Source organism: Streptomyces sp. YS415, from assembly GCF_023544665.1.
Classification (GTDB): domain Bacteria; phylum Actinomycetota; class Actinomycetes; order Streptomycetales; family Streptomycetaceae; genus Streptomyces.
On sequence record NZ_JAMJFL010000007.1, the window covers coordinates 111,740 to 167,234 of the forward strand.

Genomic DNA, 55,495 nt, shown 5'->3' on the forward strand with positions numbered 1-55,495 from the left:
CGGCGAGGACGTGCTGCGCACGCTCTCCTACTTCGACGGCGTCCACTTCGCGGCCCGCGGCACGGCCCCGGCCCTGTTCTCGGCCGCCCTGGAGGACCAGACCTGTCCGCCCTCGACCGTCTTCGCGGCCTACAACTCCTGGGCGCACGAGAACAAGGCGATCGAGGTGTACGAGTTCAACGACCACGAGGGCGGCGGGCCGTACCACGATGCGGCCAAGATGCGCTGGCTGCGGTCGTACGCCTGAGGCGTGGGGCGGTCCGTGGGCCGGTTTCGGCCGAACCGGCCCGACGGCCTTCCCTGCTGGTTTAGACCAATGGTAGATCTGGTGGCGCAATGAGTCGGCACGGCTACGGCACGTCACCAACAGGAGGGCGCGGCATGGCCCGCACCACCCCGCACGACCACTCGCCCACCGAGGCACAGCCCCTCTACTGGCGGATCGCGACGCAATTGCTCGGCGAGCTGCGCGACGGCACGATCCCGCCCGGCGAACGGCTGCCCGGCGAGCGGCACTTGGCGCGGCACTTCGGGGTCAGCAGGGAGACCGTACGGCAGGCGCTGGAGGTGCTGCGGCACGACGGCCTGGTCGCCACCGACCGGCGCGGCAGCCACGCCACCCTGCCCGGCCTGCCGGTCGAGAATCCGGCGGCGCTCACCTTCCCGGTCGGTGCCCGGGCGGCCGATCCGGGCGCCGCCGACCGCGCGACGGTGACCTGGGAGACTCCCCCGCCCGGCCATGCCGAGGCCCTGGGCCTCGCCCCGCACCGCCGGACCCTCGTGCACCGCTACGAGTCCGCGGACGCCGACGGGGGCGGCCGCCGTACGGCCGTCACGTCGTTCTCCGCCGTGGCGCTGGCCGAGGTCGAGGAACTGGCCCGCTACCGGGACCGCGCGGACGGCTCCACCTCGGCCCAACTGCGCCGCACCTACGACTGGATGCGCAAGGCGGGCCTGACCCTGCACCACCGGGACTCCATCACCCCGCTCCCGGGCGCCCCGTCGGTACGGGTCACGCGCCGCGTGCACGACCAGTACGCCCGTCCGCTGGAGATCACCGAACTGGTCGTGGACGCCCCGCAGGACGCGCTGGTCTACGAGTTCACGCTGCCGGCGGCCGTCTGAGCGGGGCCGCCCTCGAGCCGGCGCGCCACGATCATCCGGACCCTGGGGCTCCCGTCCGGCCGCCGGCCGAACCCGGGCAGGGGTTCCAGGGTCACGGAGAATCCGGCGCGCTCCAGCTCCGGGCGCACCTCGCCCAGCCGGAACGCCCGGTAGTACATGACGAACGGCGGGCGCCACACGGCGTTGCGGACCCGCATGACCGCGTCGAAGCCCAGCAGCATCCAGTACGCCCGCGATCCGGGCCGGGGCGGGGCGACGACCGGGAAGACGAACGCCCCGCCGGGCCGCAGGACGGAGTGCACCTGCGCGAACAGGCCGGGCAGCTCGCGCGGCAGGAAGTGCCCGAACGCGCCGAAACTCACCGCGAGATCGAAGGCGGGCGCGAACGGCAGGGCGCGGGCGTCCGCGCGGACATGGGACACCGGCGGCCCGCCGGCCGGGCGGGTGCGCTCGCGGGCGACCGTGAGCATGCCCGCGCTGAAGTCGAGCCCGACGACGCCGCGTCGGCACACGCGCGTGAGCACGTCGATCCCGGCACCGGTGCCGCAGCACAGGTCGAGCCCGGTGTCGAAGGGTCCCTTCCGCTCCAGTGCCGCGGCGACGGCGTCGAGCACCGAGTCGGGAGTGCGGAAGGGGGTGTGGTCGAACTTCGGGGCGAGCAGGTCGTAGCCGCGTTCGACGGACGACAGCGCCTGGACGGCGAGTTCGCGCAGGGAGGGGCCTTCGGGGCTGAACATCCGCGTCAGCCTAGAGGAGCCCGCTGCTTCAGCACGGCGAGAACGCGCTCGCACCAGCCCAGGTTCGCGCGCTCGTAGTCGATACCGGCGAGCAGGGTGAGATACGGCCCGACGCGGTCGCTCCCCCGCAGGTACTCCGCCTCGGTCCGCCCGGCCAGCAGCCGCTCGCGCACCCGCTCGTAGCGGGCGAGTTTGCCCTTCGACCAGCTCATCCGCTCCTCGATCAGCGCGCGGGCGGGGCCGGGGTCCGAGTCGTCCATTGCCTGGATCTTGATCATGAGTTCGTCGCGCAGGGCCGCCGGACGGCGTACCGGCTCGGCGGCGAAAGAGCCCAGTTCCTCCCGGCCCGCCTCGGTCAGCGTGAACATCCTTTTGTTGGGCCGCCGTTCCTGCTGCACCACCCGGGCCTCGATCAGACCGTCCTGCGTCAGGCGCTCCAGCTCCCGGTAGAGCTGCTGGGGCGTCGAGGCCCAGAAGTTGGCGAACGACACGTCGAACACCTTGGACAGCTCGTATCCCGACGCCTCCCCCTCCATGAGGGCGGCCAGGACGGCGTACTTCAGCGACATGTGGACAACGCTAGCAGGGGGTGATTAATCTCTTCCGCACCTACTCAAAAAGTTGACTATGGAGGCCGCGATGAAGGCGTTCCGCGAGGCGATCGAGGCATGGGACCTCGACGCCGCCGAGGCACTGCTGGCCGAGGACGTCGTCTTCACCAGCCCGGTGGTGTTCAAGCCGTACCCCGGCAAGGCGCTCACGGCCGCGATCCTGCGCGGGGTGGCGCGGGTCTTCGAGGACTTCCGCTACATCCGGGAGATCGACGACGCGGGCGGCCGGGACCACGCGCTGGTCTTCACCGCCCGGGTGGGCGACCGGGAGATCCAGGGCTGCGACTTCCTCCACGTCAACGAGGACGGCCTGATCGACGAGTTCACCGTCATGGTCCGCCCCCTGTCGGCCGCCCAGGCGCTCCAGGCCGCCATGGCCGCGCAGTTCGAGCAGATCGCCGAGGACGCGGAGGCCCGTTCCGCCTGAGTCCCCGGCCCCTTGGCCGACCGACGTCCGTGACGCCCTCGCCGTCCGCCACGCGCGGAACAGACGAGGGCGTCACCGCGTTGACCCAAGCAGGAGTGACCATCCGGCGGCCCGCCCGGCCGCACCTCCCCTGCTCCACGGAACCCTCGCCACGCGCCGAACCGGCGTGGTACCGTCCTGTCAGCACTTGTGTACGCCCCGTCTCGGGCGCCGGTGCCAGTTCTCCTTCAGCCAGCCGGTTCGTACCGGCTTCCTCACCACCTCGTGACCAGCGGTTCCGTCGTACCCGAGGTGCTGTTTCCCGCCGCGCGGAGGCGCTTGTCCGCCCCGTTCTCGCGGCATCCCCCTTCCTTGCATGTCTCATGCCGTACGTCCGCGAGAGGACACCCACCATGACCACCACACTCGAACCCCCCGTCCAGAAGACCACCCCCCAGACCGTCACCGGTGTGCTCGACATCGACTCCGGCGGGAAGGGGCACCTGCGCGCCGCCGGCCTGCTGGCCGCCGCCGGCGACCTCCAGGTCTCCCCCGCCCTGATCCGCCGCCACGGCCTGCGCAAGGGCGACCTCGTCGAAGGCGTACGAGGCGACCGGCGGACCCTCGCCGAGGTCGCCCGCCTCAACGGCCGCGCACCCGAACGCGACCGCCGGCGCTTCGGCGACCTGACGCCGCTGCACCCGAGCGAGCGGATCCGCCTGGAACACCCGGCGGCCGGGCTCACCGGACGCGTCGCCGACCTGATCGCGCCCGTCGGCAAGGGCCAGCGCGGGCTGATCGTGGCCCCGCCCAGGACCGGCAAGACGGTCCTGCTCCAGCAGATCGCCGCCGCGGTCGCCGGCAACCACCCCGAGGCCCGCCTGATGGTGGTGCTGCTCGACGAACGCCCCGAGGAAGTCACCGACATGCGGCGCTCCGTGCGCGGCGAGGTGTACGCCTCGACGTTCGACCGGGCGCCCAGGGAGCACATCGCGCTCGCCGAACTCGTCATCGAACGGGCCAAGCGGCTCGTCGAGGCGGGCGAGGACGTGGTGATCCTGCTCGACTCGCTGACCCGGCTGTGCCGGGCGCACAACAACGCGGCCGCCGCCGGTGGCCGCACCCTCAGCGGGGGCGTCGACGCCTCCGCGCTGATCGGTCCGAAGCGCTTCTTCGGCGCCGCCCGCGCAACCGAGGAGGGCGGCTCGCTGACGATCCTCGCCACCGCCCTGGTCGAGACCGGCTCACGGGCCGACGACTACTTCTTCGAGGAGCTCAAGAGCACCGGCAACATGGAGCTGCGCCTCAGCCGCGACCTCGCCTTCCGCCGTGTCTTCCCGGCCGTCGACCTCAACCCCTCCGGCACCCGCCGCGAGGAACTGCTGCTGACCCCGGCCGAGTTGACCGCCGTGCGCGGCCTGCGCCGGGCCCTGCAGGGCAAGGACGCGCTGGACACCCTCCTCCAGCGGATGCGCGAGACACCCGACAACGCCACCTTCCTGCGCCGGATCCAGCCAACGCTGCCCGCGGGTCCCGCCTGACCGACCGGGAGCGCAAGCGTGCGGCATCCGGGTGCTCGCGGGCGACGCTCCGTCCGGGCAGCGCGGTGTGTCGCCGAGCACTTCCTACGTTGATCATATGAAGATCGGATTCTCTTACCGGGTGAGCGTCTCGGCCTGCGCGCTCTGCGTGGCGGGCCTGTGGGGGCTCGCACCCACCGCGGCGGCCGAGCGGGGTGACCCGGGGCCCGGTGGGACGGAGCGGACGCGGGTGGCGCAGGTGCCGCAGGCGTCGTTGCTGCGACGTGCCGGTACGCACGTGCGGCCGCGGGCGGGGGCGCCCGGGGTGCCCCGGGTCTCCGCACTGTCGTGGGTGGTCGCCGACGCCCGTACCGGCGAGGTGCTCGCCGCGCACGACGCGCACCGCAGGCTGCCGCCCGCCAGCACCCTCAAGGCGCTCTTCGCCCTCACGGTGCTGCCCGCCCTGCCCGGCGGGATCCGGCACACCGTCGACGAGGAGGAACTGGCGGGCGTCGGCGCGGGCAGCAGCATGGTCGGGGTCGCCGAGGGACGCACCTACCGGGTCTCCGATCTGTGGAACGGGGTGTTCCTCAACTCCGGCAACGACGCCGTGCACGTCCTGGCACGGCTCAACGGCGGCTGGCGCGCCACCGCCGCCCGGATGCAGGCCAAGGCCCGGGCGCTCGGCGCCCTCGACACCCGGGTGCTGTCGCCGGACGGCTACGACACCCCGGGCCAGGTGTCCTCGGCCTACGACCTCGCGGTGTTCGGCCGGGCCGGGCTGCGCAACAAGGACTTCGCACGGTACTGCGCCACCGTCGAGGCCAGGTTCCCGGGCCGCGGCGGATGGTCGTACCCCATCCGCAACACCAACCGGCTGCTGACCGGTGCCGACGGGGTCGCCCCCTACCCCGGCCTGATCGGCGTCAAGAACGGTTACACCAGCCGGGCCGGCCACACGCTGGTCACCGCCGCCCGCCAGGGGGACCGGACCCTCGTCGTCACGGTGATGAACCCTCAGCGGGGCGGCGCACGGGCCGTCTACGAGGAGGCGCGAGCGCTGTTGGACTGGGGGTTCGCCGCGGCGGGGCGGGTCGATCCGGTCGGCTCGCTGGACGCGCTGCGGGCCAGGCCCCGGCCGGGGCCCGAACCGGTGTCCGAGCCGGTGTCCGAGCCGGTGTCCGAGCCGGTGTCCGCGGCAGCCGTCACGGCGCCGGCGGACGAGGGGCCCGGCTGGGCCGAGGCCGGGCTGGTGGCGGCTGCCGCCGCGCTCGGCGCCGGACTCGTCTCGGTCGTGCTGCGGCTCGGGACGGGCCGCCCGGCGGGGAGCTGACCCACCGGCAGCCACAGCAGCAGACCGAGCGTGATCCAGACGTAGGCGTTGGAGCCGAGGAACCCGTCGATGCCGGAGGGGTCGCCGGACCACAGCCACACCACGCTGGTGCACAGCACCGCGTACAGGGCGCCCGCGGTGCGCGGATGCCCGGCGCGGATCAGCACGGCGAACGAGGGCAGCAGCCACACCAGATGGTGCACCCAGGTGACGGGACTGATCAGACACGCCGTCAGGCCCGTCAGGGCGAAGGCCGTGATCCACTCCTCCGCGGCGACCGCCCGGCTCGCCCGCCACGCCCACACGCCCAGCACCAGCAGCACGGCGACCGCCCACACAGCGCGGTCCGGTTCGCCGAGCCGGGCCAGGACACCCTGGAGGGACTGGTTGGAGACGTACTCCGGGCGGCCGATACGGGTGGTGTCCCACAGGGCCCGGGTCCAGTAGAAGCGGGAGGCGTCCGGGGTCACCCAGGCCGCCAGGGCCGTCGCGCCGAGGGCCACGGCCGTGGCCACCCCGGCCGCCCGCCGGCGGCGGGCCAGCAGGAGCAGGCCGATGAAGACGGCGGGCGTGAGCTTGATCGCGGCGGCCAGGCCGATGCCGTAACCCGCCCGGCGTTCCCGGCCGGTGGCGAGGAGCCAGGCGTCGGTCAGCACCAGGGCGAGCAGCACCACGTTGACCTGGCCGAAGCTGAACGTGTCGCGCAGCGGCTCGAACACGGCGAGGGCGCACAGGCCGAGGACGCAGCCGAACCAGCCGGGGCGCCGCCAGTCCCGGCCGGCCAGGACGCGCACGACCACGGCCAGCGCGGCCAGGTTGAGCAGCAGGGCGACGACGACGGCGGCGGGCAGCTCCAGCAGCGCCATGGGCAGCATGACCACGGCGGCGAACGGCGGGTAGGTGAAGCCGTACGTCGTGCCGGGGACCAGGTAGTCGTAGATGCGTCCGCCGTGGTGGACCCAGCTGTCCACGGTGCCGTGGTAGACGCGCAGGTCGAACCAGTCGCGCAGCAGCGGCACCGTGGCGGTGAACACCGTCACGGCCGCGACGAGGAGCAGCGCGAGCGGCAGCCGTCCGCGGCCGGTGCGGGGCAGTCTCATGCGGTACGCCCCCAGGCCGGCGCGAGTTCCGCCTGGTGGGCCTGGAACAGCACGACCAGCGCGAGCACCCCGCCGGAGACGGCCAGCACCAGCTGGCCGGCGTCCGCCGGGCCCCCGCTGGGCAGGGTGGCGAGCGCCAGGACGCCCGTCACGGTGGCCACCCGGTGCCGCACCGAGGCGCTGGGCGCCGCGGCGGCGATGAGGAACAGGCCCCACAGGGCGTACCAGGGGCGGATCGCGGGACCGAAGGCGGCCACGGCGGCGAGGCTCAGGCCGAGCGCGTACACCGGGCGCGGTCCCAGGCGCAGCCAGATGACCGCGACGGCGACCACGGCCGCGGTGGCTCCGAGCGCGTGCCACGCGGGCACGGCCAGGGGTGCCAGGTCGCTGCCGAGCCCTTCCAGCAGGGCGCGGGTGGCGCGGCCGAGGAGGCTGGTGAGCGCCCAGTTGTGCGGCGACACGGGGGTGTCGAGCGCGCCGATCCAGCCGTATCCGGTCCCGGCGACGGCGGTCGCGGCGACCGTCGTGGCGGCGGTGGCCGCCGCGGTCGTCACCGCGGCCCGCACCGGCGGGCGGCCGGTCCGCACCTGGAGGACGACGACCGCGGCCAGGCCGAGCACCGCGGGCGCCTTGACCAGGGCGGCCAGGGTGACGAGTACGGCGCCCAGGACCGGCCACCGGCCGAGCGCGGCGACCAGGCCGAGCCCGAGCAGGCCGAGCATGACGGCGTCGTTGTGCGCGCCGGCGACCAGGTGCAGCAGGACCAGCGGGTTGAGCGCGCCGAGCCACAGCGCGGCGGCCGGATCGGCGCCGCTGTGCCGGGCGAGGCGCGGCAGCGCGGCCGCCATCAGGGCCACCCCGAGCAGAGCGACGAGCCTCATCCCGAAGAGCCCCGCGGGCAGTTCACCGCTGGTCAGCGCGGACAGCGCGGCGGCCAGGGCGAGGAAGACCGGACCGTACGGCGCTCCCGTGTGCTGCCAGAGCGGGGCCACCTCGTCGGCGAGGGGACCGCCGAGCCGGGACGGCCCGTGGGCGTAGACGTCGATGTGGGCGTCCACCATGGCGCCCTGCGCGAGATAGCTGTACACGTCCCGGCTGAACAGCGGCGGGGCGAGCAGCAGCGGGGCCGCCCACACGGCGAGGGTGACCAGCAGGGCGCGCGGTCCGGGCGGTCCGTCGCCGAGCAGGAGACGGCCCAGCAGGGCCCAGGCCGCTATCAGCAGGACGACGCCGAAGTACACGCCGATCAGGCCGAGGGCGGCCTCGGCGGAGGTCGGCGCGAGGAGGTCCCGGACGGGCAGTGCTCCTGCGGTGCCACCGCCTGCCGCGAGGATGGCGGTACCGGCCAGTCCGAGCACCTGGCAGCGGCGGAGATCGACGGGAAGGGCCATGGCCAACACTCGGTCAGCGTGGCAACGCCGGATGGCCGGAACTCGACGCGGTTCCCTCCGGTGGGAAGCCGACGTGTGTCCGGCGCGTGGCAGCCTGGCCACCGACCGGAGGAGGCGGCACATGGCCGAGGTCCTGGAACTCGTCCGCTACCCCGTCAAGGGCTGCGCGGGCACGTCGGTGGGCGACACGCTCCTCACCCCGGCGGGGCTGGCGCACGACCGCAGCTTCATGGTCATCGGCGAGGACGGTGTCTACCGCACCCAGCGCCGCCATCCGCGCCTCGCCCTGATCCGGCCCGCCCTCGCCGCCGACGGCTGGATGCCCGGCACGTCCGGCTACGCCGACAGCAGCGCCGTGCACCTGCTGACCCGGTCCTCCCTCGCCCTGCTCGACCAGCGGCTGGCCGAGCCCCTGCCGATGAGCCGCTTCCGGCCGAACATCGTCGTCGGCGGCGACGGCTGGGCGGCCGAGCCCCATGCCGAGGACCGCGCGCGCCGCATCACGATCGACGGGGCCGAACTCGGCTACGCCAAGCTCGCGGTGCGCTGCGCGGTCACCCTCGTCGACCAGGAGACCGGCACGCGACAGGGCAAGGAACCGCTGCGCACGCTTGCGAGCTACCGGCGCGCGGCCCCGCTCACAGGAAGCGGGAGCTGGGCACCGGGCCCGAGGACGGCAGGTGGGCGCGGTCGCCCTGGAGCCAGGTGTCGCGTACGGCCGTCACGAACGCGGTGAGCCGTTCGTCCGGGTCCGCCGGTGACTCGCCGTCGCCCTCGTCCGGGGCCGGGTCGGCGGCGACGATGTCCGCGGCGATCTCGGCCTCGGGGCGGGCGTCGGCGGGGGTACGCTCCACTCCGCCGTCCTCCGTCTGCCGGAGCACGCCGTCCCAGGGGGCCGTCGCGGACTGGTGGAGCAGGGTGACGCTGTCCGCGGTGACGGCCGGGGCGTCGGTCCAGCAACTGGCGTGCTCGTACAGGATCTGGCCGGGAGTCCGCTCGAAGAGCCCACCGATGACCTCGGGGCTCACCTCGTTCAGGTCGTAGGCCACGACCACGGTGTCCGCCCGCTCGGGGTCGAAGGGCCCCGCCGGAAGTCCGAGCACCTCGGCCGCTGCCAGGCCCAGGATCCGGCTGCCGCGGTCGGGCAGCAGGGACACGGACGTGGGCCGTGCCCCGGCGGCGGCCAGCACCGCCTTCAGCCGCAGCAGACCGTGCAGGCACTGGTCGTAGGAGTCCTGGAGCCAGGCGTACCGCCCGCTCATGCCCGCGCCGAAGCCGTACGGGGACAGGGTGCCGAGGACGGTGCCGCCCAGGACGTACTGCCAGCCCCGCAGATCCGTGCGGTCCAGCGCGCCGGCCGCCTCCGCGCTCGCCGCGCGCTCCAGCATGCGGCGCTGACGGGTCTGCGTGGGCAGCCACTGCTGGTCCTCCGGGTCCGGAAGCAGCGCCTGCTGACGGCGCGCCAGGGGGAGGTCGCCGGACATGAGGGCGTTGTGGACGAGGAGATAGCGGTCTGGCCAGTCGTCGAGGATGTCCTCGTGCGCGGCCAGTACCTGTACGGCCTCGCCGTGCCGCTCCTCGCGCTCGTAGGCGGAGACCAGCTCGCGCAGTGCCGCCTTGGAGCCCGGCAGCAGGCGCAGGGCCTCGCGCAGGGCGGGTATCGCCAGGTAGGCGACGCCGCGCTCCACGCACGCGTACCCGAAGTCGTAGAGCTCCTGCGGGCGGTCGGGACGGGAGGCGAGGGCGTCGGCCGCTTGCCGCAGGTCGTCGAAGCCGGTGGAACCGGCCGCCCGGGCGACCACGAGGGCCAGCTCGTCGAGGGGCAGGTCGTCCGTGCCGGACCGCAGGTGGCGCAGGGCGCCGGGGATGTCCCCGGCGTCCAGGGCGTCCCAGGCCTTGAGGAGTTCGGGGGACTTCGGGCGACGGGGCTTGCGCGAGAACATGGGGGTGATCCTCACCCGGGGCGGGGCCCGGCCTCAACCGGATTAGGCGTCGCCCGTGCGCTCAGCGGTTCAGGCCCAGCTCGCCCGCGCGCATCCCGGCCTGGAACCGGGAACCGGCGTCGAGGGTGTCGAGCAGTCCGGCGACCCGGCGGCGGTAGGTGCGCAGGGACATGCCGAGTTCGCGCGCCGCCGTCGCGTCGTTGACGCCCGAGCCGAGCGCGCGCAGAACCGTCCGGCTCCCCTCGTCGAGCAGGGGCCGCTCCGTGCGCAGGAACTCCTCGAGACCGGTGGCGGCCTGCCAGGCGGCCTCGTACAGCGCGCGGACGCCGCCGACCAGGGTGGGCGCGCTGGTCACGGTGTACTCACGGCCGCCGGGGGCGCTCGCCCCGGCGAGGATCGCGTACTGCCGGTCGATGATGATCGTCTCGTGCGGCAGAGCGGCGCCCGCGATCCGCACTTCGCCGCCCCGGGCGACGATCTCCCCCAGGTGCGCGCGGCTGTCCTCGTCCGCCAGCGCGGCGGGGCTGTACAGCTTGCGGACCCGCCGGATGCCGCTGCGCCGGACCCGGTCCCCGGCCGCCTGCCGGGAGCCGCGGTGGGGCCAGGTGTCGAGGTCGCGGGCGGCGCAGACGAACTCCTCGCGGACCGCGGCGAACAGATGCGCGGTGCGGGCGAGCAGTTCCAGGTCGCCGCGGATCGTCACGGTCTCTGCCACGCGTGCATTCTGCCCCATGGCAGCAAGCTGCCATGGGCTCGCAACCCGAACTCCCCGCGCACCAGGCTGGGTTCATGAGCGATGACTTCCGCCTCGGCGGCGACCTGCTGATCAACCGGATGGGCTTCGGGGCCATGCGCCTGCCCACGAACAGTTTCCACGGCCCGGCTCGCGATCCCGGTACCGGCCGGGCGGTCCTGCGCCGAGCCGTCGAACTCGGCGTCAACCACATCGACACCGCCGCCTTCTACACCAGCGGCGACGGCACGGTACGGGCCAACACCCTGATCCGCGAGGCCCTGCACCCCTACCCCGCCGGTCTGGTCATCGCGACCAAGGTCGGCCCGGTCTTCACCGCCGACGGGGGCGTGGCCGCAGCGACCGACCCCGGGGCCCTGCGAGCACAGGTCGAGGAGAATCTCGCCGAACTCGGCCTGGACCGCCTCGATCTGGTCTATCTGCGGATCGGCGGCGTCGCCTCCCCGCCGCACGGTGAGTCGATCGCCGCGCGCTTCACGGTGCTGGCCGCGCTGCGGGAGGAGGGGCTGATCCGCCACCTGGGCCTGAGCCATGTGGACGCCGCCCATCTCACCGAGGCCCGGGACATCGCACCCGTCGCCGCGGTCCAGAACCACTTCCACGCCGCCGAGGGCGACGACATCGAGGTGCTGGCCGCCTGCGAGCGCGCGGGCATCGCCTATGTGCCGTTCTTCCCTCTGGGCGGCGGCATGAGCGACCTCGACGGGGAGCGCATGACCGAGGTCACCGGCCGGCACGGGGCCACGGTTGCGCAGATCGCCCTGGCCCTGCTGCTCGCCCGCTCCCCCGTCACCCTGGCCATTCCCGGCACCGGCTCCCTCGCCCACCTGGAGGAGAACACCGCCGCCGGCTCGATCGTGCTCACCGAGGAGGACCTGGCCGACCTGGCCGCGGAGCGGACCGCGCCGGTCAGAACACCGACAGACCGGTCAGCGTCGTGAAGCGGTCCAGGGCGGCCACGCCCGCCACCGAGTTGCCGCGCTCGTCGAGGCCCGGACTCCATACGCACAGCGTGCAGCGCCCGGGCACGACGGCGATGATGCCGCCGCCCACCCCGCTCTTGCCGGGCAGGCCCACGCGGTAGGCGAAGTCGCCCGCCGCGTCGTACGTGCCGCAGGTCAGCATCACCGCGTTGACCTGCTTGGCCTGGCTGCGGGTCAGCAGCCGGGAGCCGTCGGCACGGACGCCGTGCCGGGCGAGGAAGCCGGCGGCCAGGGCGAGGTCGGCGCAGGAGGCGCGGATCGAGCACTGGCGGAAGTACTGGTCGAGCAGGACCGGCACCGGGTTGTCGATGTTGCCGTAGGAGGCCATGAAGTGGGCCAGGGCGGCGTTGCGGTCGCCGTGCGCGGCCTCGGAGGCGGCCACCTCGGTGTCGAAGTCCAGCGTCGGGTCGCCGCTCTCCGCGCGCAGGAAGGCCAGGAGTTCGCCCGCCGCGTCGCCGGTACGGGTCTGGAGGCGGTCGGTGACGACGAGGGCGCCGGCGTTGATGAACGGGTTGCGCGGGATGCCGTTCTCGTACTCCAGCTGCACCAGCGAGTTGAAGGGGTTGCCGGAGGGCTCGCGGCCGACGTGCTCCCACAGTTCGTCGCCCTCGCGGGCCAGGTCCAGGGCGAGGGTGAAGACCTTGGTGATGGACTGGGTGGAGAAGGGCCGGCGCCACTCCCCCACCCCGTACACCGTGCCGTCGAGCCCGGCGACGGCCATTCCGAAGCTGCGCGGGTCGCAGGCCGCGAGCGCCGGGATGTAGTCGGCGGCGCGGCCGCGGCCCGGGGTGCGCCCGATCTCGTCGGCGATGCGCTCCAGGACCGGCTGGAAGGTCTGGGACGAGGGTGCAACGCTCATGATCACCATTGTGCCTCCGGGCCGGTCGGCGAGGGGGGGCGGCCGTCAGCCGGCCGCGGCGGGCACGAGACGCTCCCCAGGGGCGTGGGGAGCCGCGCGATCGACCGCGCACCGCCCGTTCCCGCACGCCGCAGGGACGACGCTCACCCCTACGCGCACGGCGCCACGGCGACCGGCTCCAGCGACTGCACCGGCCGCACACACCCCACCGCCCGGCCACCGCCGAGCAGCGCCTCACCCTGGAACTCGCCCAGCAGCGACGGATCGACCCCGGCCCGCGCGAGCGCCGCCGCGGCCACCGGAATCCGCGCCCGGTTCGCCCCGTCGGAGATCTTCACGGCAACGGCCCGCCCATCGGGCAGCGCAGCGACCTGCACGCCCTCGAAGCCGTCCTTCGCCAGCAGCCCCGGCACGGCCCGCATCAGCGCCGCCACGTCCCGCCCGGTGCCGGAGGCCATCTCCGCGTGCTCGCGCATCGCGTCGGCGACCCGCGCCTCGGGCGTGCCCGGCGCGGCGGTCGTGATCCGGGCCGCGGCCCGGGCCAGCCCGTGCAGCGAGACGGAGAACAGCGGTGCCCCGCAGCCGTCCACCGTCACCTGCGCGACGCGCTGCCCCGTGAGGTCCTCGACGGCCTCGGCGATCGCCCGCTGCAGCGGGTGCCCGGGGTCGAGGTACCCCTCCAGCGGCCATCCGTTGACCCGGCAGGTGTACAGCATCGCCGCGTGCTTGCCGGAGCAGTTCTGGGCGAGCCGCGACGGCAGCCGCCCCTCTCGCACCCAGGCGTCCCGGACCACCGGGTCGAACGGCAGGTCCGGCACGTTGCGCAGGTCGCTCTCGCCGACACCGGCCAGTTCCAGGATCCGGCGGGTCCCGGCGAGGTGCCGCTCCTCGCCCGAGTGGCTGGCCGCAGCGAGCGAGAGCAGCTCCCCGTCGAGCGGCAGGCCGGCGCGGACCATGGCGACGGCCTGCACGGGCTTGAGGGCCGAGCGCGGATAGAAGGCGGCCTCTATGTCGCCGAGCTGGACCCGGACCGTGCCCCCGGCGTCGAGCACGACGACGGAGCCGTAGTGGATCCCTTCCACGACTCCGCCGCGTATGAGGTGGGCGACGGGGGCGTGCAGGGGTTCGCGCAGGAGGGGCGCGTCGGGGAGGGAGGTGCTGTGCATCGGTGCCTGATTCGTGAGGGGGTGGGCGGGGGCGCGGTTCACGCGTCGGCCTGTCGGGATGCCGGGCGCGCCGGGCGCACGATGTCGGTGAGGGTGGTCGCGACGCGGTGAAGGTGGTGCGCCATGGCCTCGGTGGCGTCCTGCTCGGAACCGGCGATCAGTGCCTCGACGATCGCCCGGTGTTCGCGGTTGGACTGCTCGCGGCGGCCGCCCAGTTCGTTGAGGAAGGCCGACTGGCGGGCCAGGGCGTCCCGGATCTCCTCGATGACCCGGCGGAAGACCGGGTTCTGGGCGGCCTCGGCCACGGCGAGGTGGAAGAGGGTGTCCATGGCGACCCACGCGGTGGTGTCCGTCTCGCGTTCCATGCGGTCGAGCAGATGGGCCAGGTGGTCGAGGTTCTCCGGGGTGCGGCGCCGGGCCGCGTACCCGGCGACCGGGATCTCGACGTGCCGGCGCACCTCCAGCAGATCGCTGGCCGCGTAGTCGCCGAAGGTCGGGTCCTCGACCGTGGAGGCGACGACGAAGGTGCCCTTGCCGGTCTTGGAGACGGTCAGGCCCATGGTCTGCAGCGCCCGGAGGGCCTCGCGCAGCACGGGGCGGCTGATCTCCAGGGTGCGGCACAGCTCCGCCTCGGAGGGGAGCTTGTCGCCCACGGCGTACTCGCCGCGTTCGATGGCGGCGCGCAGATGCGCGAGCACCGCCTCCATGGCGCTGATGCGCCGGGGAGGCTGTCCGGCTGTCCGGCTGTCTGACAGGTTCACGGGAGTGATGGTCCGGATGCCGGAGGGTGCTGTCAAGACAGGCCCTACTCCCGCCGGGGTCGCTTGCGGTTCACCGCCGGGCTAGCCCCACAGCGCCCCGGCCAGCCATACGCCCGCGAAGGCGGCCCCGAGCCCCGCGGCCACGCTCCCCACGACGTTGCCGAAGGCGGTGAGCCCGGCCCCTGTCCCGGCCAGCCGCAGGGTCTCGTAGGAGAAGGTCGAGTACGTGGTCAGCGCCCCGCACAGACCGGTGCCGAGCAGCAGCCGGACGTCGGGGCTCGCGGCGCCGGTGAGCAGGCCGAGGACCAGGCAGCCGGTGATGTTGACCGCGAAGGTGCCCCAGGGGAACACCGACTCGCAGCGGGACCGCACCGCGCGGTCGGTGAGGTAGCGCAGCGGGGCACCGACCATGGCGCCCGCGACGACGAGCAGCCAGTTCACGAGCGCTCACCTTCGGTACCGCCGCCATGGTCCTTCCGCTGCAGGACGCGGCGGGTCGTCGCCGCGGCGAGCCAGACCGCCGTGAGGGCCGTGAGGAGGGTCGCGGCGAGGTAGACCAGGCCCGTGCCGGGGTGGCCGGAGTCGACCAGCTGCTGGATGTCGACGGCGTACGTGGAGAAGGTGGTGAAGCCGCCGAGGACGCCGGTGGCGAAGAAGGGGCGTAGCAGGCGTGGGGCGGCCCACGCCTCGGTGATGATCACCATGAACGCGCCGATCACGGCGCAGCCGAGAACATTGGTCCAGAAGGTCGCCCAGGGGAAGCCGCCGGGCTGGAGGGGCCACGCCAGGGAGAGGGCGTAGCGGCCGGTGGCCCCGAGGGCGCCGCCGAGGGCGACCGCGGCGACGACAGGCGCCTGGCCGCGCAGCACGGGCGGTCTCGGGTTGCGGGCGGCCCGCGGCTCGGTGTCCGAGGCTGACATGGTCGTACGTCTCCTGCCGGGACGGCCCGGTGCGGGCCGGTCAACAGGGTAACGCCGGGCTCATTTCGCGGCGGGCGGCTCGCACAGGGCGATCCCGCGCTCCCACAGGCTGCCCAGGACGAGGTGGCCCGCGGCCTCGCAGACGCTGGTCACCATGCGGAAGCGGGAGTGGCGGCGGGCCAGGTGGTGGCGGATCGCGCCGGTGTCGTCGACGGCGAGGACGCCGATCGTGCCGGTGGGGCGGAAGGGGGCGCGCACGGCGACCCGGGCGGCGGCGCGGCGGACGGCGGGCGTGGTGCGGTGCAGCAGGTCGAGGGGTGGCACGCGCGGGCCGGCGAGGGCGACCCAGAGGGGGCCGCCGGGGGTGCCGCGCCAGAGGTTGTCGGGCATGCCGGGAAGGTGCTCGACGAAGGGTTCGGCGCGGCCCGCACTCGGTCCGGTGAGCCAGTAGCGGGTGAGGCGGCAGGCGCCGGTCTCGGCGACGACCAGGAAGGATTCGTCGGCGCTCGGGGCGAGGCCGTTGGCGAACTGGAGTCCGTCCAGGAGGACTTCGGGGTTGTCCGCGCCGGGCGCCAGGCGCAGCAGGCGGCCGGTGCCGGTGTGTTCGGCCAGGTCGCCGATCCAGTGCTGCAAGGGGTACCGGCGGCTGGAGACGGTGAAGCAGACGCTGCCGTCGGACAGCGCGACGGCATTGCTGGCGAAGCGCAGCCGCTCCCCCGCCACCGAGTCGGCGAGGATGCGGACGGTGCCGTCGGTGAGGTCGACGCGGAGCAGTCCCCGCTCGGCGTCGCACACCAGCAGTGTCTCGTCGGTGAGCAGGTCGAGGCCGAGCGGGCGGCCGCCGGTCTCGGCGAGCACGCGGACGCGGACCGGGCCGGGATCCGCCAGCCCGTCGAGCCGCAGGATGCGGCCGTCCTCGACGCCGGTGAGGACCCGGCCGTGGGAGTCGGCGACCACGTCCTCGGGGCCCCGGCCACCGATCGCGACGTACCGGTGCGGGACGAGCGTGCGGGGACGGTTCATGCGCTCCCTCTACCAGCCCTTCTCGAAGATGCGCGCGACCTCGGCGATCCGCACCTCGTCGCGCCGGTAGTAGGTGCGCCGCCGGATCCGCCGGGTGCGCAGCAGGCCGACGCAGGCGAGCAGGCTCAGATGGGTGTCGGCGACCGTGCGGGCCACCCCGAGCTTGTGGGCGACGGCGTCGGAGGTGACGCCGTCCTCGACGAGGTCGCCGTACGGCTGGGGCGGGAAGTGCGCGGCCGGATCCTTCAGCCACTCCAGGATGTCCAGGCGCCTCGTGCTCACCGGTGTCCTCAACATCATGATCCCTCCGTCCGGTCCTCCTCGTAGCGCGTGTTCCCCACTGTCCCGCAGTCGATGCCGACATGTCCGGCACTCTCCGCGCAATGGCCGGTAGCGAACTGCCGTGCGATCCCGGGGCGTTCGCGCTGGTACGAGAGAGGCCCGGCCGCGCGTTCCCGCGGCCGGGCCCCGTCTGTCCCCGGCGGGGTCAGCGGTGGCTGAACCAGGCCATCGCCGGCAGGGCCCTGTCGTTGTAGCCGAACAGGGCCTGGTTCTCCCAGCCGTTGCCGGAGGAGGCGTCGGTGGGGTCCCAGCCGTTGCCGGTGACCGCGGTCCAGGTCGACTCCCAGTAGAAGACGCCGAGTCCGCGGCCGTTCGGGACGGCCTCCACGATGCTCGCGATGTCGTTCATCCAGCGGGTCTGGCCGGCCGGGGTGGCCGGGTAGCCGGGGACCAGTTCGCTGTCGAGGTCGATGATGTTCTCGTGCGTGTCCTCGCTGTCCAGGCGGAAGGGGTAGGCCGTCTCGGCGACGAAGACCGGCTTGCCGTACCGCGTGGCCGCGTCGTCCAGGGTGGTCTGGAAGTCGTGCAGCGGGCCGTGCCAGTAGCCGTAGTAGGAGAGGCCGATGACGTCGAACTTCACGCCGTTGGCGACGGCGTTGTCGAACCACCAGCGGGTGCCGGAGAGGTCACCGCCCTTGGCGAGGTGCAGCGCCACCTGGGTGGAGGAGCTGACCGCCTTGACCGCGTCGTGGCCGGAGTTGAGGAGCCCGGCGAGCTGCGGCCAGTTGCTGGTGGAGCCCTCGGACCAGAGCATGCCGCCGTTGATCTCGTTGCCCACCTGGACCATGTCGGCGGTGGTGCCCTGCGCCTTCAGCGCGTTCAGGACGTCGTACGTGTGCTGGTACACGTCCGTCTTGAGCCGGCTGTAGGAGTGTCCCGCCCAGGCGGCCGGCTTGCTCTGGGCGCCCGGGTCGGCCCAGGTGTCCGAGTAGTGGAAGTCCACCAGCAGCTTCATGCCCTGCGCCTTGACGCGCTTGGCCAGGGCGAGGACCCGGGCCTTGTTGTTGAAGCCGTCGGCCGGGTTCACCCAGACCTTGACGCGGGCGTAGTTCTGTCCGGCGGACTTGAGCACGGCCAGGGGGTCGGCGATCGCGCCGGAGCCGGTGCGGTAGGTGCCGCCGAGCGCCTCGCTCTTGGGGATCGAGGAGACGTCGGAGCCCTTGATGGACGTGCCGGAGGTGCCGGAGGCGAAGGTCAGGTCGTCGACGTTGATCCAGTTGCCCGCGTTGGCGTCGCTGGTGATGCTGATCGTGCACTGGTTGGTGGTGACGCTGACCGGCACCACGATGCGGATCCAGCCGCTCGCCGAGACCGGCAGGTCGGTGCGCTGTTCGGCGCCGCCGCAGTTCTTGAGCGCTATGAAGGCGGAGTTCTGCCCGCCGCCGGAGCGGACCCAGGCGGTGAGCTTGTAGGTGCCGTTGGTGAGGCCGGACAGGTACTGGTAGGTCTCCACCTTGTAGGCGGAGGTCGCATAGTGGCTCAGCCGGTAGGCCCCGTCGTGGCCTCCGGACTCCGTGAAGGAGGCCGCGGTCGAGCCGTACTCGGACCAGCCGGACGGGGTGGCGGTGCCCGCGCCGTCGGACTCGAAGCCGCCGTTGGTGAGCGTGCTCGCCGCGTGGGCGGTCTGGGCGGGGAGGGCGGTGAGGGCGAGCCCGGCCGCGAGCGGCAGCAGCAGGGCCCTTAGGGTGCGTCTGGGATGGAACATCGTCGTCCGTCGTCCCTTCGACGTGGATGGGGATGGGGGTTCCCTCGCCCGGGATCAGCGGGCGGGGGCGCCCCTCCGCCTGGGGCCATCGTGGCACGCGGGGCGGAGGGGAGTCGGTTTCAGCCGTCGAGCCGGACCACCCGGACGGTTCCGGCGGGCACGGCGAGGCGTCCCGCGGCTCGTTCGCCGGTGAGCAGTTCGGTGCCGTGCGCCTCCAGCGGCACCTTGGCGTCCGACGGGCTGTGGTTGATCGCGAACAGGTAGCTGCCCGACTCGCCGGTGCGGCGCACCACCTCGACGTCATGCGGCAGGTCGGCGCGCGGGGCGATCCGCGCGTCCTCGGCGGCCCGGCCGAGCAGCGCGTCCAGACCGTGCGCGTCGAGACGGGTGGACACGTACCAGGCGGTGCCCTCGCCGAGCCGGTGCCGGGTGACCGCGGGGCGGCCCGCGGTGAGTCCGTCGGCGTACGTCCACACCGTCTCGGCCCCGTCCGGCACCACGAACTCGCTCCACACGTCGCCGGTGAGCTCGGTGCCGCCGGGGCCGGTGACACGGAGCGTGTCGCCCTTGAGCAGCGGCGAGAACTCCTCGACGGTCAGGCCCAGGACGTCCCGCAGCGGTCCGGGGTAGCCGCCCTCGTGCACGGCGTCGTGCTCGTCGACGATGCCGGAGAAGTACGACACGACGAGGGTGCCGCCGTTCTCGACGTACTGCGTGAGGTTGCGCCCGGCCGCCTCCGTCAGCAGGTAGAGGGCGGGGACGACGACCAGCGGGTAGGCCGACAGGTCGGCCTCCGGGTGGGCGAAGTCGACCGTGAGGTGGCGGTCGTAGAGGGCCTCGTAGAAAGCGTCGGCGCGTTCGCGCGCGTCGTGGTCCTCGCTGGGGCGCCAGTCGAGGTTCTGCGCCCACCAGGAGTGCCAGTCCCACAGGACGGCCACGTCGGCCTGCGTCCGGGTGCCCCGGATCGCGCTCAGCGAGTCCAGGGACGCGCCGAGTTCGACGACCTCCCGCCAGACACGGGTGCCGGTGCCGCCGTGCGGGACCATCGCCGAGTGGAACTTCTCGGCGCCGCGCCGGGACTGACGCCACTGGAAGAACATGGCGCCCTCGGAGCCGCGCGCCACATGGGCGAGGGAGTTGCGGGCCATCTGGCCGGGGGCCTTGGCGGGGTTGCGGGGCTGCCAGTTGACCCCCGAGGTGGAGTGCTCCAGCAGGATCCAGGGTGCTCCCCCGGCCACCGAGCGGGTGAGGTCGGCGGCCATGGCGAGGTTGACGTGGGTGCGGCGGCCGTCGGTGATCAGGTAGTGGTCGTTGGTGACGATGTCGACCTCGCGGCCCCAGGCCCAGTAGTCGATCGAGTCGCACTGGCTCAGGGCGGTCATGAAGTTGGTCGTCACCGGGACGCCGGGGCTCAGGCGGTGCAGGATGTCCCGCTCCATCCGGAAGTTCTCGCGCAGGGTGGCGTCGGCGAAGCGGCGGTAGTCCAGCGCCTGGGCCGGGTTGCCGACGGTCGGTGTGGTGCGCGGCGGGTTGATCTGCGCGAAGCCGGTGTAGCGCTGGCCCCAGAAGGCGGTGCCCCACGCCTCGTTCACCGCTTCGACGGTGCCGTACGTCGTCTCCAGCCAGCGGCGGAAGTGGGCGGCGCAGGAGTCGCAGTAGCAGGCCGAGACGGGGACGCCGTACTCGTTGTGCACGTGCCACATCGCCAGGGCCGGGTGGTCGGCGTAGCGCTCGGCGAGGCGGGTGGTGATGTTCGCCGCGGCGGCGCGGTAGTCGGTGTTGCTGGGGCAGATGGCGCCGCGGGAGCCGAACTCGTAGCGCACGCCGTCGGCGGTCACCGGCAGCGCCTCGGGGTGCTCCCGGTAGAACCAGACCGGCGGGACGACGGTGGGGGTGCCGAGGTCGACGCGGATGCCGTGGGCGTGCAGCAGGTCGAGCAGGCGGTCCAGCCAGCCGAAGTCGTAACGCCCGCGCTCGGGTTCCAGCAGCGCCCAGGAGAAGATCCCGGCGCTCACCATGGTGACGCCGGCCTCGCGCATCAGCCGGACGTCCTCCTGCCAGACGCTCTCCGGCCACTGCTCGGGGTTGTAGTCCCCACCGAAGGCGAGCCTGGCGAGGCCCTTGGGGGTGGTCTCCGGCATGGAATCTCTCCCGGGTAATCGATCATTTGGGAACGTGCACACACACCCTCGGTGGTGCGAGCCCAACATAACCGCACAGCAACAACCATTGACAAGTGTCCGGGATGTTTCTCTACTGTGAACGCTCACAGAAGCATGGCAGGTTCTCGCAGCGGGCGGGAACCCCAGGTCAGGGGAGAGATCCATGCCCATCACGAAGCGCAGCGGGCTCAGCCGAATCACCGCTTCCACGGTCGCTGTCGTCCTCGGCGCCACCGCCCTCGCCGCGTGCGGCTCGTCCGACGACGACACCGAGGCCCAATCCGGTCCGGTCTCGCTCACGTACTGGACCTGGACGCCCGGCATGGACAAGGTCGTCGACCTGTGGAACAGCGGCCCGGGCAAGAAGGACCAGATCAAGGTCACGGTGAAGAAGCAGGCGTCCGGCGACACGCTGGTCACCAAGATCCTCACCGCGCACAAGGCCGGCAAGGCGCCCGACCTGGTCCAGGCCGAGTACCAGGCGCTCCCCACCCTGGTCAGCAATGACGCGCTCGCGGACATCTCGGGGGACACCGGCGAGGCGAAGACCAAGTTCGCCGACGGCGTCTGGCAGCAGACCACGCTGGGCACGGACGCGGTCTACGCGATACCCCAGGACATCGGCCCGATGATGTTCTACTACCGCGAGGACCTGTTCAAGAAGTACGAGCTGACGGTCCCCAGGACCTGGGACGAGTTCGCCGAGACCGCCCGCAAGCTGAAGAAGGCGTCCCCCGGCACCGACCTCACCACCTTCTCCGCCAACGACTCCGGTCTCTTCGCGGGACTGGCCCAGCAGGCCGGCGCCCGGTGGTGGACCACCGAGGGCCAGACCTGGAAGGTCGGCATCAACGACGCGGCGACCCGGAAGGTGGCCGGCTTCTGGGGCGACCTCGTCAAGGAGGGCGCCATCGACAACCAGCCGATGTACACCCCGGCCTGGAACAAGGCGCTCAACACCGGCAAGCAGATCGCCTGGGTCTCCGCCGTGTGGGCCCCCGGCACGCTGACCACCGCCGCGCCCGACACCAAGGGCAAGTGGGCCATGGCCCCGCTCCCCCAGTGGTCCGAGGGCGAGAACGTCACCGGCAGCTGGGGCGGCTCCTCCACCGCCGTCACCACGGACTCCGACCACCGGGCCGCCGCCGCGAAGTTCGCCGCCTGGCTGAACACCGACGACGCCGCCCTCCAGGCACTGGCCAAGGAGAGCGGCATCTACCCCGCCGCCACCAACGCCCAGACGTCCGGCGCCTTCACCAGCCCGCCGGAGTACTTCTCGAACCAGGACGACTTCTACACGCAGGCCGCCGAGATCGCGAAGAGCACCGCTCCGTCCGCCTGGGGCCCGAACGTGAACGTCGCCTACACGACCTTCAAGGACGCGTTCGGCGCCGCCGCCAAGAACAAGTCGGACTTCGTCGCCGCCCTGAACACCATGCAGGACGACACCGTGGCCGACATGAAGAAGCAGGGCTTCGAGGTCTCCGAGTGACCAGCGCCCGCCGGACGTCGTACGGGGTCAAGGGGGCCCCGTACGCCCTCCCGTCTCCCACCACCACCCTCAAACGAGCGCGAAGCGCGCCCTACTTTTTCCTCCTCCCCGCGACGATTCTCTTCCTGCTCTTCTTCGCGCTGCCCATCGGCTACGCGGTCTGGCTCAGCTTCCGCAAGGTGCAGGTCTCCGGGCTCGGTCTCGGGGCCGGCGCCCGCTCGGAGGTGTGGGCCGGCCTGGAGAACTACACGGACGCCCTCACCGACAGCGAACTGGTCGACGGCGCGCTGCGCGTGCTCGGTTACGGCTGCATCGTGGTGCCGGTGATGCTGGGCCTCGCCCTGCTGTTCGCGCTGATGCTCGACTCCGACAAGGTGCGGCTGGCCCCCTTCACCCGGCTCGCGATCTTCCTGCCGTACGCCATCCCCGGCGTGGTGGCTGCGCTGCTGTGGGGCTTTCTGTACCTGCCGGACGTCAGCCCCTTCTACTTCGTGCTCGACCGGCTGGGGCTGCCGCAGCCGGACCTGCTGGACGGCGGTCCGCTCTATCTCGCCCTGTCGAACATCGCGGTATGGGGCGGCACCGGCTTCAACATGATCGTCATCTACACCGCGCTCCGGTCGATCCCGGCCGAGGTGTACGAGGCGGCCAGGCTGGACGGCGCCACCCCGACCCAGATCGCGCTGCGGATCAAGATCCCGATGGTGGCGCCGTCACTGGTGCTGACCTTCTTCTTCTCGATCATCGCCACGCTCCAGGTGTTCAACGAGCCGACCACCCTCAAACCGCTCACCAACTCCGTGTCCACCACCTGGAGTCCGCTGATGAAGGTCTACCAGGACGCCTTCGGCAAGGGCGACATCTACGCGGCCGCCGCCCAGGCCGTGATCATCGCCCTCGCCACGCTGGTGCTCTCCTTCGGCTTCCTGCGGGCCGCGAACCGTCGTCAGAAGCAGGAGGCAGCACGATGAGTTCCCTTGCCGTCCGCAAGGCCCAGCCGGCGGCCGGGACCACCCCCGGCACCGCCCAGGGCCCTCCCCCTGCCTCCGGCGGGGGGACCCCCATGCGCCGCCGCATCGCCCTGCTGCCCACCGTCACGCTGCTCATCGGCGCGCTGTACTGCCTGCTGCCCGTCGCCTGGGTGGTCGTCGCCGCCACCAAGTCCGGCAGCGAACTGTTCTCCACCTTCACCTTCCTGCCGGGCACCGGCTTCACCGAGAACCTCAGCGACCTCAACGCCTACCGCGACGGCCTGTACTGGACGTGGATGGGCAACTCCGCCCTCTACGCCGGTCTCGGCGCCCTGCTCTCCACGGTCGTGTCGGCGTTCAGCGGCTACGCGCTGGCCGTCTACCGCTTCCGCGGCCGCGAGACGCTCTTCAACGTCCTGCTCGCGGGCGTGCTGATGCCGCCGGTGATCCTCGCCGTCCCGCAGTACCTGCTGCTGGCGGAGGTCGACCTCACCGACTCCTACCTGTCGGTGCTGCTCCCGCTGATCCTCTCGCCGTACGGCGTGTACCTCTCCCGCATCTACGCGGCCGCCGCCGTGCCCGCCGACGTGATCGAGGCCGGGCGCATGGACGGCGCGAGCGAGTGGCACATCTTCACCCGGGTCGCGCTGCCGATGATGGTGCCCGGTCTGGTGACGGTCTTCCTGTTCCAGTTCGTGGCCGTGTGGAACAACTTCCTGCTGCCGTACATCATGCTGAGCGACGACGAGAAGTTCCCGATCACGCTCGGTCTGTACACGTTGCTCGAACAGGGCGCCAACACCCCCGCGCTGTACACCCTGGTGATCACCGGGGCGCTGCTCGCGGTGCTGCCGCTCATCCTGCTCTTCCTGGTCATCCAGCGGTTCTGGAGCCTCGATCTGCTCTCCGGAGCCGTAAAGTCATGACCATGAGCAACACGGGGGCGCGGCGCAGACCGCCGACGATCCACGACGTGGCGCGCGAGGCCGGCGTCTCACGGGGCACCGTCTCGCGCGTCCTCAACGGCGGGCACTACGTCAGCCCCGCGGCCCAGGAAGCGGTCAACGCCGCGATCCGCAAGACGGGTTACGTCGTCAACCGGCACGCCCGCTCCCTGATAACCGGTCGGTCGGACTCGGTCGGCTTCCTGCTGACCGAGCCGCAGGAGCGGTTCTTCGAGGACCCCAACTTCAATGTTCTGCTGCGCGGTTGCACTCAGGCGCTGGCCGCGCACGACATTCCGCTGCTGCTGATGCTGGCCGGCACCGAGGACGAACGGCGCCGCATCACGCGTTACATCACCGCGGGTCATGTCGACGGGGTGCTGCTGGTCTCCAGCCACTCCGGCGACCCGGTCGCCGAGCAGCTGCGCAAGGCCGGAGTGCCGCTGGTGGCCTGCGGCAAGCCGATCGGGCTCGCCTCCAAGGTGAGCTATGTGGCGGCGGACGACCGGGACGGCGCCCGCGACATGGTGCGCCATCTGCTCTCGCTCGGCCGGCGCCGCATCGGCGTGGTCACCGGTCCGCCGGACACCCCCGGCGGAGTCGAGCGGCTGGCCGGCTACCAGGAGGTGCTCACCGAGGCGGGCGTCGGCATCGACGAGCGGCTGATCGTCTCCGGTGACTACAGCCGGGCCAGCGGCGAGGCGGGGGCCGACCGGCTGCTCGCGCAGGCGCCGGACATGGACGCGGTGTTCGTCGCCTCCGACCTGATGGCCCAGGGCGTGCTGACGGCCCTGGAGCGGGCCGGGCGCCGGGTCCCGCAGGACGTCGCGGTCGGCGGCTTCGACGACTCCCCGGCCGCTCTCGCGGCCCGCCCCGAGCTGACCACCATCCGCCAGCCCTGGGACCGCATCAGCGCGGAGATGGTCCGGGTGCTGCTGGCCCAGATCGGGGGCGAGGACCCGGCGGCGGTGATCCTCCCCACCGAGCTGGTCAAGCGCGAGTCGACGTGACACCGGCTCGCCCTTCCCCCACCCGGCCGGCCCACTCGGTCAGGATCGGAGAAGCCGCGGACGGCTCCCCCGCCCTAGCGTGAAACCACCGACGGACCCCGTCGGAAACCGTCTCACGCAAGGAGTACGCCATGACCGCCGGTGTTCGCACGATCATCTACCCCGTGAAGGACCTTGCCCGGGCGAAGGCCGTGTTCGGCGCCCTGCTCGGTGTGGAGCCGTACTCGGACGAGCCGTACTACGTCGGCTACAAGGATGCCGGCCAGGATGTCGGCCTCGACCCCAACGGCCACGCCAAGGGCATGACGGGTCCGGTGCCGTACTGGCACGTCGACGACATCCGGGCCGCGCTCGCGGGCCTGCTGGCGGCCGGCGCCGAGGTGCTCCAGGACGTGCAGGAGGTCGGGGCCGGCCGGCAGATCGCCTTCGTGAAGGACGCGGACGGCAATCTGATCGGGCTGCTCCAGGACCCGGGCGAGTGACCGCGGGCACCGTCACACCCGCAGTAGTTGTAAATTAAACAACTGGTCGTGTCGGTGCTACCGTGCAGATATGGCAGCCAGAACGGCCGGGAATGGGCTTGAGGAACGGTGGCGGGACATCCTGTCGGTGCACGCGCGCACGATGTGCGAGATCGACCGCGTGCTGCACCCCCACGGGCTGGGCGCGAGCGACTTCGAAGTGCTCGACATCCTCGCCACCGCCTCGCCCGAGGAGGGTGACCACTGCCGGGTGCAGAACCTGGTGGGACAGGTGCATCTCAGCCAGAGCGCCCTGTCCCGGCTCATCGGCAGACTGGAGAAGGACGGCCTGGTGCAGCGCTCGGTCTGCGCCGAGGACCGGCGCGGGGTCTGGGTTACCCTCACCCCCAAGGGCCGTCAGGTGCACGCCGAGGTGCTGCCGCTCCAGCGGGACGTGCTGGCCCGCATGCTCCACGGCTGACCCCGGACCCGGCAGGCCGTTCGACCTCCCGGTCCCCTGGGCATCATGACTCCCACAACCCTGTGAGGGGACGGGGAGACGCCGACGTGTCCGTGGACGACGACAGTTCCGCCGAGTTCGTCACGTACTCGACGCGCTCGGTGGAGGAGAGCCACGACGCGATAGCGACCCACTACTACGACCTTCGTCTGGACGTGGCCGGTCCCGCCGCGCAGTTCCGTACCACCCTCGGCGTAGTCGACCTGGGCCCGCTGGTCGTGGGCGAGGTCTCGTTCGGCACCGGGGTGCGGATGAGCTTCGGCGAACCGGGCGTCTACCACGTGGCCGTCCCGCTCGAGGGCGGCTTCGGCCTCCGCCAGGGCGGCGGCGACACCCTGGTCACCGGCCCGCGGCGGGCCCTCTTCTTCGATCCCGGGTACGGCATCCGCATCGACGACTGGTCGCCCGACTGCCACGCCCTGACCGTGAAGCTCGACAAGGCGTCCGTCCTGCACGGCCTGGAAGCCCTGCTCGGCAGACCGGTGCGCCGGCCGCCGCGCTTCGAGCCGTACATCGACGTGACCCGGGGCGCCGGCCGCAGCTGGTCCCAGCTGGTGCGCTGGTTCCTGCTGGACAAGGAGGTCCCGCACGGCCTGCTGCGCCGCCCCCTGATCCGCGGACGACTGCAGCAGGCCCTGCTCGAAGGGCTGTTGCTGGCCGCCGACCACTCCTACCGGGCCGAGCTCGACGGCCCGGCGCCCCCGATGCGGCCGGCCGCCGTGAAACGGGTCATGGACGCCGTACAGGAACGGCCCGCGGAGCCGTACGACGCCGCGCGGCTCGCGGCCATCGCCCAGGTGAGTGTGCGCACGCTGCAGGAGGCGTTCCGCAAGCATGTCGGGGTGCCGCCGATGACCTACGTCGCCGAGGTGCGGCTGGACCGGGTGCACGGGCAGCTCAGGGTGTCCGCGCCCGGCTCGACGACCGTGGCGGACGTGGCCTACCACTGGGGCTTCGCGCATCTCGGCCGGTTCGCGCGGCGCTACCGGGAGCGGTTCGGGGAGAGTCCCTCGCAGACCCTGCGGGCCCCCGGCTGAGCCCGCCCGGGCCGACCTCCGCGTTTTGCGGACAGGCGCCGCGCAAGACGGAGCGACGCGGCCCCGGGACGGCCCTATCGTCAGGGGGTCGGCGATCGTGACGCGCGGACCGAGCGGAGTCGGTGCCACTCGGTCCCGCGCGAGCGCATCGCCGGGACGGCCCGGCCGCTCCCCCACCGACGCTTGGTGGCCGGGCTCGCCCCGGCGCGCGGCTCAGTACCTGGCCAGCAGCGTGCGGACGCCCTCGGAGGTCAGCGTGAGGGGATGCGGGGAGCCGGCGTCGATCGTGAGGGACAGGTCGTCGGCGGGCCACTGCGCGGCGAGCGCGCCCAGCGGCACCAGCCGGTAGCGGCCGACGAACGGCAGCAGCTCGGCCATCGCGGGCTCCGAGGTGAACACCGGCACCACGGGATCACCGTCCGGCTGCTCCAGCACGGGCAACGCGACGGCGGCCGGGTCGGAGGCGTCCTCCTCACTGGCGTCGTCCGGCACGGGCACCAGCACCTCGCTGCCCGCGAGCGTGTCCAGCGCCGCGGTGTCCTCATGGTTGGCGGTCAGGGCGTCGAGCGCCTGACGGGCCGGGGTGGCGGTGTAGCGGTCGGCGGGTGTCTCCATGACGAATCCCCTGGTAGCGGCGGCGGTCGTGGGGGCCGCGTACCCGATCCGGAAGGGAGCATTCATCGGCCGGGACGCAAGGGGCGGCCCGTGCCGGAAAGCCGCGCGAGTTCTTTCGTGATGTACCGCAACCATTCCCGCAAGTCGGTTGTCTCCTCTGATACCACAACCACGCACCCGTCGGGGGACGCAATGCGAAGAAGCAGAACAACCTGGGTCACACTCGCCGCCGTCGCCGCCCTGGGAGTGCCGGCGCTGCCCGCCGCCACCGCCTCGGCCGCCACCGCGCAGTCCACCGTCTGCCCGACCGGCTGGGGCAGCATCGCCAAGGTCCGGTCCACCTCCACCGCGACACCGGTCGAGAACATCCGCACCGGCCGTCACGCCTGCTACGACCGCATGGTCGTCGATCTGCCGGGCGCGGGCACGGCCGGGCTCGGCTACTCGGTCCGGTATGTCGACCGGCTGTACCAGGACGGCTCGGGCCGTCACATACCCGTCGCCGGAGGTGCCGTCCTGGAGGTCAGGGTGGCCGCGCCCGCCTACGACCCCGAGACCGGCGCCCCCACCTATCCGGGCCGGGTGAGCAGGCCCCTGCCGGGGGTCGACATCGCCGGCTACCGCACCTTCCGGGACACACGGTTCGCCGGCAGTTTCGAAGGGGAGACGCTCGTCGGGCTCGGGGTTCGCGCGCGGCTGCCGTTCCGGGTGCAGGTGCTGACCGACCGGATCGTCCTGGACGTCGCCCACAACTGGACCGGCGCCCGCTGAGCGGGAGGGGCCCTCACCGGGAGCCCCGACCGCCCTCCACCAGCCCGGCCAGCCTGGCCAGGGCCATCCGCGTGCCCGTCTCGTTCTCCGCGGCGGGCACCGCGTCGGGCAACCCCTCGTGCACCACGAGGACGTCCGTGCCGCCGTCGTCCGCGTCGCTGAGCGTCGTGGTCATCGTCATCGTGCCGCGCAGCGCGGGATCCGGGGCCTCGAACTCGAGCACCTCCACCACCCGCTCGTCGGGCACCAGCTCGGCGAAGTGCCCGTGGTAGGTGTCGGTGTCCGCCGCCGTCTTCCCGGCCCCGGTCGGCACGTCATAGGTAAGCGAGACCCGGAACCCGCCCCCCACCCGGGCCTCGAAGACATGGACGCGCGCCGTCATCCCGTCCGGCACCCGCCAGCGGCCGACCGCGTCCGCGTCCAGGAGCGCCCGGTACACCTCAGCGCGCGGTGCGTTCACATGCCGGGAGACCCGTGTGGTGTGCATGACCCGAACCTAGCGCTCAGGCGCGGGCCACCTCCAGCACCGCCTTGCCCCGGATCCGCCGCCCCCGCAGTTCCTCGGCGGCCTCGGTGAAGCGCTCCCAGGAGCCCTGCCAGCCGATCTCGACGCCCAGCGCGCCCTGCGCGGCCAGCTCCGTGAGCTCGGTCAGATCGGCGCCCGCGGCACCCTCGTTCACGAAGGAGGTGAGCGACTTCGCCGGGCCGACGGTCGCGTACGGCGGGAACACGGCGGGTTCCCCCGAGGTCCAGCCGACGCTCTGCAGGCTGCCGCGCGGGGCGAGCAGGTTCCAGGCGGCGACCAGCTGCGGGCCGCCGACGCTGTCGATGACGATGTCCACGGGCCGGTCGAGTCCGTCGAGACCGACCAGCACCTCGTCCGCGCCGGCCTCGGCCAGCCCGGCGCCCCGGGCCGCCGAGCCCACCGAGGCGATGACGTGGGCGCCGGCCCGTGCCGCGAGCTGGACGGCGAACCGGCCGACCCCGCCCGAGGCCCCGGTGACCAGCACCCGCTTGTCCGGCCCGAGTCCCGCCGCCCGCAGCGAGCGCAGGGCGGCGATCCCGGCCACCGGCAACCCGACCGCCCGGGCCGGGTCCAGGGTGCCGGGCACCACGGCGAGCGCGGCCACATCGACGGCGACGCGCTGTGCGAACGCGCCCGGTGTCATCGCCACGACCCGGGCACCGGCCGCGGGACCGCTCCCGTCGGCGGCGGCCACGGCCACCACCCCGGCGGCGTCCGACCCCAGCACCGCGCCCTCGGGGACGCGCCCGGAGCGGGCGTCGTTGAGGTCCCCGTAGTTGAGCGAGACATGGGAGACGTCCACCAGCACCTGCCCCGGCCCGGCTACCGGCTCGGGCACCTCACCGAGGCGAACGGCCCAGGGGGCGGAGGGGTCGACGACCAGAGCACGGACGGACATGGCAACTCCCGTATCTTCACGACGCATTACCGCCATCATGATCGAACGGGCCGTCGGGCGGGGGAAGTCGGGCACGTCAGTACGCGTCTGCCTGCCAGTGGCCGGACGGGGCGCCCCGGTTGCCTCGCCCGACCGGGGCGCCCCGCCGCCTAGGCCGCCGCGCGCCCCGCCTTCAGTGCCGCCGCGACCTCCACGCTACGGCGGGCCTGGTGCCGGGCGGCCTGCAGCTGGACGTCGCCCGGCGCGCCGGCACCGGCCACGTGGGAGGTGCCGTAGGGGTTGCCGGACTGGAACTGGATCGGGTCGGTGTAGCCGGGGGGCACGATGATGCCGCCCCAGTGGTAGAAGGTGTTGCCCAGGGCGAGAAGGGTGGACTCCTGGCCGCCGTGGGCGGTGTTGGAGGCGGTGAAGGCCGAGTACACCTTGCCCGCGAGCTTGCCCTGGAACCACAGGGGCCCGGTCGTCTCCATGAACGCCCTGAGCTGGCTGGCCGGGTTGCCGAAGCGAGTGGGGGTGCCGAAGAGCACCACGTCGGCCCACTCCAGGTCGTCGTGGCCGGCCTGGGGGACATCGGCGGTGTCCTCGAGGTGCTGGACCCACTCCTGCCTGAGGTTGATCACCTCCTGCGGAGTCGTCTCCGCGACCTTGCGCAGGCGCACCTGCGCGCCGGCCTTCTCCGCACCCTCGACCGCCGCCTGAGCCAGCGCGTGCACGTTGCCCGTGGCGCTGTAGTAGATGATCGAGACATTCACGGATTCCGACATCGGTTGCCTTCCTTGGTCACCTGGCTAGTGTTCCGTTCATCCGGTACGACGACGCAGCCCCGCGAAATGTGAGGCGGGCGACCGCCTCACACTCCAGGGCCCTGTGTCGTCGGACCGAACGGGGGCGGAGCGACCGAGGGAGTCGGCGACACCATGAACAACGCATCCGGGACCGACGCGTCCGGACCCGAGCACATCCGGCCCGACGATCCGGGCCTGAGCGCGATCATGAGCGAGCGGCGGCAGCTGCTCGGTCTCACCTACCGGCTGCTCGGCTCGCTCACCGAGGGCGAGGACGTCGTCCAGGAGACGTACACCCGCTGGTACGCCATGTCCGCGCGGGAGCGGGAGGCCGTCGAGTCGCCCGGCGCCTGGCTGACGACCGTCGCCAGCCGTATCTGTCTGGACCTGCTCGGCTCGGCCCGAGCCAGGCGGGAGCGCTACGTCGGTGAGTGGGTGCCGGAGCCGCTGCCCGCGGACACGCAGTGGGTCAGCGGGCGGTGGGGCGGCGGCGGTGCGGTCGACCCGGCCGACCGGGTCACCCTGGACGAGTCGATCAACATGGCGTTCCTGGTCGTGCTGGAGCTGATGACCCCGGCCGAGCGCGTGGCGTTCATCCTGCACGACGTCTTCCGGTACTCCTTCGCCGAGGTGGCCGCGATCGTCGGCCGCAGCGAGCCGGCGTGCCGGCAGCTGGCCTCGTCGGCGCGCCGTCGTATCCGCGCCTCGCAGTCCGCCGCGGCGCCGGCGGCCCGGCGCGCCGACATGGTGCGGGCCTTCAAGGCGGCCTGGGAGGCCAAGGACATCGACGCCCTGATCGGGCTGCTGGCCCCAGACGCCACCGCGACCGGCGACGGCGGCGGGCTCGTCCAGGCGGTGCTGCGCCCCATCGAGGGGGCCGGGCAGATCGCGGCGTTCTTCGCCGGGCGGATGGACGCGGTGCCGGATCTGAGGCTTGCCGAGAGCACCGTCAACGGGCAGCCCGGCCTGGTCGCCGAGGTGGACGGGGTGCCGGTGTCGGTGCTGGCGTTCGACGTCGCCGACGACCGGATCAGGCAGATCTGGTCGGTGCTCAACCCCGACAAGCTCCGCCTGTGGCGGGAGAGTTGACCTTCACCGAGCCGGGTCGCCGCCTTTCTGGGCCATGAGCAGGTACTCGTGCGAGCGGTTGGTGCGCATCGGGTCGTCGTCGTCCTTGACCGGCCAGTCGTAGAGGTGGACGCGCTCGTCCCCGAGGGTCAGATGGCGGCCGAGCACGCGGGCGGCGTCCCAGGCCAGCGGGACGAACCGGTCACCGATCCGCCGGTTCTGGACGGCGACGACGGCGTAGGCGCCCGGCCGCATCACCCCCGCGACGGCCGCGAAGGCCTCGTCGAGCGCCGCCAGATAGGCGTCGTAGTCGCGCAGCGCGTACATCTGGCCCGGGTCGGGGTCGTCCAGGTCGAGGGCGGTGCCGAAGTACGGCAGGTCGCACAGGACGAGGTCCACGCTGCCGGGGTCGAGCGGCGGCTTGCGGGCGTCGCCGCAGAGCATGCGCTGGTCCGGCCAGCGGGCGACGCGTCGTCGCGCCTCCTCGGCGCGGTCCGGGTTGATCTCGGTGCCGACCCCGAGCCGCCCCTCGGCGGCGCAGGCCACGAGGGTGGTGCCCCAGCCGGCGAAGGGATCGAAGACGAGATCGCCGGGCTCGGTCAACTCGGTGATCAGCGGGCGTAGTTGGCTGACCAGCCCGCTCTGTCCGGCGACCTCCTCCTGGGCGAACTCCGGGTCCTCCTCGCCGAGCACACGCCAACTGGACATCCCCATGGGGTCACGCAGCCTTTCCGGTGGGGCGGGTTTCGGGTACGGCCGGTCCGGGCCCGGGCGGCAGCGGGTGCACCGCGGCCTGCGGCAGCCGGCGTTCGAGGCGCAGGACGCCCATCGCGGAGCCCGCCACGCCCGCGGCGAGCAGGAGCCACATGCCGGTGGCCGACAGGGAGAGCAGGGCGGTGAGCACGGTCGGCGCGAGCGCGATGGGCACCGCCCAGGACAGCTGGTAGACGGCGAGGTGGCGGCCCCGGGTGTCCTCCGGCGCGGTCTGGGCGACCAGCGCGGATGCCGTGGCGCCGTGCAGCAGCTCGCCCGCGGTGAACAGGGCGGTCGCGGCGAACACTCCGGCGATCAGTGCCGCCCCGGTGGACAGCCCGCCGAGCACCGCGAAGGTGACGAAGGACAGCCCGAAGATGCCCGCGCCGAGTGCCACCGCGCGGGTTCTGCGGTACCCGATCAGGAGCCGGGTGACCGGGATCTGCAGCACGGCGATCCCCACCGTGTTGACCGCGTACACGATGCCCACCAGTGAGACGGGCGCGTCGAGTTCACTGGTGAGGTACACCGGCAGCGCCACGGACAGCACCATGTACGCGAAGGCCGTCGGGATGTTCAGCAGGGTCAGGCCCAGGAAGGGACGGTTGCGGGCCACCATCCGGTAGCCGCCCTTGCGCGAGACCCGGGCGCCCGCCGGCCGGGCCGGGGCCTGGGGACGGATCGTGCTCATCAGCCCGGCCGCGAGGAGATAGCCCGCGGCGGCGCCGAGGACGACGACGTAGAACCCGGAGTCGTCGAGCGCGAGGGCCGCGCCCGCGAGGAGGCCGCCGAGGCCCATCCCCGCGTTGCGCAGGCTGCGTTGCAGGGCGAGCAGCTTGTCCCGCTCGGCGCCCCGCACGATCTCCGCCACGAAGGACTGGATGGCCGGCGGGTAGGAGGTGTCGCCGAGGGCGACCGGCAGCACGACCGCGAACATGGCCAGACCGTTGTCGACAAAGGGATACATGCAGAAGGCCGAGGCCCGCAGTACGTATCCGCCCACCAGCACGGTGCGGGCGCTGAAGCGGTCGATGAGCACGCCGGCGACGGGATTGCTGATCAGGCCGATCACCGAGGCGGCCGTCACAATGGCGCCGACCTCGGTGAGCGGCAGACCGGTGACATGGTGGAAGTACAGCAGCGACAGCGGCAGGTACATGCCGCTGCCGGTCGCGTCGACGACCATGCCCGCCATGTACTTGAAGCGGACGGACGACAGGTACCGCCGCATCACGCCTCCTCCCCGCCCACCGGCACGATCTTCGTCTCGGCGACGATCCGGGCGCCCAGCGCCCGCAGCCTGCGCTCGCACTCGGCGCGGGTCGGGGCCGAACCCACCGTCGCCGTGAGGAAGTCAGCGGAGCCGCCGGCCGGGGGAATGACCTGTCCTTCCTCGGCGAAGAGCCAGAAGCCGCGCACCCATTCCTCGTCCGGCACGGAGGGCAGCGAGCGCACCAGCCCGGGCCGCTTCATCGTGAGCACCTGCCCCGCCATGCAGCGCGGCCGCAGCAGGCCCCGCTCGTCCACGGCGCCCTCGACCGCGGGCAGCGGGAGCCCCGCCTCGGCACGGGTCACCTGCACGGCGAGCTGGATCCCGAAGAGGATCTCGAAGACCTCCCGGATCTTGGCGCCGCCGGACCGGCCCGCGATCTCGCACAGCACCAGCCGGTCGTCGGGCGTGTGGAAGACCTCCGCGTGGAAGGCGTGCGTGCGCAGGCGGGAGCCCTCCGGCTTCAGCGCGGCAAGGGTCCGCTCGACCAGCGTCAGCAGCCGGGGCGTGAGCGGGTCGGCCACGTCCAGGGTCAGGTCGACGCGGGGGCCGGCATCGACGCCGAACGAGGCCAGGTCGTACTGGTACTGCGAGGGCCAGGCGGCCACCGTACGGCCGTCCACCACCAGCCCGTCGACATGGCACATCCGGCCGGGCACGTACGCCTCGATCAGCAGGTCGTCCCGCGGCCCGTCCCGGTAGGCGTCCGCGAGCCGCGCTTCCAGCTCGTCCGGGTCGGCGACGATGCGCAGGCCGATGGAGTTGTAGCCCTCGCGGTGCTTGAGGACCACCGGGAAGCCGTGCCGGGCGGCGAAGTCGCGGGCCTCCTGGGCGCTGCCCGGCACGGTGTGCGGGGCGACCTCGATACCGGCCTGCCGGGCCAGCTTCTTCATGAGGGCCTTGTCGCGGAACGGCCGGATGTCCGCGCTCCGGGGGCCGTCGAGCCCGAGGCGCTCGCGCAGCCGTGCGGCCAGGGCGACGTCCGCCTCGTGGTGGGCGATGACGTGCGTGATCCGGTGCCGCTCGGCGAGGGCGAGCGCGCGGGCGGGCACGGTCTCGTCGTCGAGGGTGCCGAAGAGGTCGAGGTGGGTGAAGTCGTGGTCGAGGGGGCCGGGGAGCTGTTCGCCGGCCGACTCGATCTTGTCGCGGGCGGCGAGGACGACGAGGTCGCCGGGGTACGGCGTGCGGTCGTCGAGGCCGGGCGCGTCGCCGCTCAGCCACCGGCGGTAGGGGAACGCGGCGAGAGGATTGCGGTGCAGGACGAGCACGCTCATGACCGCGTCACCGTCCCGTCGCCCACCGGGGCCGCCTGGGCCAGTCGGGGCCGTCCGTCGGGGTCCTTCAGCCGTACCTTCAGCACCGTCCCGACGAGTTCGGCGCCGCGCCGGATCGCCGCGGTGGTGTCCTTGCCGGTGACGGCGACCAGGCCGAGGCGGTCCCAGTTGTCCCGCAGGGGCCGTACCGTGTCCCCCGGCCGGGCGCTGATGCGCACCGCGAGCACATCGGCGAGGGCGCGCGCCTCCGCCACGCCGTCGACGGACTCCACGAGGTCGCCGGGCCGCCCGGTCACCGACCGCACGGCGGCTCCGCCGCGCGCCTGCGGCCGGTCGGGAAGCGCCTCGGCCAGGCCGAAGGGGGCCCCGAGGGCGAGCTTGACGGTGTCGATGCCGTAGACGCTGTGCACCAGGTCGGTGATGGCGTCACCGGCGATCCGGTTGTGGCTCTCGACGACCCGGGGCCCGCGGGCGCCGACCCGGAGCTCGGTGTGGCAGACGCCGTCCTTGATGCCGAGCCGGTCCAGGAAGGCGACGACGGCCGCCCGTACCCGCTCCTCGGCCGCCGTACCGAGCCGGGCGGGCACCGCGTGCCCCAGTTCGGCGAAGTGCCCGGGGTCGGTGAACTTCTCGGTGACGGCGATGACCACATGGCGGCCCCCGGAGCTGAAGGACTCCACGCTGTACTCGGGGCCGTCGAGGTACTCCTCCATCAGGAAGTCCTGGAGCAGCATCAGCGTCGAGACCCGGTCCGTCCTGGTGCCCGCCAGCCGGCGCACCCCGGCCCAGACGCGGTCGGCGTCGGCGGGGCCGTCGAGGCGGTGGACGCCGATGCTCGCGGTGGCGTCGGTCGGCTTGACGATGAAGGGGTAGCCGTGGCGCTCACCGAAGGCGTCCAGGTCGGCGCGCTCGCGCAGGGGCCGGGCGTGCACGGCGTCCGGGGCGTCGGCCAGGTGGGCGCGCATGACGGCCTTGTCGCGGAAGCGCCGGGTGACGTCGTAGCCGGTGCCGCCGAGACCGAACAGGTCGTTGACGCGGGCCGCGTTCTCCAGGCCCGGCTCGGTGATCGAGACGGCGGCGGTGAAGCCGGGGGTGTCGCGGAGCCGCCTGGCGACCGGTTCCACCAGGTCCCAGCGGGTGTAGTCGAGGACCTCCAGGTGGTCGGCGAGGCGCCGCTGTTCGGTGTTGACCTTGGTGGGGTGCTGCAGCAGCAGGACGTTGAGGCCCAGCTCCTTGGCCTTGGCGACGGTTTCGTCCGTGGCGCCGACGAGAAGCAGTGAACGCTCGGGAGTCATGGGTCGGTCGGGCTCCGTTCCGGTGGGCGGGGCTGGGCGTCCGTGCGCCTGTCAGTCCGACGAGACAGCGCGGCGAACTGTGAGGTGCGCACGCGCCGCGCGCCGCTCAGGACGCCGGGGCGTCCGACGCCTCGGTCACGTCCTGCGCCTCGGGCCACCAGCTGAGGTAGCGCTCCCCGGTGTCCGGGAAGACGGTCACGACGGTGGCGCCCGAGAGGTCGTACCGGCGCGCGAGTTCCAGGCAGCCGTGTGCGGCGGCGCCGGAGGAGACGCCGACGAGCAGTCCGGTGCCTGCCGCGAGGGCGCGGGTGGTGGCCGCGGCGTCCTCGTCGGTGACGGCGATCACCTCGTCGATGAGCGTGACGTCGGTGACGGGACTGGTGAATCCGCCGTTCAGACCGGGGATGCGGTGGGGTCCCGGCGCTCCGCCGGACAGCAGGGGCGAGCCGGCGGGCTCGACGGCCACGACGTGGAGCCGCGGGTTGTGCTCGCGCAGCCGGCGGGCGACGCCGGTCAGGGTGCCGCCGGTCCCGACGGCGCACACCAGGTGGTCGACGCGGCCGCCGCTGTCCCGCCAGATCTCCGGGCCCGTCGTCTCGTAGTGGGCCCGGACGTTGTCGGCGTTCGCGTGCTGCGCCGCGTACCAGGAGCCGGGGGTCTCGGCGTGCAGTTCCTCGGCGCGTTGCACGCAGCCGGCGAAGCCGAGGGTGTGGTCGGTGAGTTCGACGGCGGCGCCCAGCATGCGCAGGGTCAGCAGGCGCTCTTGGGAGGCGTTGTCGGGCAGCACGATGCGGCAGCCGTAGCCGCGGGCGGCGGCCAGCGCCGCCAGCGCGATGCCGGTGTTGCCGGAGGTGGACTCGATGATCGTCCCGCCGGGGCGCAGGGTGCCCGCCCGCTCGGCGGCGCGCAGCATGAACAGTGCGGCCCGGTCCTTGCTGCTGGACAGCGGATTCGCCGCCTCCAGCTTGGCCAGCACATGGGCGTCGTCGGGAAGCCCGGCCAGTCTCAGCCGCAGCATCGGGGTGTTGCCCACGAGTTCCTCGAGTGAGCTGACGACGCTGCCGGTCGACAAGTCGGTCACGGGCCCCTCCGGATCGGCTCTGCTCGATACACCTGCCGGGGGTTTCGGGCGGCCCCCTCCGCGAGCACATGCTGGCCCAGAATCCGGCGCTCCGGGTGCGCGCGGCCACGCGGCCCATGGTTCGGGTTGCCGCACTGCATCGACTGCGGGGGTCGCGCGCGCCGTCGGTCCTGGCGCGGATACGTACGTTCGTGCCGGAGGTCGAAGAGCCGTCCGAGTACGGGGGTACGTTGATGAAGAGCCAGGACGACGTCGGCGCATGCCTGCCTGACCTGCTGAGCGCTCGGGCCCGGGCCCGTCCGGGGGACATCGCCGTGGTGCACGAGGGCGAGTCGCTCACCTTCCGCGAACTGGCCGACCAGGCCGACGACGTGGCGCGATATCTGCACCATCTCGGCATCGCCGCGGACGACTGCGTGGGGCTCTTCGTCGACCCCTCGCTGGACCTGGTGATCGGCGCCTGGGGGGTGCTGCGGTCGGGCGGGGCCTACCTCCCGCTCTCGCCCGGCTATCCCGAGGAACGCATCCGCCATGTCACGCGGGACGCCCGGACGACCGTCGTCATCACCCAGGACCACCTGCGCGGCCGGCTCGCGGACGTCCTCGCCTGCGACGCCGTCGTCATCACCCTGGACGACGTCGTGGAGTTCAGGAAGCGCCGCTCCGGCGCGGACCCGGCGGAGCTGCCGGAGGGGCCGCGGCCCGGGGACCTGGCGTATGTCATCTACACCTCCGGCAGCACCGGGAAGCCGAAGGGCGTGGCGATCGAGCACCGCTCCCTGGCCCATCAGATGCGCTGGCTGGCCGACACGTTCGCGCTCGGCGCCGGCGCGACCGTGCTGCACAAGACCCCGATCAGTTTCGACGCCGCGCAGTGGGAGCTGCTCGCCGCCGCCTGCGGGAGCCGGGTCGTGGTCGGGTCCGGCGGCATCCACCGGGATCCGCAGCGCATCGTCGAGGCCGTCGTCCGGCACGAGGTGACCGCCCTCCAGTGTGTGCCCACCCTTCTTCAGGCCCTCGCCGACACGGACGGACTCGACCGCTGCACGTCGCTCACCCACCTCTTCAGCGGCGGCGAGGCCCTGTCCCGGGCGCTCGCGAAGAGGCTGACGCGGGCCCTGCCGGACACCGCGCTGGTCAACCTGTACGGCCCGACCGAGTGCACCATCAACACCTCGGCCCACCTCGTCGACCCCGCCACCCTCGACGAGGGCCCGGAGATGCTGCCGATCGGCAGGCCGGTGACGGGCCTGCGCTATCACATCCTGGACGCCGACGGCTGTCCCGTGGCGCCGGGCGAGACGGGTGAACTGCACATCAGCGGCGTGCAGGTGGCGCGCGGTTATCTGCACCGGCCGGAGCTCACCGCCGAGCGCTTCACGACCCCCGACGGCCGGGAACGGCTGTACCGGACCGGCGATCTGGCCCGCTGGAACCCCGACGGCACTGCCCAGTTCGCGGGCCGCGTCGACAACCAGGTCAAACTGCGCGGCTTCCGCATCGAGCTGGACGAGATACGCCTGGCCGTCGAGGCGCACGACTGGGTGCGCAACGCCGCCGTCCTGCTGCGCACCGACCCGCGCACCCGGGCCCAGCACCTCGTGGCGTGCGTCGAACTCAGCCCGCGCGAGGCGGCGTTGATGGACCAGGGCGAGTTCGGGGAGCACCATGTGTCGAAGGCTTCCCGGCTCCAGGTCAGGACCCAGCTGTCCGACCCGGGCGTCCGGGACGCGGCCGATCTGCGCGGCCGCCCCTCCGTGCGCCTGCCCGGCGCCACCGCAGCCCCCGAGGCACGGCGCCGGGCCTTCGCCCGCAAGACCTACCGCTTCTACGAGGGCGGCCCGCTGAAGGTCTCGGACCTGCTGTCGGCGATCGCCCGGCGCACCCCGGGAGCCGGATCGCGCCGCCCCGAGGAGCTGAGCCTGTCCGAACTCGGCGCGATCCTGCGCAACTTCGGGCAGCACCTCAGCGAGGAGCGGCTGCTGCCGAAGTACGCGTACGCCTCCCCGGGATCCCTGTACGCGGTGCAGCTCTACCTGGAGCTCAGCGGCGTCGAGGGCGTGGCGCCGGGCCACTACTACTACCACCCGGTCCGGCACGAGCTGGTGCTGATCCGCCGTACCGAGGAGGCGGCGGAGGCCCGGCACCGGGTGCACTTCGTCGGGCGCAGGTCGGCGATCGAGCCGGTGTACAAGAAGAACATCCAGGAGGTCCTGGAGATGGAGGCCGGGCACATGGCCGGCCTGTTCGACGAGGTGCTGCCCGCGCATGGGCTGGCCCTCGCCGAGGCCCCGTACGACACCGGCCTGCCCCGCCTGCTGGGCTGCGCCAAGGACGACATCGCCCTGGGCTCCTTCGAGCTGGTGCCGTGGACGGCGGAACCCGGGCACCGCGCGATCGACCTCTACGTGCAGTTCCCTCCGGGCAGTGAGGCCGGGCCGGCGAGCGGGCAGTACCTGTACCGGGACGGCGAACTGCGCCGGGTCAGCGACGCGTTGGTGCTCAAGCGGCATGTGATCGCCATCAACCAGGCCGCCTACGACCGCTCCGGCTTCGGCATCACCCTGGTCGGCCGGGCCGCCGAACAGGGCCGGGAGCGGCAGGGCTACCTGGACCTGGGCCGCGAACTGCAGCGCCTGATGACGAACGACGTCAACCTGGGTTTCATGCCCGCCGGGTACAGCTCCCGCAGCGGCGACGACCTGCCCGCCGCCCGACGCATGACGGCGATCCTGCGGACGGCCCGACGCCCCACCGGACCCTGCTACTTCTGCGTCGGCGGCACCGTCAGCGACGAACAGCTCCGCCACGAGGGCATGCACGAGGACCAGGTGCACATGAAGGGCCCGGAGGAGCTGATCGGGGACGATCTGGTCGCGTCCCTGCCCGAGTACATGCTCCCCAGCCGGATCCTGGTGCTGCCCGCGCTGCCGCACACCCCGAACGGCAAGCTCGACACCAAGGCCCTCGAAGCCTACGTCGACCGGACGGCGGCCCGGGCCCGTCCCGTGGTGGAGCCGCGCAACCGGGTCGAGGCACGGCTCGGGGATCTGTGGCGGACGGCCCTGCAGCGGGACTTCGTCTCCGTACACGACGACTTCTTCGGGCTCGGCGGGAACTCGCTGATCGCGGTCGGCCTGGTGAAGCGGATCAATGAGACCTTCGGCTGCGCCCTGCCGCTCCAGGTCCTGTTCGAGGCGCCCACGGTGGCGAGGCTGGCCGAGGCGGTGAGCGCGCGAGCCGCGGCGCCTGCCTCCCGGATCACTCCGCTGCGGTCCGAGGGCAGCGGGCCGCCGGTGTTCTGCTGGCCGGGGCTCGGCGGGGTCACCATAAACCTGCGGCTGCTCGCGGCCCGCGCGCCCGGCGGGCGGCCGGTCTACGGGGTCCAGGCGCACGGCGTCAACGAGGGCGAGTCGCCGTTGGCGTCCGTCGAGGAGATGGCGGCCGCCGATGTCGCGGCCCTGCGGGCCGTCCAGCCGCGCGGCCCCTACACGCTGTGGGGCTACTCCTTCGGTGCGCGGGTCGCGTTCGAGGCGGCATGGCAGCTGGAGCAGGCCGGGCACCAGGTGGAGCAGGTGATGCTGCTCGCCCCCGGATCGCCGCGGCTGGCCGGCGGTCCACGGCCCTCGCCGGTGGCCGACTTCGCCGATCCCGTCTTCACCACCCTCCTCTTCTCCGTCTTCGCCGGCACGGCCCGCGGCCCGGCCGTCGAGGAGTGCCTGCGCGAGTGCGGGGACGAGGAGAGCTTCGCCCGGTACGTCGAGCGGCGGTTCCCGCAGCTGGACAGCGGGTTGGTCCGCCGTGTGATCGCCGTGGTCCGGCGTACGTACGGCTTCACGCAGGACCCGGCCGCACGACGGGTGGCGGCGCCCGTCACGGTGTTCCGGGCCGGTGACGACGAACCCTCCTTCCTGGAACGCTCATCGGGGCTCACGGCGGCCCCGCCCACCCTCGTGCAGCTGGAGACCGACCACTACGGGGCGCTGCGCGAGCCGGGCGTCGACGAACTGGTCAAGGCGCTGCGGCGCGCCACCCCACGACCCGTGACCCCATGGACAAGGACAGCCTGATGCCTCACGTGACCATTCAGCACTTCCCGGCGGCCCTCACCGCCGAGCAGCGGTTCCGCCTCGTGGAGCAGCTGACAGCCGCCGTGCAGGAGGCGTTCGGGGTCGAGGAGCGGGTGGTCTCCATCGCCCTGGTCCCGGTACCGCCGGAGGACTGGGACGCACAGGTCTACCAACCTGAAATCGCGCGCCGGGGTGGGCAGTTGGCGAAGGAGCCGGGCTACTGAGCCACGCCGGTTCTAGAGTTTCGAGCCAGGATCACTGGGGTGAGCGCCTGATCGGTTGCGCCGTCCAGGGGCGTTCACCAAGGATCTGGGGGGACGGCAACCGCCGGGGTGCGGGGAGACGGGGGAAGGGATGACGTCATGAGCGCGGGCAGCGGGCAGACCCGGGACGCCCTGTCCCCCGCCGGGACACCGCTGGAGTCCCTGCTGCGGATCGCCGACACGCTCGGCAGCCTCGAGCGGTACGCCACCGAGACCGCGGGCCACCTGCTGCTGGTGGAGGGCGCCGCCACCGGGGCCTCCGGCCGCATCCGGTACATCGACGGCCCGGAGACCGTCCAGGACACGATCGGCGACGCCCTGTTGCGGGCGAAGCGGGAGATCCTCACGGCCCAGCCGGACGAACCCGGCCCCGGAGCCGCGCTGGACCTGCTGCACGCGGCGGTCCGCGACCCGCTGGCCCGCGGAGTCGCGCTGCGGACGCTCTTCCAGCACAGCGCCCGCTTCTCCGAGCCCACGAAGAAATACGTGCAGCAGGTCATGGCCCAGGGCGACGTGGCGGTGCGCACCCTCCCGGAGTTCTTCGACCGGCTGATCCTGATCGACGGCGAGACCGCCTTCATACCCGGCGGCGAACACCCCCACAGCGCGGCCCTGATCCGGGACGGCGCCGTCGCCGCGTTCCTGCGGGGAGTGTTCGAGAAGGCCTGGGTGCGGGCCGAGCGGTTCCCCTTCCGCCCGGTGCGGGCGGCGGACGCGGCGCGCGAGGTCGTACCCGACGTCCGCCAGGCCATCAAGGCGCTGCTGGTGGAGGGCCGTTCCGACAAGGCGATCGCGCGCCGCCTCGGCATGAGCCTGCGGTCCGTGCAAGGACACATCGCGTCCCTGCGCGAGCAGTACGGCGCCCAGCACCGCTTTCAACTCGGGTACCGGATGGCGCACGGCGAGATTATCGGCTCAGGAAATGGGTGTACGCCCCGCACCACTTCGTAACCCGACCTTGACACCGAACTGTTCGATTAACATACTCAAGCCTGACATGGCCGACGTGGAATTATTCGCGACATCATTCGACGCCCCCTCGGAATTCATCCGATGGACCGAAGCGCAACCAACCAAAATGCATGGAATTGCACCCCCTTTGGCTGAATTCCGAGCGCTGGGCCCATTGGAAGCAACGGTCGCCGGACGGCCGGTGGACCTCGGGGCGCCGAAACAGCGCAAGTTGGTCGCTCTGCTCGTCAGCCGCCTCGGCCAGCCGGTACCGGTGGACGTGATGCTGGAAGCCCTGTGGGCCGGCAGCCCGCCGCCGTCCGCGATGACGTCCCTGCAGTCCTACGTCGCCAATCTGCGCAGGGCGCTGGAACCGGGCCGGGCGCCGCGCACCCCGACGCGGGTCCTGCACACCAACGACCGCGGCTATCTGCTCGACGCTCACGTCGTCGAGGTGGACGTCCACCTCTTCGAGCGGCGCGCCAAGGCGGGCTGGCAGGCCTGGAACCGGGGCGACCCGCAGGAGGCGTTGAGCGAGTTCGAGGCCGCGCTGGCCCTGTGGCGCGGCGAGGCCTACACGGAGGTGTCGCACTCCGTCCATGTGGCGGCCGAGGTGGCGCGGCTCGGGGAGTTACGGCTGTCGGCCGTCGAGGGCCGCTGCGCCGCGCTGCTGGCGGTGGGGGCCCACGAGGTCGCGGTCGCCGAGCTGGAGGCCTTCATGCAGGCCCATCCCCTGCGCGAGTACGGCTGTGAGCTGCTGAGCCTGGCGCTGTACCGGGCCGGCCGGCAGGCCGACGCCCTGGCCGTGCTGCGGACCAACCAGCGCCGGCTGGGCGACGAGCTGGGCATCGATCCGCGGCCGGCGCTGCAGCACCTCGAACGCGAGATCCTCAGCCACGCCCCGGCACTGGACTGGCGCCCGCCGCCCGCCGCCCCGGCCCCGGCCCCGGCCCCGGCAGCGCCGCGCAGGCCCCCGGCAGCGGCCAGGGTCCCCGCGCCGCGGCCGCGACCCGTGTCGGAGACGGACGAGGAGATCTTCGTCGGTCGTGAGGAGGCGCTGCGGCACCTGGCCTCGGTGTGCGCCGAGGCCGCGCGCGGACGCGGGCAGGTGGTGACGGTGTCCGGTGAACCGGGTGTCGGGAAGACCGCGCTGCTCCGGCGCTTCGCCCAACGGGGCACCACCGCGCCGGTGTTGTGGGGCGCCTGTCCCGGGCACGTGCCCACTCCGCCGCTGTGGCCCTGGCAGCAGGTGCTGGGGACGGCGGGCACGCACCTTCCGCGCCGCCCGGTCCCGGCTCCCGTGGCGGAGGTGCTCGACGGGCGGACGCCGCAGCCGCCGGACGGCGCCGACGCGGACCTGGCCACCTTGCGGCGGTTCGAAGCGATCGTGCACTACCTGACCGGGGCCTCGCACGCCCGGCCACTGGTGATCGTGCTCGATCACCTCCACCGCGCCGACCCCGGCTCACTGCGGCTGCTGGCCCACCTCGCCGAGTCGGTGCGCACCAGCCGTCTGCTGGTGGCGGTGGCCTACCGCTCCGACGAGGCGGCGGCCATGGCCGAGACCTCGGCCGCGCTGGCCCGCGCGGAGATGACCCAGGTGGAGCTGCCCGGCCTGACCACCGGGGAGACCCGCGCCCTGGTCAACGCGATGCTCCGCCGGGAGGTGGGCGGCGCCGCCGCCGAGGAGCTGCGGTACCGCAGTGGCGGCAATCCGTTCTACCTGCGCGAGCTCATCAAGGTCGGCGACGGCGAGGAGGGACGGGTCCGGGCGTCGGCGGTGCCGGCTCCGGCCCGTGAGGTGGTGCTGGCGCGCGTCGCGCAAGTGGGCCCCGTCGCGGCGGAGTTGCTGTCGGTCGCCTCCGTCGCCGGCCGCGCCTTCGCCGTCGACGTCGTCGCGGAGGCCGCCTCGCTGGAGATCGAGGCGGCACTGAAAGCCGTCGACGCGCTCGAGGCGGCCGGGCTGATCGGCGAGGACCCGCAACGGCTGGGCTGGTACTCCTTCACCCACGCCCTGACCGCCGAGGTGCTGTACCAGAGCATCGGACGCCTGCGCCGGGCCCATCTGCTGCGCCGGATCCGGGCCGCGGCCGTACCGCCGCGCACGGCGACATGATTCGGCCTGCCCGCACCCGTCCCCTGCCGTCCGGGGAATCCGAGCGGGAGTCCGGCGCGCCTTGAGGCCGGCTCGGCGGCAGCGCGGGCTCCACTCCGGCCCGCGATCCGCCCGCTGACGGGCCGGAGCGCCGGAACACCGGGAAAGTGCCTCGTCGGCCGCTCGGGCGGTTTGCCCGAAGGGTCACGGGTCGCCCCCGCGCGCCGGTCCGCGCCCAGTCCACGCCAAGTCGGCGCCAAGCCGGTCGACAGTCCGGCCCAAGTCGCATGGACAACACTGGTCGGCGTACGCACCGGAATGATCCGGCCAAGCCAGACACCGTGCGGGCGCCGCCCCGTCGACCGTTGCCGAGCGACCGCTCCCCTGCCCGGGGTTGCCCTCCCCCTCGACGCACGCGACCTCGCGTCGGCATTCCACCGGGCCGGGGTCGAAGGCGCCTCGCGTTCCGGTCACGGGACGAACCACCGGAGAAGGATTCGACGACGTACGGGGGAGAAGATGAAGTTCCAGGTCCTGGGCACGTTGTGCGCCGAGATCGACGGGAAGTCGATCGTGCCGACGGCCGGCAAGCCCCGGCAGATGCTGTCCCTGCTCGCCCTGTATCCGGGACGCGTGGTGCCCGTCTCCACGCTCATGGAGGAACTGTGGGGGAGCAAGCCACCACAGAGCGCGCTGGCGACCTTACAGACGTACATCCTGCAGCTGCGCCGGCGCCTGGGCAGCGCCATGGGGCCCGACACGCCCGCCAAGGAGGTGCTCGCCACCCGGCACGGCGGCTATGTGCTGGCGATCCCCTCCGACTGCGTCGACGTGCACGCCTACGAGCGCCGGGTCGCGGAGGGCCGTTCGGCGTTCGAGGCGGGCGACGACGCCGTCGCCGCCGACCGCTTCCGACAGGCGCTCACGCTGTGGCGGGGGCCGGCGCTGGTCGACGTACGGGTGGGGCCGGTCCTGAGGATCGAGGTCATGCGGCTGGAGGAGAGCCGTCTGGGGACCGTCGAGCGGCGGATCGACGCCGACCTGCGGCTCGGCCGGCACACCGAACTCATCCCGGAACTGACGGAGTTGACGGCCCGCTACCCGCAGCACGAAGGGCTGCACTCGCAGGCCATGGTGGCGCTGTACCGCTCGGGGCGGCAGGCGTCGGCCCTGGAGGTCTACCGCACGCTGCGCATCCGGCTGATCGAGGGCCTGGGCGTGGAGCCGTCCCCGCGGGTGCAGCGGCTGCACCAGGCGATGCTGGTGGTGGACCCCCAGCTGGACGTCGTCGCCGGACCGCGCCGCAGCTCCACGTTCGATCTCTACACCGCCTGACGGCCAAGGCCGCGGCCGGCGCCCCGGGCACCGGCCGCGGTACGCGTCGGCCCGCTCAGTCCCGCTTCACGGCGCAGATGACCACACGGTTGATGATGGCGTCCGCCGGGATGTCGGCGGGGTCCTTGGCGGTCACCTTCGTGACCTCGAACCCGCACTCCTCCAGCCAGCCGCGGTACGTGGACAGCTTCTGCAGGCCACCGCGCCCCACCACACAACCGAGGATGTAGGCCGGGAAGAAGTCCGCCTGGAGGTCGCCGGGGTCCGTGATGTCCTCCGGGTACACCGGCGCGAGGACGACGACCTGCCCGCCCGGCTCCAGCGCCCGGTGGGCGTTCCTGAGGATGGTGAGGACCTCGTCCTTGTCGTACATGTCCACGAAGTGCTTGAGCAGCACCACGTCGTAGCCGCCCGGGAGGGACTCCAGGACGTCACCGCCCACGAACGAGCACTGCTCCGCCACCCCGTGCTCCTCGAAGGTCCGCAGGCAGGCGGCCTCCAGGGCGGGCTGGTCGAAGGTGGTCACCCGCAGGCCGGGCGAGCCCTTCGACTGGCAGGTCATCACCGCCCCGAGGCCGTTGCCGCCCCGCGCGTCGAGGACCCGCGCCCCGGCCGGCACGTCGAAGCTGCGGAAGAACCAGGGATAGACACTGGCCGTCTCGTTCTGCGCCAGCGGCCCCCACGCGGCGCGCACCTCCGGGACCACGGCCGCCGCCTCGAACATCGTGCCCTCGAAGCCGTAGAGCTCCTTGAGGCCGACCGCACTGCCGGTCGAGAGGGACTCGGGCAGGTAGTACAGCTGCCGCATCATGCCCGTCTTGATCATGCCCATGAAGGTCAGGACCCGCTGGAGGTCGGCGTCCGGCACGTCCGCGAGCGCGGCGAGGGTGTAGCCGCCGGTGGTCTCGTCCCGGGCGACGAAACCCTCCTTCACCAGCAGGAGCAGCACCTGTTCCACGGCGTCGGGCTTCACGCCCGTGGCCGCGCCGAGCTCCGCCGCGCTCAGGCCGCCCTCCTTGCGCAGGGCGTCGACGAGGCCGAGCTCGAAGCAGGCGTACAGGGTCATGAACCGGGTCGGTCCCACCATGTACTCGCGCATCCGGGCCAGTACCGCTTCAGGGTTGGACACAGCAATCCCCTCGGATCGACCTGTGGGGCCAGGCCCCGCTCCAGTGCTGCTACCGAGTATCGGGAGCGGATCTGGAGCGCCGGTAGAGCGGTGCTGTGGCGCGGCCCCGCCTCGGGTCACCTGCCGTAGCGGCGGTCCCGGACGGCGTACGAACGCAGCGCGCGCAGCAGGTCTATTTCGCGGAAGGCCGGCCACAGGACCTCGACGAAGTGCACCTCGGCGTAGGCGGACTGCCAGAGCAGGAAGCCGGACAGCCGCTGCTCGCCGGAGGTGCGGATGATGAAGTCGGTGTCGGGGCCCGCCGGGGAGTAGAGGTTGTCGGAGATGTGCTGGAGATCGAAGTTCTCGGCCAGTTCGCGCGGGTCGCCGCCGGCGGAGATGTGCTTGTCGAAGGCGGAGCGCACCGCGTCGATGATCTCGCGGCGCCCGCCGTAGCCGACCGCCACGTCGACCTTGAGGCCGCCGCGGCCGGTGGTGCCCACGACGGCGTCCTTCAGGGACCGGGCGGTCTCCCCCGGCAGCAGGTCCAGCGCGCCGATGACGTCGATCCGCCAGTCCTCGTCGGCCGCGCAGATGCTCGCCACGGTCTCCTCGATGATCTCGAGCAGGGGCCCGAGTTCGGCCGGCGGCCGGTGCAGGTTGTCGTCGGACAGCATCCACAGCGTGACGTGCTCGATGTCGGCGGCGTCGCACCAGCGCAGGAAGTCGCCGACCTTCGCGCCGCCCACGCGGTAGCCCTCACGGACGTCGTCGTGCCCGGCACCGCGGGCCCAACGGCGGTTGCCGTCCAGCATGATGGCGACATGCCGTGGTCGTGGCTTGCCCTCCAGCTTGCGCGCCAGCCGCCTGACGTACAGGGCTTCCAATGCCGACCGAAGCGCCCTCAAGGCCACGTGCCATGTCCCTTCGTCCCCACCAACCGCCGATGGGGGCCACCGTATCCCCCGTCGGGGAGCTTCAGCCATCGACGCTGTTCAGGCGGCGGTGGCCGGGCGGGGAGGGGGTCGGGCCGGGCCGGGCTCAGGAGGTGCGGTAGGCGACGCGCCGGGCCATGTCGGCCAGTTCCGTGCGCCACACCTCGTCGAGGGGGGCGTCGGCGATGGCCTTGCGGCCCCGTTCGACGAGGCCGTCGATGTGCCGTTCGACGTCGCGCGGGACGCCCGTGTCCAGCAGGCGGCGGCGTACTTCGCCGGGGGTGTGGCCCGGTTCGGTGATCAGGGTGTGGATGTGCTCGTCGCGCTGCATGGCCCAGCCGAGCAGCAGGGTCATCTTGTGCTGGGTGAAGTCCAGGCCGGTGGGCTTGCCGGTGGCCGCGGTGTCACCGAAGGCGTCGAGCAGGTCGTCCCGGAGCTGGAACGCCTCGCCCACGGCCTCGCCGTATTCCTCGAAGGCAGCGGCCAGGTCGCCGCGGCCCGCCGCGCTCGCGCCCACCACGAGGGGCCGGTGGATGGTGTAGCGGCCGGACTTGATCCGGGCGATCAGCCGGGAGGTACGGGCGTCCGCGCAGAACTCGGCCGCCGCGTGCACGTCCATGTACTGGCCGATCATCACCTCGGAGCGCAGCCGGTGCCACTCCGGGAGCGCCGGGCTCGGCGCCTGCGCCATCAGCTCGTCGCTGTAGACGAGTGCCAGGTCGCCGACGAGCAGGGCCACCCCCTCGCCGTACCGGCGTGCCTCCCCCTGCCAGCCGCGGCCGGCGTGCAGCCGCGTGTACGTGGTGTGGACGGTGGGCAGGCCGCGCCGGGTGCCGGAGTCGTCCAGGACGTCGTCGTGGACGAGGGCGGACAGGTGCAGCATCTCCAGGGCGGCACCGGCCGCCACGATCCCGGGGTGGCCGGGGTCGCCGCCGGCGGCCAGGTACCCGGTGACGCAGAAGGCGGGCCGGATGCGCTTGCCGCCCGACGCGATCAGCTCGGACAGCGCGTCGATGGGGACGACCGTCCCCTCGTGCACCCCGGCCCACCGGCCGCGCTCGGCGTCGAGCAGGGAGCGCAGCCTGTCCTCGACCCGGCGGAGCAGGTCCGCGCGGAGGGCGACCGCCTCCTGGGCGGTACCGGTGCTGATGTCCGAAGTCACGGATGTCTCCTGGGGTTTTGTAGGTTCGAGAGTTCGTGGAGAGGGACGTCGGAGCGCGCCGCTCGGGACGAATCTGGAGTTTCCCTTTAGCGCCGATCGACCGCGGATACAGAACGTTGACACCCCGAACCGCCCCGTGGAAATCTCCCAGTGCGCCCGGGGCCGAATTCGAGATCTTCAGCCGCGACTTTCCGCTCTTCCCACGAGCCTTCGCCTCGCCCACGGCTGTGCAATCCACTGGGACGGTTCACGTCATTCAAGACGGCCGACGAACAACCCGCCTGTGAAAGGACTCGCATGGATTCTCACGCCTGCCCGAAGAATTCTCTCCAGGAACCAGGCGGGGCGACCGAAAGGGCCCTCGGTGCCTCGCGGGTACGGCAGTTGGAAGCCGATCTGCGCGCGCTGCCCGGCCTCTACCAGGAGAGTCTGCACCACGTCTTACCCACGTCGCGGCGGCCGCATCACACCCGGGTCTCGGGCAGCCGGAGCCGGGACCGCCTGAACATGAGCGCACTCGACGCCCGGCACACCGTCCTCGCCGTTCTGGAGTCGTGGGCCCAGTACGTCACCGACGAACTCGGCGGCGCTCCCCCCGCCCGCTCCGTGCCGGACCTCGCGCATTTCCTGCTGCGCCACCTCACCTGGCTCACCGGGCAGCCGCCCGCGGCCGATCTCGCGGACGAGATCGACGCGCTGCGGCGGGAATTGCTGCGCACGATCGACCCGGAGCCCGGCGAGCCCCAGGTGGTCACCCGTGAGTGCGTGGTGGCCGACTGCGCCGGACGGATCACGACGTCGCCGCGGCCGGCCGGTGACCGGACGAGCATCCGGTGCTCGGCGGGGCACACCTGGGAGATGCACGAGTGGATCACCCTGCGACCGCTCCTGGAGCGGCGGCCGAAGGCTGTCGGCGCATGACGAAACCGCCACGCGACCGGCTGGTGCCCACCAAGGTGGCCGCGCTCGCCGCGGGGGTGTCCGAAGCGACGATCCGCAAGTGGGTGAGCCGCGGCAAGATCACCCGCTACGGCTCACCGGGCCGCTCCGAGTTCGACATCGACGAACTCACGGAGATCGCCCTGCGGCGACAGCAGTAGATCCTGCCGTGCGAACCGGCCCGGCCGCGGGGCGGCTAGTCCTTCCACGGCCGGCCCGTCACGGGCAGTGACCGGGACAGGGCGCGGTCGACGAGCGGGCCCGCGGCGCCGGTGTAGGCCGCCGGGTCGAACAGGTCGGACGGCAGGGCGTCGGCGAGAGCGGCCGACGCCCTGCCGTCCTGCCGCAGCACCTCCGCCAACGGCTCGCCGGTGCTCGCCGAGCGGGCCGCCGCCTCGTTCAGCAGATCGCGGGCCTGGGCCTTGCCGAGGAGCGGGGCGAGTACGGCGGCGATCCGCTCGGAGACCATGCCGCCCCCCGTCATACCGGTGTTGGCGCGCATCCGCTCCGGATCGACGGACAGGTGGGAGACGAGCTCCACCGTCTGGTGCGCCGCGCCCCCGGCCAGCCGCAACAGGGCCCGCAGAGGCTCCCATTCGGCGTGCCAGGCACCGGCGGACCGTTCGTCCTCGCCGGGCAGACAGCCCAGTACGGTCGCGGCGAGCTGGGGCGCCTGCAGCGCGGCGGACCGGACGGCCGCGGCGAGCACGGGGTTGCGTTTGTGCGGCATCGCCGAGGACGCGCCCCGGCCGCTGGGCGACGGCTCGTGCACCTCCCCCACTTCGGTCCGGGTCAGCGACAGCACATCGACGGCGATCTTGCCGAGGGCTCCGCACACGAAGGCGGCGGCCGTGGCCGTGTCCACGACGGGCGTGCGCAGCACATGCCAGGGCAGCAGGGGGGCGGACAGGCCGAGTTCGGCGGCGAACGCGTCCGTCAGGTCCCGCACGTAGCCGGCGGGGTCGGCTCCGGGCGCGTGGGCGAGGTATCCGGCCAGGGTTCCTGCGGCGCCCCCGAGCTGGACGTCGGCGCTGAGCGCGTCGAGCTTGTGGACCGCGTCCAGGACGAGATGGCGCCAGCCCGCCGCCTTGAGCCCGAAGGTCGTGGGCACCGCGTGCAGGGCCAGGGTGCGGCCCGCGATCAGGGTGTCCCGGTGCTCCCTGGCGAGGGCGGCCAGCGCCTGCTCGACGTGTTCGAGGTCGGCGCGGATCAGCCGCACGGCCCGGCCGACCACCAGGACGGTCGCGGTGTCGAGGATGTCCTGGCTGGTCGAGCCCCGGTGCACGTACCGGGCCGCCTCCGGGTCCCGGTCCGCGACCAGCGCGGTGAACTCCCGTACCAGCGCCACCACGGGGTTGGCGGACTCGCGTGCCTGCCGGGCCAGGGCGGCCAGGTCGAGCCGGTCGGCCCTGGCGGCCTGCGTGATGACCTGTGCGGCGGCCACGGGCACCGTGCCGAGGCGGGCCTGCGCCCGGCTCAGGGCCGCCTCGGCGTCCAGCATGGCCTGGAGCCACGCCCCGTCGTGCAGCGCGGCCACGACGGGGGTGCCCGCCCAGACCGGGGACAGCAGACCGGCGTCGTAGGGGGGACCGGTGTCAATGAGCATGGGTGAGTCCTTGGTCGGTGGGGGCGTGCTGTCCGCCGCCGGGTGCCGGGTCCGTCCGGTCGGCGCAGGCGAGGGCCGCCCGGGCGATGGCGTCGGAATCGGTGAGGGTGACCGAGTTGACGCCGGGCCGGATGCCCGCGGCCGTCACCCAGTGCACCGACTCCGTGGGCACGCCGAACGCGAAGCGCCGCGGGTGGACCCGTCCCGCCGCGTCGATCAGGCGGAACGGCCGCCCGGTGACGGCGAGTCCGTCGCTCTCGTACGCGCCGCCGGAGCGGGTGCGGATGCGGTAGGCGGCGCACTGTCCGGTGGCGAGCAGATGGCGCAGCAGCCGGTCGCCGGTGCGGCGCAGGGTGATGTCGGGCAGGCGTGCCTCGACCAGGGCGTCCGCCCGGACCTCGGAGCCGGGCACGAGCGGGGAGTACGCGGTGTACCCGCTGCCGTCGACGGCCACCCGCAGGCCCGGCCCGATCACGTGCAGCACGCCGGCCTCGATCAGGGCGATCATCTCCTCGACGCGCCGGGCGGGCGGTCCGATGGAGAGGAACGCGTTGAGCGGGGTGTACCAGGCGTCCAGGTCGGCGCGGTACGACTCGCCGTGCAGTCCCCCGTGGTCGACGGCGAGCCGGACCTCGTTGCGCAGGTCGCGCAGGACGTCGAGGGCGGCCTTGAGGGGACCGCTGACATTGCCGCACCTGGCTTCGGCGACGTCCTGGCGCAGGTGGTCCAGAAGCCAGTCGGTGAAGTCCCGGCGGCCGGTGAACCGCCGGTCCCGGTACGGCCGGGCGAGCAGTTCCCAGTCCCAGCGGTACTTCTCGCTGATGCCGTACGCCGACAGCACGCCGTCCTTCTCCCGCTCCCCCGGTCCGGCCGCCAGGAAGTCGTCCTGGAGCTGGCGCGCCCTGGCGCTGTGCCCGCGTGAGGTGAGCAGGGTGCGGTAGTAGACGGCCTCGACCTCGCGGGAGATCAGGGGCCACAGATCCGTCCGGAAGTCGAGCCCGGAGCGGGCGTGGGTGCGGCGCAGCTCCGCCACCCGGTCGGCGGTGAGCAGCAGCGGCTCGTGCCGGCCGTGCGGGCCCTTCTCGTTGTCGCCCCGCGCCTGGTACGGGATCCCGCGCCGGGACCCGGCGTACAGGTGCGGCTCCCTGCCGCCGGGGTGGTACACGAGCCGTCCCTCGGCGCGGGAGAAGACGCCCCCGCGGCCGACGGTGAGCTCGGCCATGTGGTCGAAGAAGTTCAACCCGAGTCCGCGCAGCAGCACCCTGGTGCCCGGGGACAGCACGCCGAGGTCGACGTCGGCCGGGTTGGCGGGGGCGATGTGGATCAGTCCCGCCCGCCGCGAGCGGGCGCCGAACTCCCGCTCGGCGGTGCCGGGCCGGGCGGGCAGGTGGCCCTGGCAGAGGATCACGGCGTGCAGGCCCGCGAGGACGGTTCCGTCGTCGAGGACGATCCGCTGGAGGGTGGGGTCCTCGGCTTCCGGGTCGTCGTCGAGGGAGACCGCGAGGGCGGTGTGCGCGGTGACGCGCAGGCCCGGGGGCGCGCCTTCGAGAATGTGCCGGTACGCCCAGCGCAGGTACCGGCCGTAGAAGGCGCGGGTGGGATAGGTGTCCGGCCCCAACTGCCGTGCCTCGTCCAGGACGTGGGGCGGGCAGTCGTGGCGGAGGCGGCCGGCGAGGAGTGCCTCGGCCCACTCGTGGAGGCTGGGGCCGGGTTCCAGCGGGCCGCGCAGGTCCACGGAGGCGTCGGTGAACACCGATATCTGTCCGGCCACGGTGTTCATGAGCAGATGGCGTGACTGGTCGGTGCGCCACACCTTCCCGGCGCCCGGCGGGTAGGGGTCGACGACATGGACGTGGACCGTGCCGCCCTCGGGCCCCGAGCGGGCGTTGGCGCAGAGCCGCTCGATCACCGACAGGCCCCTCGGGCCGCTGCCGATCAGGCCCACCGTGCAGTGTGTCGCTGTCATGGTTCCTGCTTCCACCGGTGTCTTCACCACTCGACCAGCGCGAACCCCGCGGCCATGCCTCCGCCGAAACCGGCCAGGAGGATCAGGTCGCCGGTGCGCAAGGCCCCGGCGCGGGCGGCTTCCGCGAGGGTGATGGGGATGGAGGCGGCTCCGGTGTTGCCGTAGTGCGTCAGGGTGCGGTGCATGGTGGCCCTGGGCAGGGCCAGGGAGGCGAAGAGGGTGTCGAGGAGAACGCCGTTGGCCTGGTGCGGGACGAAGTGGCCGATGTCGTCGGGACCGACCCCGCTCTCGTGCAGGAACTGCTTGGTCAGCAGCGGCAGTCGCTCCTCGACGAAGCCGCGCACCGCCCGGCCGTCCATCCTGAAGTAGTGCAGTCCGGCGTCCAGGGAGGCTCGGTCGAGGGGTAGTCGACTGCCGCCGGCCGGCACCTCGATCAGGTCCGCCAGCTCGCCGAAGGTGTGCGTGGCGAGGGCGCGGACGCGGGCGCCCCGGCCCGGGCCCAGCACCATCGCCCCGGCGCCGTCGCCGAACAGCACGACCGTCCTGCGGTCGGCCGGGTCGAGGATGCGCGAGTACACGTCGGCGCCGATGACCAGGGCGTGTCCGCCCCTTCTGGCCAGCATGCCCTCGGCGGCGGCGAGCGCGAACACCTCGCCGGAGCAGACGGCGTTGACGTCGAAGGCCGCCGCGTCGACGGCGCCGAGCAGATGCTGCACCCGGGCGGCGGTGGGCGGCTGGGGCCGGTCGGGTGTGGAGGTGGCGACAACGATCACCGTCAGCCGGTCGGCGGTGATCCCGGCCGACCGCAGCGCGTCCCGCCCCGCGGCCGCGGCCAGGTCCGAGGTGGCCTGCCCGGGGGCGGCCCAGCGCCGTTCGCGGATGGCGGTCTTGCGGACCACCCAGGCGTCGTCGACGCCCGCCCCGGCTCCGGCCTCGTCATTGGAGACAACCCGGTCCGGCACATGAGCACCCGTACCGAGGACCCGGACTTCGGTCATGCGCCCGTCCTCCCCTCAATCGGTCTGGATACGGCACGGCCGGCTAGCGCGTCTCGTAGATCCGCTTGTGGTCGCGCACGGCCGCCAGCCGGAAGGGTCCGGTGGTCTCGGCGGGGGTGCGGTGGTCTCCGCCGTCGGCCGGGAAGGAGTGCTCGTGCAGGCCGCGGTAGCGGGCGTAGTCCACGGGGGTGCGCCGGTCGATCGCCGCGCGGTGCGCCTCGGTGCGCAGCCGGTCCCGGTATCCGGGGACGGCGGTGCCGGCGAAGAACTCGGCGACGCTGCCGGAGCCGTAGCTGAGGAAGCCGATGGCCTGTCCGGTCAGGTCGTCGGCCTGGTCGAGCAGGGCGGCCAGGGCCAGGTACACCGAGGCGGTGTAGCTGTTGCCGATGACGTTGTTGTAGGCGGTGGTCGGTCCGAGGTCCCGGGTGACGCGGTCCTCGTCGACGCCGTGTCCA

General features: G+C 72.9%; 53 protein-coding genes and 1 pseudogene (2 of these 54 cut by a window edge). 23 read left to right on the plus strand and 31 right to left on the minus strand.

Going from position 1 to position 55,495, the window contains the following annotated elements:
* Together M8H82_RS11155 and M8H82_RS11160 are read left to right on the plus strand one after the other, a co-directional pair.
* Positions 1-247 carry the 3' portion of an acetylxylan esterase gene (locus M8H82_RS11155; protein WP_250072746.1) on the plus strand. The gene continues 722 nt to the left of window position 1, outside the view, so only the last 247 of its 969 coding nucleotides appear in the window; the start codon falls outside the window, past its left edge; it ends in the stop codon at positions 245-247.
* A gap of 134 nt (positions 248-381) precedes the next feature.
* On the plus strand, positions 382-1,125 hold the full coding sequence (locus M8H82_RS11160; protein ID WP_250072747.1) for a GntR family transcriptional regulator: 744 nt from the start codon (positions 382-384) through the stop codon (positions 1,123-1,125).
* On the opposite strand, the gene M8H82_RS11165 is transcribed toward M8H82_RS11160, so the two are convergent.
* Together M8H82_RS11165 and M8H82_RS11170 are read right to left on the minus strand one after the other, a co-directional pair.
* A complete protein-coding gene (locus M8H82_RS11165) occupies positions 1,095-1,862 on the minus strand; it encodes a class I SAM-dependent methyltransferase (RefSeq protein ID WP_250072754.1) in 768 nt (255 codons plus the stop codon). The two genes, M8H82_RS11160 and M8H82_RS11165, sit on opposite strands and share 31 nt — an antisense overlap.
* Before the next feature lie 5 nt (positions 1,863-1,867).
* Complete coding sequence (locus tag M8H82_RS11170) at positions 1,868-2,431, minus strand: PadR family transcriptional regulator (RefSeq protein WP_250072756.1); 564 nt, start codon at positions 2,429-2,431, stop codon at positions 1,868-1,870.
* A 70-nt stretch (positions 2,432-2,501) separates the two neighbouring features.
* On the opposite strand from M8H82_RS11170, the gene M8H82_RS11175 reads away from it, so the two are divergent.
* The 3 genes and pseudogenes from M8H82_RS11175 to M8H82_RS11185 all read left to right on the plus strand — a co-directional run.
* Positions 2,502-2,900, plus strand: a complete 399-nt coding sequence (locus M8H82_RS11175) for a nuclear transport factor 2 family protein (protein WP_250072759.1) — start codon at positions 2,502-2,504, stop codon at positions 2,898-2,900.
* Between the two features lie 392 nt (positions 2,901-3,292).
* Positions 3,293-4,420: a transcription termination factor Rho gene (gene rho / locus M8H82_RS11180; RefSeq protein WP_250072760.1), complete on the plus strand. Its 1,128-nt coding sequence runs from the start codon at positions 3,293-3,295 to the stop codon at positions 4,418-4,420.
* A gap of 97 nt (positions 4,421-4,517) precedes the next feature.
* Positions 4,518-5,357: pseudogene (locus M8H82_RS11185) on the plus strand (D-alanyl-D-alanine carboxypeptidase family protein); the annotation flags it as partial.
* Between the two features lie 83 nt (positions 5,358-5,440).
* Here M8H82_RS11185 and M8H82_RS36610 read toward each other — a convergent pair.
* Both M8H82_RS36610 and mptB read right to left on the minus strand, forming a co-directional pair.
* Complete coding sequence (locus M8H82_RS36610; RefSeq protein ID WP_308293245.1) at positions 5,441-6,832, minus strand: glycosyltransferase 87 family protein; 1,392 nt, start codon at positions 6,830-6,832, stop codon at positions 5,441-5,443.
* Positions 6,829-8,223 (minus strand): polyprenol phosphomannose-dependent alpha 1,6 mannosyltransferase MptB, encoded by a 1,395-nt coding sequence (gene mptB / locus M8H82_RS11195; RefSeq protein ID WP_250072762.1) that lies wholly within the window; start codon positions 8,221-8,223, stop codon positions 6,829-6,831. Before mptB ends, M8H82_RS36610 begins: the two co-directional genes overlap by 4 nt.
* A 121-nt stretch (positions 8,224-8,344) precedes the next feature.
* Between mptB and M8H82_RS11200 the strand changes: the two genes are divergently transcribed.
* Entirely contained in the window at positions 8,345-8,959 is a 615-nt protein-coding gene (locus M8H82_RS11200; protein ID WP_250072763.1) for an MOSC domain-containing protein, read from the plus strand.
* Here the strand turns inward: M8H82_RS11200 and M8H82_RS11205 are convergent.
* Both M8H82_RS11205 and M8H82_RS11210 read right to left on the minus strand, forming a co-directional pair.
* Complete coding sequence (locus M8H82_RS11205; RefSeq protein ID WP_250072764.1) at positions 8,862-10,166, minus strand: hypothetical protein; 1,305 nt, start codon at positions 10,164-10,166, stop codon at positions 8,862-8,864. The two genes, M8H82_RS11200 and M8H82_RS11205, sit on opposite strands and share 98 nt — an antisense overlap.
* Positions 10,167-10,227: 61 nt before the next feature.
* Positions 10,228-10,881, minus strand: a complete 654-nt coding sequence (locus tag M8H82_RS11210; protein ID WP_308293246.1) for a DNA-binding response regulator — start codon at positions 10,879-10,881, stop codon at positions 10,228-10,230.
* A gap of 74 nt (positions 10,882-10,955) precedes the next feature.
* Here M8H82_RS11210 and M8H82_RS11215 point away from each other — a divergent pair, with 74 nt between their 5' ends.
* Complete coding sequence (locus tag M8H82_RS11215) at positions 10,956-11,861, plus strand: oxidoreductase (protein WP_250072766.1); 906 nt, start codon at positions 10,956-10,958, stop codon at positions 11,859-11,861.
* Here M8H82_RS11215 and M8H82_RS11220 read toward each other — a convergent pair.
* From M8H82_RS11220 to M8H82_RS11260, 9 genes are all read right to left on the minus strand, one after another.
* The gene (locus M8H82_RS11220) at positions 11,830-12,771 is read right to left on the minus strand and encodes a glutaminase (RefSeq protein WP_250072769.1); all 942 of its coding nucleotides are present in this window, start codon (positions 12,769-12,771) and stop codon (positions 11,830-11,832) included. The genes M8H82_RS11215 and M8H82_RS11220 overlap by 32 nt on opposite strands.
* 140 nt (positions 12,772-12,911) lie before the next feature.
* Positions 12,912-13,928: an asparaginase gene (locus tag M8H82_RS11225; RefSeq protein WP_250072771.1), complete on the minus strand. Its 1,017-nt coding sequence runs from the start codon at positions 13,926-13,928 to the stop codon at positions 12,912-12,914.
* Positions 13,929-13,966: 38 nt separating this feature from the next.
* Entirely contained in the window at positions 13,967-14,635 is a 669-nt protein-coding gene (locus M8H82_RS11230) for a FadR/GntR family transcriptional regulator (protein WP_250073069.1), read from the minus strand.
* A 135-nt stretch (positions 14,636-14,770) separates the two neighbouring features.
* The gene (gene crcB / locus M8H82_RS11235) at positions 14,771-15,130 is read right to left on the minus strand and encodes a fluoride efflux transporter CrcB (RefSeq protein ID WP_250072773.1); all 360 of its coding nucleotides are present in this window, start codon (positions 15,128-15,130) and stop codon (positions 14,771-14,773) included.
* Entirely contained in the window at positions 15,127-15,609 is a 483-nt protein-coding gene (gene crcB / locus M8H82_RS11240) for a fluoride efflux transporter CrcB (RefSeq protein ID WP_250072775.1), read from the minus strand. The genes crcB (M8H82_RS11235) and crcB (M8H82_RS11240) overlap by 4 nt, the downstream gene beginning before the upstream one ends.
* A 60-nt stretch (positions 15,610-15,669) precedes the next feature.
* Complete coding sequence (locus M8H82_RS11245; protein ID WP_250072782.1) at positions 15,670-16,632, minus strand: SMP-30/gluconolactonase/LRE family protein; 963 nt, start codon at positions 16,630-16,632, stop codon at positions 15,670-15,672.
* Between the two features lie 9 nt (positions 16,633-16,641).
* Positions 16,642-16,929, minus strand: coding sequence for an ArsR family transcriptional regulator (locus tag M8H82_RS11250; RefSeq protein ID WP_250073071.1), 288 nt, complete (start codon positions 16,927-16,929; stop codon positions 16,642-16,644).
* Positions 16,930-17,119: 190 nt separating this feature from the next.
* Positions 17,120-18,679, minus strand: a complete 1,560-nt coding sequence (locus M8H82_RS11255) for a glycosyl hydrolase 53 family protein (RefSeq protein ID WP_250072783.1) — start codon at positions 18,677-18,679, stop codon at positions 17,120-17,122.
* A 119-nt stretch (positions 18,680-18,798) separates the two neighbouring features.
* Positions 18,799-20,820: a beta-galactosidase gene (locus M8H82_RS11260; RefSeq protein WP_250072784.1), complete on the minus strand. Its 2,022-nt coding sequence runs from the start codon at positions 20,818-20,820 to the stop codon at positions 18,799-18,801.
* A gap of 184 nt (positions 20,821-21,004) precedes the next feature.
* Here M8H82_RS11260 and M8H82_RS11265 point away from each other — a divergent pair, with 184 nt between their 5' ends.
* From M8H82_RS11265 to M8H82_RS11295, 7 genes are all read left to right on the plus strand, one after another.
* Positions 21,005-22,333: an ABC transporter substrate-binding protein gene (locus M8H82_RS11265; RefSeq protein ID WP_250072785.1), complete on the plus strand. Its 1,329-nt coding sequence runs from the start codon at positions 21,005-21,007 to the stop codon at positions 22,331-22,333.
* Positions 22,330-23,304: a carbohydrate ABC transporter permease gene (locus M8H82_RS11270; RefSeq protein WP_250072790.1), complete on the plus strand. Its 975-nt coding sequence runs from the start codon at positions 22,330-22,332 to the stop codon at positions 23,302-23,304. Before M8H82_RS11265 ends, M8H82_RS11270 begins: the two co-directional genes overlap by 4 nt.
* Positions 23,301-24,230 (plus strand): carbohydrate ABC transporter permease, encoded by a 930-nt coding sequence (locus M8H82_RS11275; protein WP_250072792.1) that lies wholly within the window; start codon positions 23,301-23,303, stop codon positions 24,228-24,230. Before M8H82_RS11270 ends, M8H82_RS11275 begins: the two co-directional genes overlap by 4 nt.
* Positions 24,227-25,258: a LacI family DNA-binding transcriptional regulator gene (locus M8H82_RS11280; protein WP_250072794.1), complete on the plus strand. Its 1,032-nt coding sequence runs from the start codon at positions 24,227-24,229 to the stop codon at positions 25,256-25,258. The genes M8H82_RS11275 and M8H82_RS11280 overlap by 4 nt, the downstream gene beginning before the upstream one ends.
* Before the next feature lie 131 nt (positions 25,259-25,389).
* Positions 25,390-25,740 (plus strand): VOC family protein, encoded by a 351-nt coding sequence (locus tag M8H82_RS11285; RefSeq protein ID WP_250072796.1) that lies wholly within the window; start codon positions 25,390-25,392, stop codon positions 25,738-25,740.
* 70 nt (positions 25,741-25,810) lie between these two features.
* Positions 25,811-26,200 carry a MarR family winged helix-turn-helix transcriptional regulator gene (locus tag M8H82_RS11290; RefSeq protein WP_250072798.1) on the plus strand — a complete coding sequence of 130 codons (390 nt, stop codon included), beginning with the start codon at positions 25,811-25,813 and terminating at the stop codon, positions 26,198-26,200.
* Between the two features lie 86 nt (positions 26,201-26,286).
* Positions 26,287-27,276 carry an AraC family transcriptional regulator gene (locus M8H82_RS11295; RefSeq protein WP_250072799.1) on the plus strand — a complete coding sequence of 330 codons (990 nt, stop codon included), beginning with the start codon at positions 26,287-26,289 and terminating at the stop codon, positions 27,274-27,276.
* 213 nt (positions 27,277-27,489) lie between these two features.
* On the opposite strand, the gene M8H82_RS11300 is transcribed toward M8H82_RS11295, so the two are convergent.
* Positions 27,490-27,891: an SseB family protein gene (locus M8H82_RS11300; RefSeq protein WP_250072800.1), complete on the minus strand. Its 402-nt coding sequence runs from the start codon at positions 27,889-27,891 to the stop codon at positions 27,490-27,492.
* Positions 27,892-28,083: 192 nt separating this feature from the next.
* Here M8H82_RS11300 and M8H82_RS11305 point away from each other — a divergent pair, with 192 nt between their 5' ends.
* On the plus strand, positions 28,084-28,662 hold the full coding sequence (locus tag M8H82_RS11305) for a hypothetical protein (RefSeq protein ID WP_250072801.1): 579 nt from the start codon (positions 28,084-28,086) through the stop codon (positions 28,660-28,662).
* Between the two features lie 13 nt (positions 28,663-28,675).
* On the opposite strand, the gene M8H82_RS11310 is transcribed toward M8H82_RS11305, so the two are convergent.
* From M8H82_RS11310 to wrbA, 3 genes are all read right to left on the minus strand, one after another.
* Entirely contained in the window at positions 28,676-29,149 is a 474-nt protein-coding gene (locus M8H82_RS11310; protein WP_250072802.1) for an SRPBCC family protein, read from the minus strand.
* A 16-nt stretch (positions 29,150-29,165) separates the two neighbouring features.
* Complete coding sequence (locus tag M8H82_RS11315) at positions 29,166-30,086, minus strand: zinc-binding dehydrogenase (protein ID WP_250072803.1); 921 nt, start codon at positions 30,084-30,086, stop codon at positions 29,166-29,168.
* 149 nt (positions 30,087-30,235) lie between these two features.
* Positions 30,236-30,850, minus strand: coding sequence for an NAD(P)H:quinone oxidoreductase (wrbA, locus tag M8H82_RS11320; RefSeq protein WP_250072804.1), 615 nt, complete (start codon positions 30,848-30,850; stop codon positions 30,236-30,238).
* Positions 30,851-31,003: 153 nt separating this feature from the next.
* Between wrbA and sigJ the strand changes: the two genes are divergently transcribed.
* A complete protein-coding gene (sigJ, locus tag M8H82_RS11325) occupies positions 31,004-31,960 on the plus strand; it encodes an RNA polymerase sigma factor SigJ (protein WP_250072806.1) in 957 nt (318 codons plus the stop codon).
* A gap of 3 nt (positions 31,961-31,963) precedes the next feature.
* Here sigJ and M8H82_RS11330 read toward each other — a convergent pair whose 3' ends face one another.
* The 5 genes from M8H82_RS11330 to M8H82_RS11350 all read right to left on the minus strand — a co-directional run bounded on the left by M8H82_RS11330 (position 31,964) and on the right by M8H82_RS11350 (position 37,612).
* The gene (locus M8H82_RS11330) at positions 31,964-32,647 is read right to left on the minus strand and encodes a TRM11 family methyltransferase (protein ID WP_250072808.1); all 684 of its coding nucleotides are present in this window, start codon (positions 32,645-32,647) and stop codon (positions 31,964-31,966) included.
* A 10-nt stretch (positions 32,648-32,657) separates the two neighbouring features.
* The gene (locus M8H82_RS11335) at positions 32,658-33,923 is read right to left on the minus strand and encodes an MFS transporter (protein ID WP_250072810.1); all 1,266 of its coding nucleotides are present in this window, start codon (positions 33,921-33,923) and stop codon (positions 32,658-32,660) included.
* Positions 33,923-35,236 carry an acetyl-CoA carboxylase biotin carboxylase subunit family protein gene (locus M8H82_RS11340; RefSeq protein ID WP_250072811.1) on the minus strand — a complete coding sequence of 438 codons (1,314 nt, stop codon included), beginning with the start codon at positions 35,234-35,236 and terminating at the stop codon, positions 33,923-33,925. The genes M8H82_RS11335 and M8H82_RS11340 overlap by 1 nt, the downstream gene beginning before the upstream one ends.
* Positions 35,233-36,531, minus strand: coding sequence for an ATP-grasp domain-containing protein (locus M8H82_RS11345; protein WP_250072812.1), 1,299 nt, complete (start codon positions 36,529-36,531; stop codon positions 35,233-35,235). Before M8H82_RS11345 ends, M8H82_RS11340 begins: the two co-directional genes overlap by 4 nt.
* Positions 36,532-36,637: 106 nt before the next feature.
* Positions 36,638-37,612: a cysteine synthase family protein gene (locus M8H82_RS11350; protein ID WP_250072813.1), complete on the minus strand. Its 975-nt coding sequence runs from the start codon at positions 37,610-37,612 to the stop codon at positions 36,638-36,640.
* Between the two features lie 233 nt (positions 37,613-37,845).
* Here M8H82_RS11350 and M8H82_RS11355 point away from each other — a divergent pair, with 233 nt between their 5' ends.
* The 5 genes from M8H82_RS11355 (at position 37,846) to M8H82_RS11375 (ending at position 46,326) form a co-directional block, all read left to right on the plus strand.
* Positions 37,846-41,682, plus strand: a complete 3,837-nt coding sequence (locus tag M8H82_RS11355) for an amino acid adenylation domain-containing protein (protein ID WP_250072814.1) — start codon at positions 37,846-37,848, stop codon at positions 41,680-41,682.
* Complete coding sequence (locus M8H82_RS11360) at positions 41,682-41,906, plus strand: tautomerase family protein (RefSeq protein ID WP_250072815.1); 225 nt, start codon at positions 41,682-41,684, stop codon at positions 41,904-41,906. Before M8H82_RS11355 ends, M8H82_RS11360 begins: the two co-directional genes overlap by 1 nt.
* Positions 41,907-42,044: 138 nt before the next feature.
* Positions 42,045-42,896, plus strand: a complete 852-nt coding sequence (locus M8H82_RS11365) for a LuxR family transcriptional regulator (protein WP_250072816.1) — start codon at positions 42,045-42,047, stop codon at positions 42,894-42,896.
* Between the two features lie 148 nt (positions 42,897-43,044).
* Positions 43,045-45,012: a BTAD domain-containing putative transcriptional regulator gene (locus M8H82_RS11370; RefSeq protein WP_250072817.1), complete on the plus strand. Its 1,968-nt coding sequence runs from the start codon at positions 43,045-43,047 to the stop codon at positions 45,010-45,012.
* 498 nt (positions 45,013-45,510) lie between these two features.
* Positions 45,511-46,326 carry an AfsR/SARP family transcriptional regulator gene (locus M8H82_RS11375; RefSeq protein WP_250072819.1) on the plus strand — a complete coding sequence of 272 codons (816 nt, stop codon included), beginning with the start codon at positions 45,511-45,513 and terminating at the stop codon, positions 46,324-46,326.
* A gap of 55 nt (positions 46,327-46,381) precedes the next feature.
* On the opposite strand, the gene M8H82_RS11380 is transcribed toward M8H82_RS11375, so the two are convergent.
* From M8H82_RS11380 to M8H82_RS11390, 3 genes are all read right to left on the minus strand, one after another.
* Positions 46,382-47,455 (minus strand): acetylserotonin O-methyltransferase, encoded by a 1,074-nt coding sequence (locus M8H82_RS11380; protein WP_250072820.1) that lies wholly within the window; start codon positions 47,453-47,455, stop codon positions 46,382-46,384.
* 116 nt (positions 47,456-47,571) lie between these two features.
* A complete protein-coding gene (locus M8H82_RS11385) occupies positions 47,572-48,342 on the minus strand; it encodes an isoprenyl transferase (protein ID WP_250073073.1) in 771 nt (256 codons plus the stop codon).
* Between the two features lie 133 nt (positions 48,343-48,475).
* Positions 48,476-49,531 (minus strand): polyprenyl synthetase family protein, encoded by a 1,056-nt coding sequence (locus M8H82_RS11390; RefSeq protein ID WP_250072824.1) that lies wholly within the window; start codon positions 49,529-49,531, stop codon positions 48,476-48,478.
* Positions 49,532-50,038: 507 nt separating this feature from the next.
* Between M8H82_RS11390 and M8H82_RS11395 the strand changes: the two genes are divergently transcribed.
* Both M8H82_RS11395 and M8H82_RS11400 read left to right on the plus strand, forming a co-directional pair.
* A complete protein-coding gene (locus M8H82_RS11395; protein WP_250072826.1) occupies positions 50,039-50,452 on the plus strand; it encodes a hypothetical protein in 414 nt (137 codons plus the stop codon).
* A complete protein-coding gene (locus tag M8H82_RS11400; RefSeq protein WP_250072828.1) occupies positions 50,449-50,631 on the plus strand; it encodes a hypothetical protein in 183 nt (60 codons plus the stop codon). Before M8H82_RS11395 ends, M8H82_RS11400 begins: the two co-directional genes overlap by 4 nt.
* A gap of 35 nt (positions 50,632-50,666) precedes the next feature.
* Here the strand turns inward: M8H82_RS11400 and M8H82_RS11405 are convergent, their stop codons facing one another.
* The 4 genes in view from M8H82_RS11405 to M8H82_RS11420 are tightly spaced (at most 43 nt apart) and all read right to left on the minus strand, a layout consistent with a single transcriptional unit that may run on beyond the window.
* Positions 50,667-52,076, minus strand: coding sequence for an adenylosuccinate lyase family protein (locus M8H82_RS11405; protein ID WP_250072831.1), 1,410 nt, complete (start codon positions 52,074-52,076; stop codon positions 50,667-50,669).
* Positions 52,066-54,042, minus strand: a complete 1,977-nt coding sequence (locus M8H82_RS11410) for an FAD/NAD(P)-binding domain-containing protein (protein WP_250072833.1) — start codon at positions 54,040-54,042, stop codon at positions 52,066-52,068. The genes M8H82_RS11405 and M8H82_RS11410 overlap by 11 nt, the downstream gene beginning before the upstream one ends.
* Before the next feature lie 23 nt (positions 54,043-54,065).
* Positions 54,066-55,040 carry a 3-oxoacyl-ACP synthase III family protein gene (locus M8H82_RS11415; protein ID WP_250072835.1) on the minus strand — a complete coding sequence of 325 codons (975 nt, stop codon included), beginning with the start codon at positions 55,038-55,040 and terminating at the stop codon, positions 54,066-54,068.
* Between the two features lie 43 nt (positions 55,041-55,083).
* On the minus strand, positions 55,084-55,495 hold the final stretch of the coding sequence (locus M8H82_RS11420; RefSeq protein ID WP_250072837.1) for a hydroxymethylglutaryl-CoA synthase. It continues 764 nt past the right edge of the window; only the last 412 of its 1,176 coding nucleotides appear in the window; its start codon lies off the right edge, out of view; it ends in the stop codon at positions 55,084-55,086.

Bases quoted from the DNA above. Each gene is read 5' to 3' on its own strand.
- M8H82_RS11410 (WP_250072833.1), bottom strand. From the start codon at position 54,042: ATGACAGCGACACACTGCACGGTGGGCCTGATCGGCAGCGGCCCGAGG.
- M8H82_RS11300 (WP_250072800.1), bottom strand. From the start codon at position 27,891: ATGGAGACACCCGCCGACCGCTACACCGCCACCCCGGCCCGTCAGGCG.
- M8H82_RS11250 (WP_250073071.1), bottom strand. From the start codon at position 16,929: ATGTTGAGGACACCGGTGAGCACGAGGCGCCTGGACATCCTGGAGTGG.
- M8H82_RS11340 (WP_250072811.1), bottom strand. From the start codon at position 35,236: ATGAGCGTGCTCGTCCTGCACCGCAATCCTCTCGCCGCGTTCCCCTAC.
- M8H82_RS11220 (WP_250072769.1), bottom strand. From the start codon at position 12,771: ATGGTGATCATGAGCGTTGCACCCTCGTCCCAGACCTTCCAGCCGGTC.
- mptB (WP_250072762.1), bottom strand. From the start codon at position 8,223: ATGGCCCTTCCCGTCGATCTCCGCCGCTGCCAGGTGCTCGGACTGGCC.
- M8H82_RS11165 (WP_250072754.1), bottom strand. From the start codon at position 1,862: ATGTTCAGCCCCGAAGGCCCCTCCCTGCGCGAACTCGCCGTCCAGGCG.
- M8H82_RS11405 (WP_250072831.1), bottom strand. From the start codon at position 52,076: ATGCTCATTGACACCGGTCCCCCCTACGACGCCGGTCTGCTGTCCCCG.
- M8H82_RS11365 (WP_250072816.1), top strand. From the start codon at position 42,045: ATGAGCGCGGGCAGCGGGCAGACCCGGGACGCCCTGTCCCCCGCCGGG.
- sigJ (WP_250072806.1), top strand. From the start codon at position 31,004: ATGAACAACGCATCCGGGACCGACGCGTCCGGACCCGAGCACATCCGG.
- M8H82_RS11395 (WP_250072826.1), top strand. From the start codon at position 50,039: ATGAGCGCACTCGACGCCCGGCACACCGTCCTCGCCGTTCTGGAGTCG.
- M8H82_RS11315 (WP_250072803.1), bottom strand. From the start codon at position 30,086: ATGTCCGTCCGTGCTCTGGTCGTCGACCCCTCCGCCCCCTGGGCCGTT.
- M8H82_RS11205 (WP_250072764.1), bottom strand. From the start codon at position 10,166: ATGTTCTCGCGCAAGCCCCGTCGCCCGAAGTCCCCCGAACTCCTCAAG.
- M8H82_RS11355 (WP_250072814.1), top strand. From the start codon at position 37,846: ATGAAGAGCCAGGACGACGTCGGCGCATGCCTGCCTGACCTGCTGAGC.
- rho (WP_250072760.1), top strand. From the start codon at position 3,293: ATGACCACCACACTCGAACCCCCCGTCCAGAAGACCACCCCCCAGACC.
- M8H82_RS11275 (WP_250072792.1), top strand. From the start codon at position 23,301: ATGAGTTCCCTTGCCGTCCGCAAGGCCCAGCCGGCGGCCGGGACCACC.
- M8H82_RS11255 (WP_250072783.1), bottom strand. From the start codon at position 18,679: ATGTTCCATCCCAGACGCACCCTAAGGGCCCTGCTGCTGCCGCTCGCG.
- M8H82_RS36610 (WP_308293245.1), bottom strand. From the start codon at position 6,832: ATGAGACTGCCCCGCACCGGCCGCGGACGGCTGCCGCTCGCGCTGCTC.
- M8H82_RS11345 (WP_250072812.1), bottom strand. From the start codon at position 36,531: ATGACTCCCGAGCGTTCACTGCTTCTCGTCGGCGCCACGGACGAAACC.
- M8H82_RS11400 (WP_250072828.1), top strand. From the start codon at position 50,449: ATGACGAAACCGCCACGCGACCGGCTGGTGCCCACCAAGGTGGCCGCG.
- wrbA (WP_250072804.1), bottom strand. From the start codon at position 30,850: ATGTCGGAATCCGTGAATGTCTCGATCATCTACTACAGCGCCACGGGC.
- M8H82_RS11335 (WP_250072810.1), bottom strand. From the start codon at position 33,923: ATGCGGCGGTACCTGTCGTCCGTCCGCTTCAAGTACATGGCGGGCATG.
- M8H82_RS11415 (WP_250072835.1), bottom strand. From the start codon at position 55,040: ATGACCGAAGTCCGGGTCCTCGGTACGGGTGCTCATGTGCCGGACCGG.
- M8H82_RS11215 (WP_250072766.1), top strand. From the start codon at position 10,956: ATGAGCGATGACTTCCGCCTCGGCGGCGACCTGCTGATCAACCGGATG.
- M8H82_RS11330 (WP_250072808.1), bottom strand. From the start codon at position 32,647: ATGTCCAGTTGGCGTGTGCTCGGCGAGGAGGACCCGGAGTTCGCCCAG.
- M8H82_RS11170 (WP_250072756.1), bottom strand. From the start codon at position 2,431: ATGTCGCTGAAGTACGCCGTCCTGGCCGCCCTCATGGAGGGGGAGGCG.
- M8H82_RS11260 (WP_250072784.1), bottom strand. From the start codon at position 20,820: ATGCCGGAGACCACCCCCAAGGGCCTCGCCAGGCTCGCCTTCGGTGGG.
- M8H82_RS11225 (WP_250072771.1), bottom strand. From the start codon at position 13,928: ATGCACAGCACCTCCCTCCCCGACGCGCCCCTCCTGCGCGAACCCCTG.
- M8H82_RS11285 (WP_250072796.1), top strand. From the start codon at position 25,390: ATGACCGCCGGTGTTCGCACGATCATCTACCCCGTGAAGGACCTTGCC.
- M8H82_RS11265 (WP_250072785.1), top strand. From the start codon at position 21,005: ATGCCCATCACGAAGCGCAGCGGGCTCAGCCGAATCACCGCTTCCACG.
- M8H82_RS11305 (WP_250072801.1), top strand. From the start codon at position 28,084: ATGCGAAGAAGCAGAACAACCTGGGTCACACTCGCCGCCGTCGCCGCC.
- M8H82_RS11310 (WP_250072802.1), bottom strand. From the start codon at position 29,149: ATGCACACCACACGGGTCTCCCGGCATGTGAACGCACCGCGCGCTGAG.
- crcB (WP_250072775.1), bottom strand. From the start codon at position 15,609: ATGTCAGCCTCGGACACCGAGCCGCGGGCCGCCCGCAACCCGAGACCG.
- M8H82_RS11290 (WP_250072798.1), top strand. From the start codon at position 25,811: ATGGCAGCCAGAACGGCCGGGAATGGGCTTGAGGAACGGTGGCGGGAC.
- M8H82_RS11245 (WP_250072782.1), bottom strand. From the start codon at position 16,632: ATGAACCGTCCCCGCACGCTCGTCCCGCACCGGTACGTCGCGATCGGT.
- M8H82_RS11360 (WP_250072815.1), top strand. From the start codon at position 41,682: ATGCCTCACGTGACCATTCAGCACTTCCCGGCGGCCCTCACCGCCGAG.
- M8H82_RS11175 (WP_250072759.1), top strand. From the start codon at position 2,502: ATGAAGGCGTTCCGCGAGGCGATCGAGGCATGGGACCTCGACGCCGCC.
- M8H82_RS11230 (WP_250073069.1), bottom strand. From the start codon at position 14,635: ATGGAGGCGGTGCTCGCGCATCTGCGCGCCGCCATCGAACGCGGCGAG.
- M8H82_RS11200 (WP_250072763.1), top strand. From the start codon at position 8,345: ATGGCCGAGGTCCTGGAACTCGTCCGCTACCCCGTCAAGGGCTGCGCG.
- M8H82_RS11375 (WP_250072819.1), top strand. From the start codon at position 45,511: ATGAAGTTCCAGGTCCTGGGCACGTTGTGCGCCGAGATCGACGGGAAG.
- M8H82_RS11280 (WP_250072794.1), top strand. From the start codon at position 24,227: ATGACCATGAGCAACACGGGGGCGCGGCGCAGACCGCCGACGATCCAC.
- M8H82_RS11160 (WP_250072747.1), top strand. From the start codon at position 382: ATGGCCCGCACCACCCCGCACGACCACTCGCCCACCGAGGCACAGCCC.